This is a genomic window from Streptomyces sp. MA5143a (genome assembly GCF_900290235.1).
Classification (GTDB): Bacteria; Actinomycetota; Actinomycetes; order Streptomycetales; family Streptomycetaceae; genus Streptomyces.
On record NZ_OLMK01000029.1, the window covers coordinates 1 to 56,783 of the forward strand.

Consider the following 56,783-nt stretch of genomic DNA (forward strand, 5'->3'; position numbering starts at 1 on the left):
CGGGGGCGCGCCGGGGGGTGTCCGTCCTCGGAACGGCGCGGAATCGGTCGCCCGAGAAGCGGAACCAGTTGACGCGCCAACCGCTGCGGGCGGACACCCCCCGACACACCCCCTCACGTCCGTACGCGGCACACCCGCCGCGCGGGCTTCCGCCACATCAGCGATACGCGCCGACCCGTCCGCGTGCGGCGCCGTAGGGGCTTGCGCCACATCAGGGACGCGCCTCGGCTCGTCCGTACGCGGCACACCCGCCGTGGGGGCTTGCGCCGAGCCGTTCGTACGCGGCTGGCCCGCCGTGGGGGCTTGCGCCGCACCGTTTGTGCGCGGGTCATCCGCTGTGGGCGTTTGCGGCGTCTTGGTCGGGTGTCGCTGGACCTTCGTGGGGGTCATGGGGACTTCTCCAGCGCTGCGCCGGCCTCGCCGTTGACCGTCCAGCCCGTGTCGAAGCCGGGGAAGAAGAGGGGGACGGGGGCCTCGACCTCGGCCTTCATGACCGTGCCGTTGGAGGCGCAGTCGATGGACGTGTCGCTCCAGGCGGCGGGGAGGTGCTGGGTGCCTGCGGCCTGGCAGGCGCCCGGGACGTCGCCGTCGATGGCGTGGGCGGCCGTGGCGGCGCGGGCGGCCTCGTCGGCGGCGTTGCTCGCGAGGGAGTAGGTGTAGCCGTAGAGGGCCGCCTGCCAGAGGATCGTCATGACGATCAGGAGGAGGGGGAACATTCCGGCGAATTCCAGGGTGGCCGAACCCCGGTCGCCGCCCTTGCGGCGCAGGACCAGGGCGCCCCGGTCGGACGGCTTGCGGCGGCGGCCGCCGCCTCCGGCCTCCTGGGGTGTGACCAGTTCCAGTTCGCCGGCCAGGGACCACAGGGCCTGCTTGACCGAGGAGCGGGCGTCCAGGTCCTGGAGGCGGCCCGCGTCGACGACGGACTGGAGTTCCTTGAAGGCGGCGGGGACCGCGTTGCGGGCCACCTTCGTGCCGGTGACCTTCTCGACCAGGGACGGCTGGATCTCCGTGCCGCGCGAGTGGCGGTTGACCACGGTGAGGGTCTCCTCCGCCTTGCGGATCTGGAGGCGGTCCCAGAGGCGGACCATGCGTTTGGCGGCGCGGATGGCGACCACGTCCGGGGTGACGAGGAGGAGTGCCTGGTCGGCCATCTCGACGGCCGCGGCGGTCGCCGCGGTCATCTGCGAGCCGCAGTCGACGACCACCACGTCGTGGCGGGAGCGCAGGGTCGCGAGGACATGGCGGGCGACGCGGTCCGTCACCTCCTCGCCGCGTTCGCCCTCGGCGGGGGCGAGGAGGAGGGAGAGGCCGGTGTCGTGCGCGAACACCGCCTCCTGGAGGACGCGGGGGTTGATGTCCGTGATGCCGGCGAGGTCGGCGACGGAGCGGCGGAACTGCACGTCGAGGTACGAGGCCACGTCCCCGGACTGGAGGTCCAGGTCGAGGAGGGCGACCGTACGGCCCGAGGCCTGGGCTGCCAGGGCGAGTTGGACGGCGGTGACCGTGGCGCCCACGCCGCCCTTGGCTCCGCTGACCGTCACGACGGTGCCGCCGGGGCCCGCGTACAGCTCGGGGGTCGCGCTGCCGAGGTGGCGGCGCATGCCGGTCGACCAGGCCGCGGCGGCCTGGACGCGTTCGGCGAGGGCGTCGTAGGACAGGGGGAGGTTGACGATGCCGCGGGCGCCGGAGTCCATGGCCGCGGTGAGGACACCGGTGCTGGTGTCGGACGTGACGAGGACGACGCCGACCGCCGGGAAGCGCAGGACGAGGTCGCGGACCAGGTCCAGGGCGGGCACCGGGCCGATGCGTTCGTGGACCAGGACGACCTCGGGCAGTTCGTCGAGGGAGTCGGCCGCGAGGCGCGCCAGGGTGTCGAGGAGGGCGGTCGAGTCGGGCACGGGTGGTGCGGGTTCGGCGTCGGCGAGCTGGCCGAGCAGGGTGGTCAGGGCGCCGGCCGAGTCGATGTCCCCGACGGCGGGGAGGATACGGATGGTCATCGGCGGTTCCCCGTTCCCGTGCCGGCCCCGGTGGGCGCCCCCGGTGACGCCTGTCCCTGTTCACTCATCAGCATGCCCAGCCGCAGGGGCATTCGACGCACTCCCGTTCGGGGTGACCTCGTGCGGACGTTCCGGACCGACCTCATCGCGCGGTCTTCTCCTTGTCCTCGTCGAGGGTGTACGAGCGGTCGTCCGGTACGACGACCGTGGCGTCGCCGCCCCCGACGAGGGCGAGACGGACGTGCTCGGCGAAGGATTCGGCGAACGCGACGCGCTGGGCGTCGGCGGTGTCGAGCGCGAAGGTGATCGGGACGGCCTCGGTGACCGTGCGGCGGCGTTCGCTGCTGGACTGGCCCGGTTCGAGCGGGGTGAGTCTGCCGACGTCGATGACGCGGGCGTCGGAGACCATCAGCTTGGAGGTGTCCTTGCCGGAGTCGCTGTCCTTCTCCTCGAACGTGGCGTAGATGTTGACCAGTGAACCGGGGTTGATCTTTCCGGCCACACCGGTCGACGCGTCGATCATGATCGCGATCTCCTGCTGGCCCGGCTTCAGTTCGGGACGGTCGACGATCATGTCGGACTGGAGGAGGGAGCCCTTCTCCAGCTGGGTGACGGCGATCTTGCCGCGGATGTCGGCGAGGTCGGTTATCGCGGTGTCCGACAGCCATCGCTCCGGCATCGAGATCTTCTCGAACTGGCTCGCGGTCAGCTCCTTGTAGGGCGCGATGTCACCCTTCAGCCGGTACGCCGTCACCTCCGGCCCGACCTTGGAGTTCACGTCGCGGATCACCGAGAGCACCCCGGCGAAGGCGGCCAGGGCGCACAGGGCCGACAGGACCAGCAGGACGACGCCGCGGCGCTGGCGCGAGTTCACTGAATCTCACCTCGTGGGGACGTGCCGGGCAGTGGAGCGGACCTGCGCGCGGAGGGGGCGCACGTACGTCATGGGGCGCCCCGCGGAAGGGCGCGGGCCGGGGCGGTCTCGGGTTCGCGCAGCGGGGCGGCGCAGAATCCGCAGCGGTCACCGATGAGTTCCAGGCCGCACCAGTGGCAGGTCTCCCGGCGCACGGAGGACACGAGCTGGTAGAGCACGGAGACGTCGGAGAGCCCCGCGGCGAACTCGACGAGCTTCCCGGTCCCCCACCAGCGCACGGACCCCTCGGGCAGCGGCACGGTGGCGGCCCCCTGCACCTTCCAGGCGGGCGCGAGGGTCGCGGTCACCCAGTCGGACGGCGGCTGCGGCCCCTGCGCGACCAGCAGCCGGGTGCCGAACTCGGGTCCGGTCAGCGGTTCCTGGTCGGCCACGTTCAGCCGGACCAGCTGGGGGCGCGGTGTCGCCAGTACGGCGAACTGGGCGCCCGGCATCCAGGACTTGGCGTGCGCCTTGAGGGTGACCGGGATCCGGTCGAGTTTGGCGACGGTGCCGAGGACGGCGCCGGCGTAGATGTAGTGCGCGAGGAGGCGTACGGAGGAGGCGAGCACGCCCGGGCTGAAGTCGCACGCGGACAGCTGGCGCAACTGCTGGGCCAGCAGCGCGAGTCCGAGCGGTGGCAGGTCGACGCCGAGCAGGGCGATGCGGTCGCTCTCCAGGACGGAGCGGACGGTCTGGAGGCGCCGGGTGACGGCGAGTTCCTCCGGGGTCGCGCCGGACGCCTGGTGGAGGGCGATGACGTAGCCGTGCTGCTCGATGAGCGCGTGCATGCCGAGCAGGGAGCTCTCCAGGGTCTCCTGGGGCTGTACGGCCGCGGGCGGTGTCTGCCGGTCGTGCGGTGGGAGCACCAGATCGGAACTGGTGACGGCTATCGCGGTCGGCACGCTGCACACCACCCCGTTCACTGCGGCGGGGTGGTCGAACCACCGCCTCAGTCGGCCCCTGAGAGGGCGGCACACGGCTCGCCGTCCCTCCTGCATCGTCTTGCATCAGCACCATATCCACGGCATGGCCCGATCAACACTGAATCTCCTTGATCAACTCACCGAAGGTGCGGGCCGTATCCACACAGAGTGAGACGCATATGCCCCAACTCGACGGGTGTTCTGGGACGTTGGGGTGCCCTTACGGGTGAACGGGTCCCGGAGCGGAGTATTGACAACCCTATTGGTCTGGACCAACTTGTACGTCCAGCGGTGGCCACCGTCCTCATCCCCACTCCCCACCGGAGGCACCCCGTGGACCGCGTCCCAGGCATATCCCCACGCATACGCAGATGGGCGGCGGGAGCCGTCACCGCCGTACTGGCCGCCGCCGGCCTCACCCTCGCCGGGGCGGCCCCGGCGTCCGCCGCCGACATCAACAACGCCAGGAACGCCGGCTTCGAGTCGGGCCTCGCGAACTGGACCTGCTCGGCGGGCAGCGGCACGACCGTCTCCTTCCCCTTGCACGGCGGCGCCGCCGCACTGCGGGCCACCCCGGCCGGGCAGGACAACGCGCGCTGCGTCCAGACCGTGGCGGTGAGGCCCGACTCGACGTACACGCTGAGCGCCTGGGTGCGGGGTGGATACACGTATCTGGGCGCGAGCGGCACGGGCACGACCGACGTGTCGACGTGGACGCCGGATTCCGCCGACTGGAAGCAGTTGTCGACCACGTTCAGGACGGGTGCTTCGACGACCTCGGTGACGTTGTACACGCACGGCTGGTACGGGCAGGCGGCGTACTTCGCGGACGACGTGGCGGTGTTCGGGCCCGATGGCGGTGGTGGCGGTGACCAGCCGCCGACCGTCCCGTCCGCCCCGACGGGTCTCGCCGTCTCGGGCGTCACGTCCTCGTCCGTGTCGCTGGCGTGGAACGCGGTGTCGGGTGCGACGGGCTACACCGTCTACCGCGGCGGCACGAAGGTCCAGGCCGTCAGCGGCACCTCCGCGACGGTGACCGGGCTCGCCGCCTCCACCTCGTACACCTTCCAGGTCACGGCGGTGAACGCGGCTGGCGAGTCGCCGAGGTCGGCGACGGTGACGGGGACGACGACGGCTTCGCCCGGCGGTCCCGGCACGGGGCTGCCCCGGCACGCGGTGACCGGCTACTGGCAGAACTTCAACAACGGGGCGACGGTGCAGAGGCTGTCCGACGTCCCGTCGCAGTACGACATCATCGCCGTCGCCTTCGCCGACGCCACCTCCACCCCGGGCGCGGTGACGTTCAACCTCGACTCGGCGGGCCTCGGCGGGTACACCGTCGACCAGTTCAAGGCGGACCTCAGGGCCAAACAGGCCGCGGGCAAGAAGGTCATCGTCTCCGTCGGCGGCGAACGCGGCACGGTGGCCGTGAACAGCGCGGCCTCCGCGACGAACTTCGCGAACTCCGTGTACTCCCTGATGCAGACGTACGGCTTCGACGGCGTCGACATCGACCTGGAGAACGGTCTCGACGCGACGTACATGACGCAGGCGCTGCGGGCCCTGTCGGCGAAGGCGGGCCCCTCGATGGTCCTCACCATGGCCCCGCAGACCATCGACATGCAGTCGACGTCCAACGCGTACTTCCGCACGGCGCTGAACGTGAAGGACATCCTGACCGTCGTCAACATGCAGTACTACAACAGCGGTTCGATGCTGGGCTGCGACGGCAAGGTCTACAGCCAGGGCTCGGTGGACTTCCTGACCGCGCTCGCCTGCATCCAGCTGGAGGGCGGCCTCGCCCCGTCCCAGGTGGGCCTCGGCCTGCCCGCCTCGACGCGCGGCGCGGGCAGCGGGTACGTCGCCCCGAGCGTCGTCAACAACGCGCTCGACTGCCTCGCGCGGGGCACCGACTGCGGCTCCTTCAAGCCGCCGCGGACCTACCCCGACCTGCGCGGCGCGATGACCTGGTCGACGAACTGGGACGCGACGGCGGGCAACGCGTGGTCCAGCACGGTGGGACCGCACGTGCACGGGCTGCCGTAGGGCGTCGACGGGTGACCGTTTCGCCGGCGGTGCCTTCGGGTGCCGTCGGCGGACGTGTCACCGCCCCCCTCTCCTCTGTGGCGCACGTCACCGGAACCCGCCCCGCCCCGTGGAGAGGCAAGGGTGTGAGGTGGAAGAGGTGCATACGAGATGAGTGAGGCCGGCGACCCCGTGCGGGCGCGCATACGAGCCGGTGACCGGGCGGCGTTCTCCGAGGTCTACGACGCGTACGCGCGGGCCGTCTACAACCACGCGTACCGGCTCACCGGCGACTGGTCGACGGCCGAGGAGGTGATGGCGGACACCTTCCTCGACGCGTGGCGCACCCGGGAGCAGTTGGACCCCGACGGCGGTTCGCTCAAGCCGTGGCTGCTCGGCATGGCGACCAACAAGGCCCGCAACGCCAACCGGGGCCTCGGCCGCCGACTGGCCTTCCTGGCCCGTCGCCCCGCCCCCGGCCCGGTGGCCGACTTCGCCGACGAGACCGCCGGACGCGTCGACGACGCGCGCCGGCTCGCCGCCGTCCGCGAGGTGTACGGGCGGCTCAGGCGCGGCGAACGGGAGGTGCTGGCGCTGTGCGTGTGGTCGGGGCTCGGCTACGCGCAGGCGGCCGAGGCACTGGGGGTACCGGTCGGTACGGTCCGGTCACGGCTGTCACGGGCGAGGGAGCGGCTGCGGCGGCTGACGAACGAGCGGCTGGGCGAACAGCGTGGAACATCCACGGCAAAAGGTGAGGAACCGGGGCTCCGCCGCGGAGAGGTAGAGGGTGAGGCCGCGTTCGCGGCCCTTCGACCCAAGGAGATTCAGGAGGGATCCCGATGAACGAGGAGCTGGCCCGACTGCTGCCGCCCCCGCCCGAGCGGGACGTTCCCCCTGGTCGCCTCTCCCACCACAAGGAACGTTTGATGCGACTCATCGACGAGGACCGGCCCGACGCCACCTCCACCACGCCCGCCGACCCCGCCGCCGGCAGCGGCCGGGACGCCACCGTCCGCGGGCCCCGGCTGCAAAGGCCGCGCCCCGCGCTCTGGATGCCGGCCGCCGCGCTGGCGCTGGCCGGGGCGCTGACCGCCGGGCTGGTCACGACCATGGACTCCGGCCTCGGGGGGCGGACGTCCGACGGGGAGAGCGCGGTCGTCCTGCTCGACCGCATCGCCGAGGTGGCCGCGGACACGAAGGTCACGCCCGTACGCGACGACCAGTTCGTGTACGTCAAGAGCCTCTCGGCCGGGGCGGAGGCCAAGGACGAGAACAGTGTGTTCGTACCGGGGAAGCCGTACAAGCTGGAGGCGTGGCTGCCGCAGGAGCCCGGCCCCGTGAAGCAGGTGGCCCTGCACTACGAGAGCGGCGCCTGGGTCCCTGTTCGGGAGCTGCTGCCGCCGGGGTCTGCGGGGACCCCCGCGGGCATCGACCGCCCCACGTACGAGTGGCTGGCGTCGCTGCCGACCGACCCCGACCGCCTCCTCGACCGGCTCTCCCGCCTGACGAGGACCTTCGAGGGTCAGGAGAAGGACCAGGCCGTCTTCGACAAGATCGGTGAGCTGCTCGGCACGTCGGTCATGCCGTCGAGGACCGCCGCCGCGCTGTACGAGGCCGCCGCGAGGATCCCCGGGGTGACCCGGATCGAGAACGCGGTGGACCCGGCCGGACGGCACGGGGTGGGCATCCGGCGTGTCGACGGACACGCCGACTGGGCCACCGAGTGGATCTTCGACCGGCACAGCCTGGAGTACATCGGTCGGCGGAGCTATCTGACGGCCGACGGGCCGATGGGCAAGAAGGGGACGGTCATGGACGAGTCGGCGGTGCTGGAGCGGGCCGTCGTCGACAAGTGGCGGGAGCGTCCGGGCTCGTAGCCGGCGGGGTGGCCGGTGGGGGCCCCGGAGAGAGGGGCACCAACAAGACTCGTACAAGCGGCTCAAGGTCTGAGTGATCCACACTTGGTGGCGGCTCTCATACATCGCCGACGGCAAAGAAGTGTCCGAGGAATGACTGACGAATTCGACGTACGCGTCCTCACCGGCGGCGAAGAAGCCCGATGGCGGATGCTGGTCGAGGGAGATGGGCCATGGCATCTGCCTTTCAGATCCCCCGACGGCATCGAAGCGGCAGCGGTCGGGGACGATGCTTTTGAGGCATTGCGGTCGATCCGTAAGGGCGCCCCCCAGCAGAGTCGGCTCCGTGGAGGAGCAGGACGCCTACTGGGAGCGCCACCTCAAGAACAGGAAGAATCCTCTCAACCGCATCAACCCGGTCTGGTGGGTTTATTTCCTCACGGCACCTCGCGGGAAAGTGAAATGGTGAGACAGCGTCATCCCATCGGCCGGTAGTAGCCCAGTACGTGGGCCAGGTGGGGGAACCACTCGTGGAGGCGGGTGCGGGGTTTGGCCTCGACCGCGCACTCGAAGAAGCTGCCGTCCAGGTGGACCACCGCCACCATGAGGGCCTTGCCGTTGGGGCTCGCCTTGTAGTGGACGCTGCGGATCTCGGGCCAGGGGAAGTCGACGGAGACTCCGTGGTCCTCGAAGGCCACGCCTGACACGTCGATGACGATGGAGTTGTGGCGGTCGACCGCCAGGAACTCCGGGCCCGCGCCATCAGGTGCCGCCGCCGGTGCCGCCCCTGCGGCAGGGGGTGCGTAGGCGTGCGGCGGCTGGGGCTGCGGTGGTGGGGGGTAGGGGTGTGCCTGCGGCGCGTGAGGCTGGGGCGCGTACTGCTGGGGCTGGTGCGGCTGACCGTACGGCTGCGGTGGTGGGGCGTACGGCTGCGGCGGCTGGGCGTAGGCCTGCTGCGGGTACGCGTACCCCTGTTGCGGTTGCCCGTATGGCTGCGCGCCCGGCGCACCGTACGGCTGCGGCGCCGCTCCCGGCGGTGGCGGTGGCGGGCCGAAACCCGGGGACGGTGTCGGCGCCTGCGCCGGCGGGGTCTGGCCGGCCGGAGGCGCCGGAGGCGGCTGCTGCCCCGGCTGCCCTCCCGGCGGTGCCCACGGCTGTGCCTGCGGCTGTCCCTGCCGCTCCGGCTGCGGCTCCGGCGGCTGCTGCGGCTCCGGCGGCTGCTGCGCCGCCTCGTGGCCCTGTTCCGGCTGGTCCATGGGTGTTCGTCCTTCTGCCCCGTCGGTGTGACTTGTACCGCACCGTATCCCTCCGCCTTCGGTGAAACATTCTCCGGGGGTCACCGCATCAAAGGAGTGACAGGCCGACGAGCCCGGCAGGGGGAAGCCAGAGATGAGATCAGTCCGCGCGGACGAGTACCAGGAGTTCGCGGCGGCGCGCGCGGGGCATCTGTACCGGTCCGCGTGTCTGCTCACCGGCGGGGACACGCACCTCGCCGAGGACCTCGTGCAGGAGACCCTCGGGCGGTTGTACGTGAAGTGGGGGCGGGTACGGCGGGCCGACAACCCCGCCGGGTACGCGCAGACCGTGCTGACCAGGGTGTTCCTCGCCCATCAGCGGCGGCGCAGCAGCAGGGAGCGGGCCACCGATGTGATTCCGGACGTGCCCGCCTCGCCCGGGTCCGACTCCTCGCTGCGGCTCACGCTCGTGGAGGCGCTCGCCCAACTGCCCGCCAAGGACCGGGCCGTGGTGGTCCTGCGGTACTGGGAGGACCGGTCCATCGAGGAGACCGCCGCGGCGATGAACGCCAGCTCGGCGGCGGTACGGACGCGCTGCGTCCGCGCCCTCGCCCGGCTGCGCGTCCTCCTCGGGGACGGCATCGGTGAGTACGTCACCCCCTGAGGCCCCGAGCGCCAGCCCTCACCGCTCCCCGCCTCACCGCTCCCAGGTCCACCACACCCCACTCCAGCCCCAGAGACTGCCCCACTCCAGCCACAGAAACGGCGGTGCGCCATGCCCGTAGACCGGCACCAGCGTCAGCAGCAGGACGACCCCTTCGAGGGCCGGATCGGTGACGCCCTGCGCCGAGCCGGGGACTCCTTCGTCGCCGACGGGCAGGCCCTCGTCGGCGGTGGCGCCGCACACGGCCGCCGGCTGCTGTTCCGGCGGCGGGCGGCGGTGCTCGGCGGGGTGGCGGGGATCGCGCTCGTCGGGGTGGGCGGCGCGCTGCTGCTGCCGGGCGGCGGGGGCGGCCCCGACGGCACGTCGACCGTGGCCGCCTCGGACGCGCCGCGGGACGACGACGGGAAGGTGTCCGGCGCCGATCTCGTCCGCACGCTCAAGCGGCTGATGCCAAAGGGCGAGTTCAGCGACGCGCAGAGCCGCGGCACGGGCGCGAAGGAAGGGCCGTACGCGCGGGTCGTGTACGACGACGGCAAGGGCGCGGCGGCCGTACAGGTCGCGCTCTCGCGGCTCGATCCGCGCGGCGACGAGGCCCTGCACGCGACGCAGTGCCCGGACACCAACCAAGGCAACATCGGCGACTGCAGCTCGAACGAGCTGGCGGACGGCTCGACGCTCATGGTCCACCGGGGGTACACGTTCTCCGACCGCGGCGAGGACACGAAGCTCTGGCGCGCCAGCCTGGTCACCCCGCAGGGCTACTCCGTGACCGTCTCGGAGTGGAACGCGACCCTCGAGAAGGGCACTCCGGTCACCCGGAAGGCACCGCCCCTGCCCCGGTCCGAGCTGGCGGAGATCGCGACGAACCCGTACTGGATCAAGGCCATCGAGGCGATGCCGGACGACCGGGCCGAGCCGTCGCCGAGCACGGACCCCTCCCCCCGGTCCGTCGAACCGCCGCTCGTCGGCGGTGACGCGATCCGGGCGACGCTGGTAGGGCTCGTGCCGAAGGGCCTCGAGGTCGTCCTCGACGGCACCGCGCGCACCGACTTCGCGTACGTCGTCCTCGACGACGGCAAGGGGCGCAGCCTGGTGCAGGCCAACGTGCAGCTGGGCGGGCCGACCTCGCTGTTCGGGCCCGACGCCGAGACCCTGCCCGACGGGACGAAGGTCGTCACCCGGCAGGGGCCCGGCGAGAAGGGCGGCAAGGGCGTGGTGATGTGGACGGTGGACACGCTGCGGCCCGACGGCACCCGTGTGACGGTCAGCGCCTTCAACTCCGGTGCCCAGCACACCGCCGCGACCCGCGACAACCCCGCCCTCACCATGGCCCAGTTGAAGGCCGTCGCCACCAGCGACGAGTGGGCCGGGATCGGCTGAGCACCCGTCGGCCGTCCGGTCCGGTCAGAAGAAGTCCGCCCAGTTCTGGTCCCAGATCTGCTTCACGCACAGCACCAGGAACAGCAGGCCCGCGATCACCAGCATCGCGTTGCTGACCATCCCGTTGCGCCATTCGCGGGGTGTGCGGGAGGAGTTGAGGAGCCAGACGAGGGTGGCGGCGAGGAAGGGCAGGAAGGCCGCGCCGAGGACGCCGTAGAGGATGATCAGGCGGAACGGCTGGCCCTGGAAGAGCAGGACGATGGGCGGGAAGGTCAGCCAGAGCAGGTACGCGCGGAACGGCCACGACCGTTCGCGTGCGCCGGAGGCGACCTCCTCGCCCTTCACCGCGCCCTTCTTCTGGTAGCGGGCGACGAAGTCGGCGAACATCAGGCTCACACCGTGCCAGACGCCGATGAGGGAGGTGTACGAGGTGGCGAAGAAGCCGATCAGGAAGAACTTGGCGGTGGCGGGGCCGTACTCGTCCTCCAGGATGCCGCCGAGCTGGATGAGGCCCTTGTCGCCGCTGGCGATGGCGATGTTCGCGGAGTGCAGCAGTTCCGCGCCGACGAAGAGCATCGCGATGACGAAGATGCCGGTCGTGGCGTACGCGACGCGGTTGTCGAGCCGCATGATCCTCATCCAGCCGGCGTCGGTCCATCCCTTGGCGTTGACCCAGTAGCCGTACGCGGCCAGCGTGATGGTGCCGCCGACGCCGCCGATGAGGCCGAGGGTGTTGAGGATGGAGTCCTTCTCGTCGGGCAGGACGGGGAGGAGACCGGCGAACGCCTCGGGGAGGTTCGGGGTGACCCGGATCGCCAGATAGACCGTCACCACGAACATGACGCCCACGAGGACCGTCATGACCTTCTCGAAGACGGCGTACTTGTTGAACCAGACGAAGACCAGACCGGACAGGCCGCACAGGATGGCCCACCATTCGAGGTCCATGACGTCCGGGAACAGCGCCTGAAGGGGCAGGGCGCTGGACGACATGGCGGCCGCCCCGTACGCGAAGCCCCAGATCACCACGTAGACGACGAAGAACCAGGTCGTCCAGCGGCCGAGGCTCGCCCAGCCGTCGAAGAGGGTGCGGCCGGTGGCCAGGTGCCAGCGGCCGGCGGCCTCGGCCAGGGAGATCTTGACGAGGCAGCCGATGACGGCCGCCCACAGCAGGGTGTAGCCGAAGTTGCTGCCGGCGATCAGGGTCGCCACGAGGTCGCCGGCACCGACGCCGGTCGCGGCGACGACGATGCCGGGGCCGATGTACTTCCAACTGGACTTGCGCGGGGCCGAGGTCACTCCCCCGGTAGCTGTGTTGTCCGTGGTGTCAGCCATGCGGATCAAGAAAGCGTAAAGCCGGGGTGGGCACAAGAGGGCGTGCGGTGAAGGAAGACGGGGGTGTTGGCACGGTCGCGGAGGCGATGGAAGAGGCTCGTGACGTGGAACGGTCCCCGGCGGCTGGGCCAGCCGCCGGGGACCGGGCTGTGGTTCCGGGGCGGCTGACGAGGCCGCTGCCCGGAACTCCGCGGGCTACGCCGGCTGTCGCCGACCACAGCCGGCGGACCCGCACGTGCCGAGCTCGAACCACACGGTCTTGCCCGGCCCGTCCTGGTGGCAGCCCCAGCGCCCGGCGAGCGCCTCCACCAGGAACATCCCTCTGCCGCTCTCCGATATCTCCGTGACCCGTCGCACCCGGGGCGGGCGCCCGTCGGTGTCCGACACCTCGCAGCGCAGGACGCCGTGCGCCGCGGTCAGTGTCAGCTTCAGACGGCTCTCCGCGTGCACCAGGGCGTTGGTGACGAGTTCGCTCACCAGCAGCTCCGCGACATCGATCTGATCGAGCAGTCCCCATCCCTCCAACTGCCTGCGGACCTCGGCGCGGGCCTCGGCCGCGGCGGTCGGACGGGGGTCGTACTCGACACTCAGATGACCCGCGCTCATGGAGGGTTGGAAGTACGAGGCGAAGTGGGGGCCGGAATCCGGAAGGAGACCCCCGGAGAGTTGCAGCATGCTTCCAGGTTCGCCCGACCGGGGGTGCGGCACACGGGGAGGATTACCCGTTTCCCTGTGTGCATATACCTGTTTCACGCCCCAGTACGTCCGTAATTGCCGCCGTACAAGGCTGATGGGCATGTACGAACCCATACGTGGGTAACGTTCAGGACCGCTCCGCGGCGGAGCCCTGAGCGGTGGCCCAGGCGGCGATCTGGCTGCGGTTGTGGAAGCCGAGCTTGCCGAGGATCCGCTCGACATGGCCCTCGGCGGTACGGCGGGCGATGACCAGGCGGTCCGCGATCTGCTGGTTGGCGAGCCCCTCGGCGACGAGCAGGGCGACCTCGGTCTCCCGGGCGGTGAGCGGCACCGGCGTCTCGGGCACGGCTTGCTGGGGCTCCTGCTGGAGCGCGTACGACACCAACTCGTCGAGGCCCAGGGTGCCGCCGCGCCGGTACGCCCGCTCGAACGGGCCCCGGCCGAGGGACCGGCGCAGGTGGGCCTCGCGGTCCCGGCGGGCGGCACGCTCACCGTCCCGGCGGCCCGAACACGTTGTGCCCGGCCAGAGGTTGGCCGCCCGGAGGCGGTCCGTGCCGCCGAGGAGGACGGCGGCGCGTTCGCGGGCACCGAGGGCGGTGGTGATGTCGATCAGCAGGTCGAGGGAGTGGGCGACACCGACCACGTCATGGAGGGCGAGCCCGCGGCGCAGCGCCTCACGGGCGTGCGACTCGGCGCGGTGCCACTGCTTCCGCGCGGTGTACGCGTGCGCCAGGGCCCGTAGCGCGGACGACCGCACCCAGTCCTCACCCTGCCGTTCACAGCGCCGCAGGGTCTGCTCGCAGAGCACCACGGCACGGTCGGTCTGCCCCAAGGACACGAGGGCGTGGGCGAGTTGCACCTGGTCGAGCGCGGCGAGGGCCGGCAGGTGTCCGGGGGCGGGTACACCGGCGGGGACGGAGTCGTAGTGGGCGACGGCACCGGTGGGGTCGTCGCCGGACAGCAGGGTCAGACCGAGGACGTACTCGGCGTGGGCGGCTTCGGCGGGAGCGGACGGCGCGGCGGGGCGGCGGAGGTCGGGGGTGAGACCGAGGGCCAGTTCGCGTCCCTCCGCGGCCAGTTGGCGGGCCCGGGAGGTGTCCTCGTCGTCGGCGGCGGTCAGGAGGAGGGCCGCGACCCACAGCGCGCGGGCGCGTTCGGGGGTCGGCTCGGGGTTGGCGTCCAGGGCGCGCTCCAGCCAGTGCAGGCCCTCGCCCGGTGCCCCGCAGGCGTACCAGTGGAACCACAGGCTGCCCGCGAGCCGCAGTCCGGCCAGTGCCTCGCCGGGGGTGGTCAGGCTGAACTCGAGCGCCGTACGCAGGTTGTCCTGGTCCGCGCGGAGCCGCGCGGCGATCTCCCGCTGGCCCGGACCGAACCAGGCCCGCTCGTACGCCGCCACCCGGCGCTGTGTCCAGTCGCGATGGCGGCGCCGGGCGTCGGCCTCCGCGCCCGGGGTGCGGCGCAGCAGGTCGAGGCCGTAGTGGCGGAGGCCGTCGAGGAGGCGGTAGCGGACGGTGCCGCTCCAGTGCTCCTCACGGGTCAGCACGGACTTGTCGACGAGTCCGGCGACGGCTTCGAGGACGTCGTACGGGGTGCGCAGGGAGGGGGCGCCGTCGGAGCCGGTGCCGGTGCCGGTGCCGGTGCCGGTGTCCGTCTCGGCGTCCGCGCACACGCTTTCCGCGGTCTCCAGGTCGAAGCTGCCGGTCAGGACGGAGGCGCGGGCCCAGACGGAGCGTTCCCCGGGGGTGCAGAGGTCATGGCTCCAGTCCACGGCCGCGCGCAGCGTCCGGTGGCGGGACGGGGCTGCGGGGCCGGCGGCGGCGAGGAGGCGGTAGCGGTCGTCGAGGCGTTCCAGGAGTTGGTCGACGCCGAGGACGCGCAGGCGGACGGCGGCGAGTTCGATGGCGAGCGGGAGGCCGTCGAGGCGGTGGCAGAGGCGGGCGACGGAGGCGCGGTTCGCCGGGGAGAGCGTGAAGCCCGGGACCACGGCGGCGGCCCGGTCGGCGAACAGGGTGAGCGCCGGGTGCGCGGCGGGGTCGGTGAGGTCGCCGTCGGGGTCGGGCACCGGGAGGGGGCGTACCTCCAGGAGGTGTTCCTCGGTGAGCGCCAGGCGGTGACGGCTCGTGGCGAGGATCCGGACGCCGGTGGTGCGGCGCAGCAGGGCGGCGACGAGGTCGGCGCAGGCGGGCAGCAGGTGTTCGCAGTTGTCGAGGACCAGGAGGAGGCGGCGGTCGCGTACGTGCCGGACGATCGCGTCGAGCGGGGAGCGCGTGGGGAGCGGGGAGCGCGTGGGGAGCGGGGAGCGCGTGGGGAGCGGGGAGCGCGTGGGGAGCGGGGAGCGCGCGGGAAGCGGTTCGGGCAGACCGAGGGCCTCGGCGGCCGCCCTGAGCACCAGGGCGGGATCGTGCAGGTCGGAGAGGTGGACGAGGCGGACACCGTCCGGGAAGGCCCGCTCAGCCCGGGCGGCGAGCCGCCACGCCAGCCGCGTCTTCCCCACCCCGCCGGGTCCGGTGAGCGTGACCAGCCGACTGCGGGTCAGCAGGCGTCGGCCCTCGGCCAGTTCATGGTGCCGGTCGACGAAGGAGGTCGTCTCGACGGGGAGGAGAGCCGGGGTGGGGAGGGAGTCGGGGGCAGGAGCTGGGGCGAGGGCGGCGGCGAGGGCGGAGACGCGGTCCGGGGGCGCGGGGGGCGGCGTGCGCGGGGTGCTGGGCGCGCGGGTCTCGTCGGGCGCTGTGGACACCCTGGACGCGCTGGACGCGCTGGACGCGCTGGACGCGCTGGACGCGCTGGAGGCGCTCGGTGCTTTGCGGGCGAGGGGGGCGCCCGGGGGCACGGGGGCAAGCGGTGTGCGCGGTGCGGCCGGTGGCGCGGGGGCAAGCGGTGTGCGCGGTGCGTTCGGGGCGTTCGGTGGGGCCGACGCCGGTGAGGCGATCGGTGGACGGCGGGTGATCGGTGTGCTCGGGACTGCCGCCGTACGGGACGCACCCGGCGCACGCGGGGTGCTCGCCGTTCTCGACGCGCCCGGTCTGCGCGGCGCACCCGGGGGTGTCGACGTGGTGCGCGGTGCCGTCGGCACGCGTGCGGGTCCCGGCGCGCTCGGTGTGTCGAGCGCGCCAGGCGTATCCGGCGCGCTCGGCTTGTTCCGTTCCCGGCGTGGTGCTGATCCGCTCATGATCAGCCAGTCCTCTGGGGTGAGTTGAGGCAGTTGCCGGAGTGTGGGGCTCCTTTTGCGCGGCTTCCCACTGTCGCCGCGTTCGCACGGCATCGCACCCGTAGTTCACCCCTGCGGGTGCACTCTCGCGCGGTGGAGGCCGAGTAGCTCTTCCACACGCGTACACTGCGCGCCTTTCAGGGGCGCGAGGAGCGATGCCGCGACACCGGCGCGTGAGCTCGGCGCCTTCGACCTGGCCGTTCGCGCCCCAAGCCCGGCCCTTTCGCGGCCCCTTCCGGCCACGCCGACCCGGCACACCCACCGGCCACTCTTGACCTGGTCATGCCAGAGCCGCACCATGAGCGCCACACCCGCACCAGGTCGCACGTCGCACGGAACCACCCCCCGCTCCACTCCCCACTCCGGAGACCCCGGAATTCCTGGAGAAAGTAGGAGACTCATGCGACTCCGCATTCGCGGCAGATCAGCGGTGCCCGACGGCACGGGCAGGAGATCGGGCCGCCGTACCGCCGCCCTCGTCGGCCTGCTGGCGATGGCCCTCGCCGCGCCGGTCGCCGCGACCACCACGGACGCGACGGCGACCAGCGCCGAACGCCCGAAGGCCTCGGCGGACGACATCCGCCAGTACGAGGTCCACATGCACTCGGACATCGAGTCCCGCACGGCACTCCAGAAGGCCGGGGTCTCGGTGGACGACGCCGACGACCACTCGGTCTTCGTCTCCGGCCGCGCGGACCAGATCAAGAAGCTCAAGCAGCAGGGCTACGAGGTCACCCCGCTCGGCGCCGTGCCGGACCGGTCGAAGGGCGAGGACGACGTACGCCTCTTCGACTTCCCGTCCGCCGACTCCCGCTACCACAACTACGCGGAGATGACGAACGAGATCAACTCCGTGGTCGCGGCGAACAGTTCCATCGTCAGCCAGCGGGTCATCGGCACCTCGTACCAGGGCCGGAACATCGTCGCCATCAAGATCAGCGACAACGTCGGCACCGACGAGGCCGAGCCCGAGGTGCTGTTCACCCACCACCAGCACGCCCGCGAGCACCTCACCGTCGAGATGGCGCTCTACCTCCTGAACGAGCTGACCTCCGACTACGGCACCGACTCCCGCGTCACCAACATGGTGAACAACCGCGAGATCTGGATCATCCCGGACCTCAACCCGGACGGCGGCGAGTACGACGTGGCCACCGGCTCGTACCGCTCGTGGCGCAAGAACCGCCAGCCCAACAGCGGTTCGTCGGCCGTCGGCACCGACCTCAACCGCAACTGGAACTACCGCTGGGGCTGCTGCGGCGGCTCGTCCGGGTCGACGTCCTCGGAGACGTACCGGGGGCCGTCCGCCGAGTCCGCGCCAGAGGTGAAGGTCGTCGCGAACTTCGTCCGCAGCCGTGTCGTCGGCGGGGCGCAGCAGATCAAGTCCGCCATCGACTTCCACACGTACAGCGAGCTCGTGCTGTGGCCCTTCGGGTACACGACCGCGAACACGACGACCGGGATGACCGCCGACGACCGCAACGCCTTCGCGACGGTCGGCGGGAAGATGGCCGCGAGCAACGGGTACACGCCCGAGCAGTCCAGCGACCTGTACATCACCGACGGGTCGATCGACGACTGGCTGTGGGGCAACCAGAAGATCTTCAGCTACACCTTCGAGATGTACCCGTCGTCCGCCGGCGGGGGCGGCTTCTACCCGCCCGACGAGGTGATCGCCCGGGAGACGGCACGCAACCGGGACGCCGTGCTCCAGCTGTTGGAGAACTCGGACTGCATGTACCGGTCCATCGGCAAGGAGGCGCAGTACTGCTAGCGCCGGGTCGGTAGTGAGGGTGGGGAACTGCGGGCCCGCCGTGGCGGGTCGCGCAGTTCCCCGTGCCGCTGCTCGTCGTGTGTTCCCACGTGTCGGGCGCGCCTGTGTGTCGGGCTCGCCCACGTCCCGCGCGTGCCTACTTGGCGCTCTCTTCGGCGGCCGGCTTCGCGGTGTCCTCGGGCTCGGTCGGGTCGTCCGGCGTCGTGGGCTCGGCCGAGTCCTTCTTGTCGCTGTCGCCGTCCTCGAAGTACGCGTCCAGGACCTCGTCGATCCGGGTCTCCCACGCGGCGTGCTCGGACTTGGCCTTCGCCTCGATCTCGATGGGGTACCAGCGGCGGTCCGGGGTGTGGACGGTGATGGTGAACCGCTTCCCGAAGCGGGGGGACTCGGTCTCGATCGCGCCGATCTCGTCCCAGCGGAACTCGCACGCCTGGTCGTCCAGCCGGAGCCGTACGCCCCTGTGGTCGGCGACGATCTTCGCGCGGCGGTCGGCGGCCTCGAAGACGGGGCCCTCGACGGCCTCCTCTTCCTCGACGGTCTCGCCGTCGGCCTCGTCATCGGCCTTCGCGTCGGCCTTCGCGTCGGGCTCGTCGTCGGCCTCACTGTCGAGCTCGGCGTCCGGCTCTGCGGCGACAGCCTCGTCCGCGTCCACGGTCTCCGCCTGCTCGGCGGATTCCGTCGGCTTGACGTCCTCCGGCTCCTCCTGCTTCTCCTTCGTCACGGACACGGGTGCCGTGAGTCCGGGGATGTGCGACGGGTCGACCGCGGCGGCGGCCAGGGGCTGGCTGTTCGAACCAATGCGCTGCTCCACAGCGGGCAGTATGGTCGACGATCCTGTGCGGGGAACAGTCGGCCCGGCATATGTCCGCATCTGCGGCCCGACAAGGGGGCGCGCGGGGTGGTTCGTCAGGCGTCCAGGACCGCCAGCGCGTCGATCTCGACCAGGAGGCCCTGCGGGAGGCCCACGTAGACCGTGGTGCGGGCCGGGGGCGCCGCGGTGAGGTGCTCCTCGAAGTACGCGTTGTAGAGCGTGTTCATCTCGGCGAAGTGGTCCACGTCCGTGAGGTAGACGCGGATCATCATCACGTCGTCCCAGGTGGCGCCGCCCTCCTCCAGGATCGCCTTGACGTTGGCGAGGGTCTGGAGGGTCTGCTCACGCAGCGTGGGGCCCGCGGGGGTGGGGGGCTGCCCCTCCACCGCGGGGAGGAAGCCGACCTGGCCGGCGACCTGGAGGATGTTGCCCTTGCGGACGCCGTGGGAGAACTTCGCGGGTGGGGTGGTGTGGGTCTTCGGGGTCAGGGCGATCTTCTCGGTCGTGCTGGGGGTCCTTGTCGCTCGGATGGGGGCCGTCGAGGGGGGCGGAAGGAGTCCGTCCCAGGGCGGGCTCGGGGCGGGCGCGGGGCGGGCGGGGCGGGCTCGGGGTTCGGGGCTGGTGGGGCGGGCTCGGGGTTCGGGGCTGGTGGGGCGGGTTCGGGGCGGGTTCAGACGGGGTCTGTCGTCGGGGTTCTGCCGGAGTACTCGCCGCTGATCTCGTCCGCCGTGCGGCGTACCAGGGGGAGCAGGGTGAGGAGTTCGTCGGCGGTGACGACGACGTTGGGGGCGGAGACCGACATCGCGGCGACCACCCGGCCGTCGGCGCCCCGGACGGGGGCGGCCACGCAGTTGATGGACTCCTCGTGGCCGCCGAGATCGGTGGCCCAGCCCTGTTCGCGGACCTTCGCCAGCTCCTTCAGGAACGCCGCGGCGCTGGGGGTCGAACGGGACGTGTACATGGGGTAGTCGAGCTTCTCCACGCGGGCGCGGCGCTCGGCCTCGGGGAGGTCGGCGAGGCACAGCTTGGCGACGGCGGCGACCGTGATGGCGACCGGTTTGCCGATGCGGGAGTACATGCGGACCGGGTAGCGGCTCTCCACCTTGTCGATGTAGAGGACCTCGTTCTCCTCGTACACGGCCAGGTGGACGGTGTGGCCGCACTGTTCGTTGAGGCGTACGAGGTGGGGGTGGGCGATCTCGCGGATGTCGAGGTTCTCCACGGCCTCCTGGGCGAGGGCGAAGAGGCGGGCGCCGAGGCGGTAGCGCTGGTCGGACTGGCGGTAGACGAGGCCGTGCTCGTGGAGGGTGCGCAGGAGGCGCAGGGCCGTGGACTTGTGGACGCCGAGGCGGTCGGCGACCTGGCCGAGGTCGGCCGGGCCCTCGGCGAGCAGCGGCAGGATGCTGAGCGCGCGGTCGACGGTCTGGCTCATGCGGTGCGTACCTCCTCGTCGGGCCCGTCCGGTGTCTGTGTCCAGCCGGGGGCGAGTCGAAGTGTCCCCCACGTGTCGTCGTCCAGGGCGGCGAGGTGGTCGGCGTGGTGGCGGGTCGGTGGGGTGCCCAGGTCGCCGGGGGTGGTGAGGGTTGCGGCGGCCATGAGGTGGGCGTGGCGGAGACGGGCCTTGGGGGGTAGGCCGCGGAGGGTGGCGGAGAGGTAGCCGGCGGCGAAGGCGTCGCCTGCGCCTGTGGGGGAGACGACGGTTACGTGGGGGGACGGGGCGAAGGTGGTGGTGTCGGGGGGGTCGGTGGGGTCGGTGGGGTCGGTGGGGTCGGTGGGGTCGGTGGGGTCGGGGGCGGGGCGGGTTCGTTCGGGTGCGGGTGGGGTGCCCTGGGGTGTGGGTGGGGCGCCTTCGGGGGCGGGGTGGGCGCCTGCCGTGTGGGGGTGGGGCGGGGGCGCGCCGGGGGGTGTCCGTCCTCGGAACGGCGCGGAATCGGTCGCCCGAGAAGCGGAACCAGTTGACGCGCCAACCGCTGCGGGCGGACACCCCCCGACACACCCCCTCACGTCCGTACGCGACCGGGCCGCCGCGCGGGCTTCCGCCACATCAGCGATACGCGCCGACCCGTCCGCGTGCGGCACCGTAGGGGCTTGCGCTGAGCCGTTCGTACCCGGCTGGCCCGCCGCGGGGGCTTGCGCCGCACCGGCGACGTGCGCCGACTCGTCCGCGTGCGGCACACCCGCCGTAGGGGCTTGCGCCGCCCCGGTGACACGTCCCGGCTCGTCTGTACGCCACTGCACCGCCGCGGGGGTCGGGTGGGGTGTGGGGGTGGTGCGTTCGAAGAGGGTGGCTCCTTGGGCGCCCTGTTTCACCACCAGGGTGGTGGGTTCCGGGAGGGCTGCCCTGATTGCTTGGGGGCCGCCTGTGATGCCCCAGGTTTCCTGTGCCTCGTCCTCGCCCACGAAGACCAGGTCGGCTCGGCGGGCCAGGTCGAGGAGGACCTGGGCGGTCGGGGTGGGGGGCCGTCAGGTCCTGGAGGAGGGACAGGCAGGACGGGGAGAGCGCGGCCGTGATGCCGGAGAGATGGAGGACGCGGGCGGCGCGGGCGGCCGGCAGATCCGTGTTGGCGCCGGTCATCGCGGACGCCGCCGAGCCCGAGCGGTAGTACGCCACCTCGTGCGCGTCGGTCGCGCGGTCCGCGGCCGTGCGGAAGTAGACGCCGGTGGGGCGGGCCGGGTCACGGCGTACGGAGGTGACGTCGACGCCGTGCGCGGCGATCGTTTCGAGGAGGTGGTCGCCGAAGCCGTCCGCGCCCACGCGGCTCACCCAGCGGGTGGTGTGGCCGGTGGCGGCGAGGGCGCAGAGGACGTTGGACTCGGCTCCGCCGATGGCGCGCTCGAAGGAGGGGACGTCGGCGAGGCGGCCGGGGCGGGTGGGCAGGAAGGTGACCATGGACTCGCCGAGCGCGGCGACGTCGACGACGTCGGGTGCGGCCTGGGAGGAAACGTCGGCGGTCACGGTGGGCGGGGCTCCTCGACAGGGGCGGTGGCACCGTTGACCCGGTGCTCGCTGGGATGTTAGACAGCCGTCAGCGTTATGTGCAATGGACGTTGCAGTTACTGCAACAGGGCCTTTCAGGGAGGGTCTCATGGGTGTCGAAGCGCTCGCTCGTCTCGCCGCCGAACGCGTCGACCACCGTTTCAAGGGCCTCCCCCCGGACGCCGACGGACTGACGGTGCAGGAGCTGGCCGGACAGCGCCGGAACCTGTTCACCGGCGGGTTCACCACGCCCGTGCTCGCCCTGTCCGCCGAGCGGCTGGAGCACAACCTGGCCCTGATGGAGGCGTACTCCGAGCGGCACGGGCTGGCCTTCGCGCCGCACGGGAAGACGTCGATGGCGCCGCGACTGTTCTGGCGGCAGATCGAGCGGGGGGCGTGGGGCATCACCCTGGCCGTGCCGCATCAGGTGCGGGTCGCGCGGGAGTTCGGGATCGAGCGGGTGTTCCTCGCCAACGAGGTGGTGGACCCGGCGGCGTTGCGCTGGATCGCCGCCGAGCTGGCCGCCGATCCGTCGTTCCGGCTCGTCTGTTACGTGGACTCCGTGCGCGGCGTGGAGCTGATGGACGCGGCGCTGCGGGGTTCGGCGCGTCCGCTGGACGTGGTGGTGGAGCTCGCCGCGGGCGACGGCGCGCGGACCGGGGTCCGCACGGAGGCGGAGTGCGCGGCGGTCGCGGACGCCGTGGCCGGGGTGGAGACGCTGCGGCTGGTGGGCGTGGCCGGGTACGAGGGCGAGGTGCCCGACGCGACTCCGGAACGGGTGGGCGCCTGGCTGCGGCGGCTCGTCGCCCTGGCCGTCGGCTTCGACCGGGCCGGGCGGTTCGCGGGGCTGGAGGAGATCGTCGTCAGCGCCGGTGGCAGCGCGTGGTTCGACGCGGTGGCGGAGGTGTTCGACGAGATCCCCGAGCTGTCGGCGCCCGTGCTGAAGCTGCTGCGGTCCGGGGCGTACGTCTCGCACGACGCCGGGCACTACCGGCGTCTGACCCCGTTCAACCGGGTACCCGAGGAGGGTGCCCTGGAGCCCGCGTTCCGGCTCTGGGCCCAGGTCGTCTCCCGCCCCTCCCCCGAGCAGGCCTTCGCGAACGCCGGCAAGCGGGACGCGGCGTACGACCTCGGCCTGCCGACGGTGGAGGTGGTGCGGGACGCCGGGTCGGGCGAGGTGCGGGACGTGGGCGACGGCATCACGGTGACGGGCCTGTCCGACCAGCACGCCTGGCTGCGCACGCGGGCGGGGGCGGACGTGTCGGTCGGGGACTGGGTGGGGCTGGGGCTGTCCCATCCGTGCACGTCGTTCGACAAGTGGAAGCTGATCCCGGTGGTGGAGGCGGACGGGACGGTCGTGGAGTACGTCCGTACCTATTTCTGAGGGCCGGCCCGGATACTCCCGGTTCTCGAAAGGTGGCAGACATGGACGAGGTCGTCCTGCGTGACGCCGAGGTCGTCGACGGGGCCGGCGGCCCCTCCTACCGCGCCGACGTGGTCGTGTCGGGCGGCAGGATCACCTCGATCGTCCAGGAGGCCGCGGCGGCCGGGTGCCAGCGGCCGTCCGCCCGGCGGGAGCTGGACGTCGAAGGGCTGGTCCTCGCACCCGGCTTCGTCGACATGCACGCCCACAGCGACCTCGCCCTGCTGCGCGACCCCGAGCACACCGCGAAGCTGGCGCAGGGCGTGACGCTGGAGGTCATCGGGCAGGACGGGCTGTCGTACGCGCCCGTCGACGACCGGACCCTCGAAGAGGTGCGGCGGGCGATCACCGGCTGGAACGGGTACGGCGAGGACATCGACTTCACCTGGCGTTCGGTCGGCGGGTACCTGGACCGCCTCGACCACGGCTTCGACGGCGAGGGCATCGCCGTGAACGCCGCGTACCTCGTCCCGCAGGGCACCGTGCGGATGCTCGCCCTGGGGTGGGAGGACCGCAGGCCGACTCCTCAAGAGCTGGACCACATGCGGCGGTTGGTCGCGGACGGGCTCCGCGAGGGCGCCGTCGGCATGTCGTCGGGGCTGACGTACACGCCGGGCATGTACGCCGAGGACGCCGAACTCACCGCACTGTGCCGGGTGGTCGCCGAGCACGGCGGCTACTACTGCCCGCACCACCGCTCGTACGGGGCGGGCGCGCTCCAGGCGTACGAGGAGATGATCGCCCTCACCCGCGAGGCCGGCTGCGCCCTCCATCTCGCCCACGCCACCATGAACTTCGGTGTGAACGAGGGGCGCGCCCCCGACCTGCTCGCGCTCCTCGACGACGCGCTCGCCGCCGGCGCCGACATCACCCTCGACACCTACCCCTACACCCCCGGCTGCACGACCCTCGTGGCGCTGCTGCCCGGTTGGGCGGGCGAGGGCGGCCCGGAGGCGATCCTGGCGAGGCTGGAGGACGACGACACCGCCGCACGCGTCCGGCACGAACTGGAGGTCGTCGGCGCCGACGGCTGCCACGGGGTGCCCGTCGCGTGGGACACCGTCGAGATCTCGGGGGTCGCCGACCCGGCACTGGCGTCGTACGTCGGCCGGACGGTCCAGGAATCCGCCGACGCGCGCGGCGAGGACCCGTGGGTCACCGCGCGGCGGCTGCTCGTCGAGGACCGGCTGGGGTCGACGATCCTCCAGCACGTCGGCCACGAGGAGAACGTACGGGCGATCATGCGACACCGGGTGCACACGGGCGGCTCGGACGGCATCCTGCGCGGCGCCAAGCCGCACCCGCGCGCATACGGCACGTTCCCGCACTATCTGGGCCGGTACGTAAGGGAGTTGGGGGTGCTGTCACTGGAGGAGTGCGTCGCCCACCTCACCTCGCGCCCCGCCGCCCGGCTGCGGCTGCCCGACCGGGGGCTGGTCCGCGAGGGGTACCGCGCCGACCTCGTCCTCTTCGACCCGGCGACGGTCGCCGCCGGATCGACGTACGAGGCGCCGCGCACCCCGCCCGCCGGCATCCCGTACGTCCTCGTCGACGGCCGTTTCGCGGTCGAGGACGGCCGGCGGACGGACGTCCTGGCGGGGCGGGCGGTCCGCCGCGCCCCCTGAGGGGGCGCGGCTTCACGGTGACTGCCCGGGGGCGTTACGGCCTGGGGAGGATGCAGCCGCCGCGGGTCAGGTCGAGCTTGCTGTCGGCGGCGAAGCAGGCCGGGACGTGCCAGGTCTGCTGCCCGTAGTTGATGCCCTCGCGGACGGTGACGGTCCCGTTCGCGTCGACCTCGCACGGGTTGTTGTCGGTGCAGCGCCCGCCGTCCTCGTTGCCCGTGTTGTTGACGGCCACGACCTTGCCGGTGGCGTTGTCGAGCACCGGCGAGCCGGAGGTGCCGCCGATCGTCTTGCAGGCGGAGGTGTAGCGGACCGAGTCCTTCCAGGTCCACGCGCCTTCCTTGAGGCGGTACGCGTAGCCGTCGACGTCGCAGGCGTACGTCCGCTTCCAGTAGCCGGAGACGACCGTGATGTCGGTGCCCACGGCCGGGCGGGCCGTGTCGAAGGTCAGCGCGTTGATCCCGTACGAGGACTTGATCTGCCCGTACGTGGTGGTCAGCCGGTACAGCGCCATGTCCGTGTCGGTCATGGTGCCGTACACGATCCGGTTGGCGCGCAGCGTGGCGACGCGGGTGCCCGCCGCGTTGAGGAGGCCGAAGGAGCGGGTCGAGGCCCGGTCGACGAGGACCTCACCGGGGCCCGGGAAGCCGGTCTCCAGGCAGTGGCCGTTGGTCATCACCAGGGCCGGGTCGTCGTCCTCGGCGTTCGGCATCCGCACGACCGAGCCGGAGCAGTTGCTGAGCGAGACGGTGCCCGCGAAGTTCACGGCCCGGACCGCGGAGTCCGCCGGAGCCACCCGGGACGCGGCCTCGGCCACGGCCTTGTTCGCCGCGTCCACGACACTGCCGACCGCCGTCTTCACGGTCCCCGTCGCGAGCTCCGGCGCGGCCTGGGGTGCCGCGACCGCCGGTGCCGCGCCCGCCCCGGTGATCACCAGGGCGAACAGCGCGGCAACGAGAGGCTTTCTCATGTGGGGGTCCCTCTCTTGCTACGTGAGTGACAGGAGATCTTCCGGCCACCGCAGTTTGTCATGCGCATTGTGAGGGCGGTGTGATGGCCGAGCAAGGACTTGGTTCCGGCCGGACGAGGTTCGGCCAGCGGGGCGGCGGGTGGGTGGCGGGGGTTCGGGCGGGGATGCGGTGATGTGGGGGCAGGGCGGCGGTGGTGCGGGGCGCGGGTGCGGCGATGTGGGGTCGGGGCGCGTCTCAGTCGTCGGTGAGACGGTCGCCGGGCAGGCAGTTGCCGAGCCAGTCCGCCCGCTCGGCGCGAGAGGCTCCGCCGTCGCCCTCCACGACGTAGGTCAGCGCCTCGGCGAAGGTCGCACCAAGGTGCCACAGGACGTTCGGCCCCACGGCCACGACGCGCCCGCCGGTCGCGACGTACGTCCTGAACTGGACCGACCACATGCCCAACGGGCTGAAGTTCTCGGCGAATCGACGCCGCAGCGAGACCGCCTCCTCGACAGTGTCGACACAGGCGTCCACCGGGTCGACGCACAGGGAGGAAGCGGGGTCGCGGGCCGGGCAGCTCCTGACGGTCAGCCCGCCGAACTCCGCCCAGACACCGACCGCCGGGTCGTCGAGTACGAACCCCGCCGCGGTCAACTGCCGCACCCAGTCCCCCGTGTCGACGTCACGCCCCGGCACCCACCCCGCCCCCCGCAGCGCGTCCAGCACCGCCGGACCGCACCCGCTCAACAGCCCACCACCGCGTTCCATCCGCGGCCCCCTTCCCTCGACCGGGCCCGCCGCCCAGTCCGCCGCGCGTCCACCCCGCTTTCCGGACCACACCCCCGGCCGGACCCCTGAGCCGCCGCCCGACCACCAGGTTTCACCTCGGCCCCTTCGTCGCGCCCTGCCCCCGGCCCTGGTTGCCGCCGGAGTTGCCCCGGCCCGGGTCGGTCGTCGGGGACGGCCGGGTGGGGGCGGTGGTGGAGGGCGTGGGCGTCGGAGTGGGGACCGTGGGCGCGGAGTCGGTGCCGGACGGGGACGGTTCCGCCGAGGTCTCGCCCGGGGAGGCGGAGGGCGATGACGGCTCCGTCGTGGCGGAGGACGCGTCGGCCGACGGCGTGGCCGCTCCCCCACCGCCGGACCGGCCGCCCACCGGGGAGGACTCCTTGGTGGCCGGACCGCTCGGCCCCTCCTCGCCCGAGGAGCCGACACCCGCGAGGCCCGCCGCCACGGCACCCACGACCACGGCCGCGGCGACACCGCCCGCGATCAGGGCCCCGCGCCGCCGGGCGCGGCGGCGGCCGAGTGTGGCCCGCCGACCGCCGGCCGGCCGGGCGCGACGTCCGCCGGGGTCCGCGCCGGCGAGGGGGTACGGCCCGTCCGGTGCGTGCGGGTCGGCGTGCGGGGCGCCTGCCGCGTACGACCCGTCGGCCGCACCCGCGGCCTGCGCGGCGGGCGATGTGCCCGTTCCGCCGACGGCCCCCCGGAGGTCGTCGAGCACGACCTCGTCCAGCTGCACGGTGTCGTCATAGGCGTTCTGCCAGCCGTGGGCGGCGGCGGGGTCGGGGAAGGCCTCGTAGGCGGGCGCCGCGGAGGGGTCGCCGAGCGGGTGGTAGACGTTCGGCGGCTCCTGGGAGGCCTCACCGTCCCGATCCACACCGTTCACCCCGTTCACCCGATTCGCCCCATTCATCGCTTTTTCTTCTCTTCATCTCATGTGCCCTGGAACCGTGTGGGGGGCGGCCGGACCTGGGGGCGGATTCTAGGGAGGAGTGGCGCCCAGGGACAGCGGAGGAACATTTCGCCGCATAGCGGCGGTCTCACGTGGTGGAAAACACGACCCACGAGCCGTTACCGGGTCGTAAGCTCACGGACATGCAGGTGATCCAGTCGACCAAGCTCGCCAACGTCTGTTACGAGATCCGGGGCCCGGTGCTCGAGGAGGCGATGCGGCTGGAGGCTGCCGGTCACCGCATCCTCAAGCTGAACACGGGCAATCCGGCCGCCTTCGGCTTCGAATGCCCGCCGGAGATCCTGGAGGACATCCTCCGCAATGTGTCGTCCGCCCACGGCTACGGCGACGCGAAGGGCCTCCTTGCGGCCCGCCGGGCGGTCGTCATGCACAACCAGACCCTCGGTATCGAGACGGACGTCGAGCACGTCTTCATCGGCAACGGCGTCTCCGAGCTGATCGTCATGGCGATGCAGGGCCTGCTGGACGACGGTGACGAGGTGCTCGTACCGGCCCCGGACTACCCGCTGTGGACGGCGGCGGTCTCGCTGTCCGGCGGCACGGCGGTGCACTACCGCTGCGACGAGCAGTCCGACTGGATGCCGGACCTCGCGGACATCGAGCGCAAGGTCACCGACCGCACCAAGGCGATCGTCATCATCAACCCCAACAACCCGACGGGCGCGGTGTACGACGAGGCGATGATCCGGGGGCTGACGGACATCGCGCGCCGCCACAACCTCCTCGTCTGCTCCGACGAGATCTACGACAAGATCCTCTACGACGGCGCCACGCACACCCCGACCGCCTCGGTGGCGCCGGACCTGCTGACGCTGACCTTCAACGGCATGTCGAAGGCGTACCGGGTCGCGGGCTACCGCGTCGGATGGATGTCGATCTCCGGCCCGCGCGCCCACGCCGACTCCTACATCGAGGGCCTGACGATCCTGGCGAACATGCGACTGTGCGCCAACATGCCGGGACAGCACGGCGTGGTCGCCGCGCTCAGCGGACGCCAGACGATCAACGATCTGGTGCTGCCGGGCGGGCGCCTGAAGGAGCAGCGGGACGTGGCGTACGACCTGCTGACCCAGATCCCCGGGGTCTCGTGCGTGAAGCCGAAGGGTGCGCTGTATCTGTTCCCCCGGCTCGACCCCGACGTCTTCAAGATCAAGGACGACCGGCGGATGGTCCTCGACCTGCTCCGCCAGGAGAAGATCATGGTCGTCCAGGGCACCGGATTCAACTGGCCGGAGCCGGATCACTTCCGTGTGGTGACCCTGCCGACCGTGGCCGACCTGAGGTCGGCGATCACCCGGATCGGGAACTTCCTGGACGGCTACGGCCAGCCGTAGGCACTCCCGCGGAAGACTTCCGGACCTCGCTCAACTTTAGACGGAATCTAATGTAGGCTGGTTCTCCGAGAGCGAGCTTGGAGGCCATCCCATGTACGAGCCGATCCGCACCAAGTCGGTCCACACGGTGGCCGCGACGACCTCGCCCGACTTCCCGCACCGTTCGCGTGAGGAGGAGCTGGACATCCAGCTCGCCGGCCATCTGGCCGCCCTGCTCGCGACGACCGACGAGCTCCGCGCTCTGGCCCCCACCGCCGACCTCGACACGGCCGCCGAGCGGCTGTCCGAGCAGGTGGCCCGGCTGCGCGGCGGGCTTCCGCCCGTCCGCTGCTCCGCGTCGGCCGGCGGACGCGACCGGGATGCCGCCGGGCTCCACCGGCGCGCCCACGCCCTCGCCGGGCGCGCCCTCGTGGTCGCCGCCTCCCGCGCCGACACCGCCGCCGCGATCCTGGCCGCCGAGCGCATGGACGCCCACGCCGCCGCCGAGCCCCTCGCCGACCGCGAGCTCGCCTCCCACTGACGCAGGGCCCGGCACACCCCGGGCCGACGGCTCACCCCGAGCCCCGGCCCCCCGGACGGCCCCGGTCCGCGCGCACCCGCAGCGACGCGCGGACCGGGCGCCACAAGCCTCCGGCCCCAACCCCGTGACCGCCCCGCCACGCAGCCCCAGCCCCAGCCCCCGCATCACGACCGCCCCGCCACGCGCCCCCAGGCCGCACACCGCGCGGCAGCCTCGCCCCTGCGGACCTCCCCGACCCCCAAGGGCGACCCCCGGGACGGGCCCGTGAGACGCGGGCGCCCCGGCCTCGCGGCCCCCGGCCCGACGCCGAACACCGTGGCGGCCTCGCCCGCGGACCTCCCCGCTCCCCGCCCCCCGAGGGTGACCACCGGGACAGGCCGGTGAGGCGCGGGCGCCCCACCACGCCCCCACCCCTCCCCCTCGTAGCCACCCTCCCCCTCCCCCGGAGCGGCGGTGCCCGTTCCGGTTGCGTTCCGGGACGGCGGCTTCACCTCGTGTTCACCCGTCCCGCCCGGGAACGTTGGGTTCCGGGAGCACGCTCCCCGGTGTGAGACGCATCGCAGGGATCGTCCTCGCGGTCCTGCTGATCGGCGGCGTGGTGGCAGCCGTCGTGGCGGGCCGGGACACCGGGGACACGAGCACGGCAACGAAGACCGTGCGAGGAGTGATCGGGTCGGAGAAGGCGGAGTTCTTCGCCGACCCGGAGGTGGTGAAGGCCCTGGCCGCCGAGGGCTACACCGTGAAGACGGAGACATCGGGCTCCTGGGCCATGGACGGGCTGGACCTGAAGGGGTACGACTTCGCCTTCCCCTCCAGCAAGGCCCCCGCCGACGAACTGGCCGAGAAGTACCGGGTACGCGAACCGCTGCCCCGCCCCTTCTACTCGCCCCTCGTCGTGGTCGCCCACCGGGGCGCCGCCGAGGTGCTGAGCCGCAACGGGCTGGCCACGCTGGACAAGGACCGCGGCGTCCTCGACATGGACGCCTACCTGAAGGCGGCCGAGGCCGACCGCACCTGGCAGCAGCTCAAGGGGGCGGACACGTACGGGGAGTTGTCGGGGCTGCTCTACATCGCCACGACCGACCCGACCAGCTCCAGCTCCGGGGCCCTCTATCTCGCCGCGGCCTCCAACGTCGCCAACGACGGACGGGTCGTCGCGAGCGAGGCGGACATCAAGAGGACCGCGCCCCTCCTGCACGAGCTGATCAGCGTCCAGGGCGCCCAGCAGCCGAGCAGCGACGCGGCGTTCCGCGACTTCGTCAGCGGGGTGGGCAACCCGCTCGTCCTCGTCTACGAGTCGCAGGTCGCCGCCCTGCTCGCCGACGGCCAGAAGGTCGACGACCTGGTCGTCCTCTACCCGGACACCACCGTCAACAGCGACCACACCGTCGTGCCCGTCACCGACGAGGGCCGCGCCCTCGGAGAACTGCTCGGCACGGACCCGGAGTTGCGCCGTCTGGCGGCCCGGCACGGGTTCCGGCCGCAGGGCTCGGCGAAGGAGTTCACGGCGGCCACGGCCGGACTCACCACCTATCTGACGCCTCGGCTCACCGTCCGGCAGGCGCCCGTGCCCACCTCCGAGGTGCTGCACGAGATGGCGCGCCGGGCGCGGGGCCGCTGAACCACGGGGGAACACCACTCATGACAACGGAAGACAGCTTCACCCTCACCCCGCCCGAGCCGGTCGCCGCCGTGCCCCGGGAGAAGGCCGGCGGCCTGGTGCCGGTCGAGGAGTCCGTACGGTCGGACATGGCCAGGAAGGCGGAGGACTACGTCCGCTCGCTGGCCGCGCTCGACGCCCGGTCGCCGGAGTTCGCGGGGAAGGTCGGGGAGATCGCGGGGCTCGGCGCGGGCGAGATGCGCACCGCCGCCGCACAGTCCAACCGCATGCTGGAACGGACCGTCCGCAGCCTGCCCGACAAGGGCGGGGACGCCCAGTCGCAGGTCGCCGGCTCGCTCGTCGAGCTGCGGCGCGTGGTCGAGGACCTGGACCCGCGCGACCTGCCCGCCGGCAAGGGCCGCAAGTTCCTGTCCCGGCTGCCGGGCGGCAACCGGCTGCGGGACCACGTCGCCAAGTACGCCACCGCGCAGGGCACCCTGAACCGCATCGTGGGGTCGCTGCGCGGCGGACAGGACGAACTGCGCCGGGACAGCGCCGCGTTGCAGACGGAGCGGGTCCGCCTGTGGGAGACCATGGGCAAGCTCCAGGAGTACGTGGTCCTGACCGAGGCCCTGGACACGGCCGTCGAGGCACACATCGCCGCCGCCGACCCGCAGCAGGCCGACACCCTGCGCGCCGACGTCCTCTTCCCGGTCCGGCAGAAGCACCAGGACCTGCTCACCCAGCTGGCCGTCTGCGCCCAGGGCTATCTGGCCATGGACGTCGTCCGCCGCAACAACGAGGAACTGATCAAGGGCGTCGACCGGGCCGCCACGACCACGGTCTCGGCGCTGCGCATCTCCGTGATGCTGGCCTCCGCCCTCGACACGCAGCGCAAGGTCGTCGACCAGGTCAACGCGTTGCGCGGCACCACCGAGGACCTCATCCGCGGCAACGCCGAGATGCTCGCCACCCAGAGCGACGAGATCCAGCGCATCGCCGCCGACCCGGCCGTCGGCGCGGAGACACTCCGCTCGGCCTTCCAGCAGATCTACCGCACCCTCGACACCATCGACACGTACAAGGCGCAGGCCACGGAGACGATGGCGGCGACGGTGGAGTCCCTGACGGCCGAACTCCAGTACGCCGGGAGCTACTTGGAGCGCAGCCGCGCGCAGGGCGCCCTCGAGGGGGGTGGTCTCGTATGAGACGGACCCTCTCGGCCTCCCGGGGGACCGCCGCGGCCCTCGCGCTGGCCCTGGCGGCGGCCGGATGCAGCACCGCCACCGACACCCCCTCCGACCCGGACACCTACGTCCCCGGCACCCTGCGCGTCCTCGCCTCCAGCGAACTCGCCGACATGAAGCCCGTGCTGGAGCGGGTCGAGAAGGACACAGGCATCAGGGTGCGCCCCACCTACATGGGCACCCTGGACGCCGTGGAACTGCTCGCCGAGGGCCGGGCGAAGGACGTGTACGACGCCGTCTGGCTGTCGTCCAACGACTATCTGCGGCTGCGGCCGGACGCGGCGAAGCAGGTCGTGTCCGAGACGCCGGTGATGTCCAGCCCGGTGGCGATCGGTGTGAAGGACGCGACCGCGCGGAGGCTGGGCTGGAAGCCGGACGGCGTCTCCTGGTCGGACATCGAGAAGGCCGTCGCGGACGGCGACCTCACCTACGGCATGACGGACCCGGCCCGCTCCAACTCCGGGTTCTCCACGCTCGTCTCGGTGGCCTCCGGGCTGTCCGACGCGCAGTCCGCGCTCACCGACGCGGACGTGGCGCGGGCGACGCCCCGGCTGAAGGAGTTCTTCCAGGGGCAGAAGCTGACGTCGGGCTCGTCGGGCTGGCTCGCGGCCGCCTACGACCGGCGCGGTGACGTCGACGCGCTGCTCAACTACGAGTCGGTGCTGAAGTCGCGGAAGGACCTGACGGTGATCCGCCCGCGCGACGGGGTCGTCACCGCCGACTACCCGCTCTCCTCCCTCGCGTCGACCGGCAAGGACGTCCGCGACGACGTACGCCGCCTCACCGACGCCCTGCGCGCCCCGGACACCCAGCGGCTGATCAGCGAGAAGACCCTGCGCCGCCCGGTCGTCCCCTCGGTCCGCCCGGCCGCCGGCCTCGACACCACCCGGCGCCGTGAACTCCCCTTCCCCGGCAGCCGTTCCGTCGCCGACGGACTGCTCGACGCTTACGAGAACGAGCTGCGCCGCCCGTCGAGGACCGTGTACGTCCTCGACACCTCCGGCTCCATGGAGGGCGACCGCCTGGACCGGCTGAAGGAGGCCCTCACCGAGCTGACCGGGGACTTCCGGGACCGGGAGGAGGTCACGCTGATGCCGTTCGGGTCGGGGGTCAAGAGTGTGCGGACCCATGTGGTCCGGCCGTCGGACCCGAAGGCGGGCCTCGACGGCATCCGCGCCGACACCCGCGGGCTCTCCGCCTCCGGTGACACCGCCATCTACACCTCGCTGCGCAAGGCGTACGAGCACCTCGGCGCCGCCGACCGGGACACGTTCACCTCGATCGTGCTGATGACGGACGGCGAGAACACCGAGGGCGCGAGCCCGGCGGACTTCGACGCCTTCTACCAGGGGCTGCCCGCCGCCGAGCGGCGCGTCCCCGTCTTCCCGATCCTCTTCGGCGACTCCGACAAGGACGAACTGGAGCACATCGCCGACCTGACCGGCGGCCGCCTGTTCGACGCCCAGCAGGGCTCGCTGGACGGCGCCTTCGAGGAGATCCGTGGCTACCAGTAGGTTCATGGCGTATGTCGAGTCCCGCAAGAACCTCACCGGCGGCGCCCTCGGGGTGGCGGGCCTCGGACTGACCTTCGCGGGGCTGGCGGGCCCGTACTGGCCGGTCGTGGTCGCCGGTCTGTACGGCGCGGGCGCGCTGCTCGCCCCGCCGGAGCGCCCGCCGGTGCCGGACTTCCCGGACCCGTCCGCCCAGCTCGACGAGGTCCGCGCCGACTTCGACCGGCTCGGCGAGTACCTCGCCGACATCGAGCTGCCGCCCGCGGCCGCCGGACGCCTCACCGAGCTGACGGAGCTGCTGACGGCGCTCCTCGACCCCGGCTGGGTCGCCGAGATCCTCGGCCAGGACCCGGAGGGCGTCCACACGCTGTCCCGGGCGGTGCGGCAGGACGTGCCCGAGGCCGTCGACACCTACGTCCGCACCCGCTGGTGGACCCGTCTGACGCCGGGCACGGAGCCCCCCGAGCGCCATCTGGAACGCCAGCTGGCCCTGCTGCACGACGAGTTGGAACGGCTGGCGGCGGCGCTGCGCGACACGGAGGCCCGGCGGCAGGAGTCGCACACCCGGTACCTGGAGGACCGCTCGGGTTGAGCCCCGGGCCCGGGCGTCCCCGCTCAGCCGATGTTGGTCAGGATCACGATCAGCAGCACCACCGCGATCACCACGCCCAGCACCTTCAGGCCGGCGTACGGGGACGGGGTCTGGTCCGGCGTGGGCGGCGTTCCCGGGACCGGGGCCGGCCGGGGCCCGTTGAACACGTCGTGCCCGGTCACGGAGACCCGGGTGCACCAGGGGCACGTCGGCAGATGGGAGCCGTAGGTGTGCAGGGGCCGTACCGTGCACGACCGCACCTGCCCGCGTTCCTTGTCGAGGGCGCGCAGCCACGCCTCGGCCGGGGGCCGGGCGGTGGGGGTCTGGACGCCGGGGCCGAAGGCGGTCCTGGCGAGGGTGAGGAGTTCGGGCGGCAGGACGGAGGGGTCGACGGTGCCGCGCGGGGTGATGACCATCTCGGGGCGGACGACGTACGAGATGCTCGCGGCGATGTTGTCCTTGACGGTCGACTCGGAGGTGCTCTCGTGGGGGACGCCGCCGAAGGGGTGGTTGCCCGCGGTGAGCAGCTGGTAGACGAGGACGGCGAGGGCGAAGTCGTCGCTCTGCCGGGTGGCGGGGCCGCCTGCCTGCCGTTCGGGGGCCGAGTAGTCGGTGGTGTGCATCAGGCAGGGGAACAGCTCGCCGGTGGCCGGGTCGGTGAAGGCGATGGAGTCGCAGTCGAGGAAGGTGACGAAGCCGTTGCCGTCGACGACGACGTTGCTGCTGGAGAAGTCGCCGATGACGAGGTTGTCGTGGTGCATGCGGGCCGTCATGAACGCGAGGTTCCAGGCGACGCCGAGCAGGAACCGCCAGTCGGCCCGGTCCGGGAACAGCTTCAGCCGCTGGACGCGGGTGAACAGGCCGACGAGCTGCACGTGCTGGGGTTCGCCGAAGCGGCGCATCGCGTACCCGAGGAACTCGCCGTTCGTGCCGCGTGCCATGGCCGTCGGCCAGGCCAGTTCGGGCGGCTGGTTGGCGTCGGTGGGGCGGGCGGCCAGCGGGGACATGGTGAGCATGCGGGCCAGCCGCCGCTCCTGGTCGGGGCCCGGCGGATCCCGGTAGATCTTGACGACGATCCCCGCGTCGCCCTCCACGGGGAACACGGCCGCCTGTCCGCCCCCTTTGAGGGGCTGCTCGGCGAGCGTGACCGCCTTGCCGTCGAGGAAGACCCTGCGGCCGCTCATGGCCGTACCTCCGAGTGCTCTCTGGGGCGGACCGGCGTCGGCTGCGGCCCCGGCGCCGCCCGTCCCGCGCGCCGCGCCGACGCCGACCGGCCGGACCGCCGTGGGTGGTTGTCCGGGTCGCCGGCCCGTCGGGGCCGGCCGGTTGCCGCTGTCATCCGCGGCTCGTGCGGACGGCTCGCAGCAGGGTTTTGTCGTCGGCGTTCAGGGCGGTGAGGCGGTCGGAGCGCAGGAGGGCGGCGAGCTTGCCGTCGGCGTCGTCCGGCGCGGTGTCGAGGGAGCGGAAGACGGCGTCGGCGAAGGACGCGTTCGGGGACTGGGCGCCGCTCGCCGACCGGTTGAGCATGGCCTGCGCGAGGCCGTCCGTGGAGAGCAGCACCCCGTCGATCCCGTCGTCGGAGAGGCACTCGGTGTGCGTCCAGCGCGCCGCGTCCGGCGAGGTCAGGAACACCGTCTCGTTGCTGTACTCGCTGACCGCCGCCGCCTGCGGCAGCAGATGGAACTGCCGCTCCCCGTCCTCGGTCCCGGCCCGCAGGACGACGAACCCGTCCCCGACGGTCAGGTGCCCCAGCCAGCCGGGCGCCAACACGACCACGGTGAGGGTGGTGGCGAAGTCGGGCGCGTCACTGCCCGTACGGTCCAGGAAGTCGTCGCTGACGTCCTGCAACGCGTCCCGCAGCAGCTCGTGCACGGCCTCGCCGGGCTGCACCTCCACGGCCGCGCCGGCCCGCCGCGCGAAGTGCTCGGCGGCCAGTTTCACCGCCAGCCGGGAGCCCTCCTCCGAGCGTGGCCGGCTCCCGGCGCCGTCGGCGACGGCGAGGACCGAGACGGCGGAGGTGACGATCCAGCCGCAGGCGTCCTGGCAGGGCAGGCCCTGCCGCCGGTGCCGGTAGCCCTCGACGCTGAGCCCGTGGATGCGCCACGACGGGACGGTCACGTCACGCCTCCCAGGCCGGGCGCTGCGTCTTGAACTGGCTGAAGATCTTCTCGAACACCTCGTCCCCCGCCCCCTTCTGCTCGGCGTTGGCGCTGGCGGACATCATCTGGAGCAGCTCCCGGAACGGGAACCCCTGCAACCGGGCGTTGAACTTGGGTGCGAACGCCTGGAGCACCTGCTCCCCGCGGTCCGTGATGCCGCCCACCCCGATGGCGTACAGCCGGAACCGGCGGGACCGCTGCTCCTCGGCGAGGACGGGTATGAGCCGTTGCCAGGAGTCGGTGAGATGACCGGTCGGGTCGGTGGGCAGCCCGTCCGTGACGAGGCAGATCTGCGGCCGGTAGTACTGGAGTCCGGAGGCCCGCAGTTCCGCCTTGCGGGCCGCGACGATGTGCATGGACAGCTCCAGCGCCTCGGTCATCAGGGTGACGCCGGCGGCCGTCAGCTGCGGTGCCTGGAAGGCGTGCGCGGGGATGAAGGGGCTCATGCGGGTGCGTGGGTCGAGCAGTTGGGGTCCGCGCCAGGCGCCGACGCCCTGGCCGCCGAAGGTGACGACGGCGACCTCCACGCTGTAGCTGAGGCTGACGTCGTCGTGGAGTTCGCGGGTCCACTCGGCGAGCGCGTTGTTCAGCGCCTGGATCGGCGCGCCCGCCATGGAACTGGATGTGTCGAGGCACAGCACGAGCGGCATGCGCTGGGCGTTGTTCTCGAACTCGATGTCGGCGTACTCCGCCGGCAGGGTGGGCGGGTATTCGCTGTGCATCGCTGGTCCCCCTGGTGTTTCCGTTTCGTGCGCGGTACGTGTGCGGGTGAGGCGTGGGTGTGAGGCGTGGGTGTGGGGCTCGGATGTCGGGCCTCAGCGGGGGGTGCCCTTGGCGTGGCGGGCGGCGGTCGGCGGGAAGGCGTACAGGACGTCGGAGTCGCGTTCGGGTGCCTCGGCGACGTCGACGGGCCCGCCGGGCGCGGGCGGCGGCCGCCCCGCCTCGGCCCACACCGCCCGGTAGAGCACCCGGTCGAGTTCGACGTAGCCCTGCGGGTGCAGTTCGGTGCGGACGACGGCGGTACGGGTGTGGGCGGGGCGGGCGCTCACCTGGCGTCCGTGGCGCGCGGTGGGTGCGACGCGCAGCCGGGTGGTGCTCTCGTCGCCGTCGTGTGCGGCCTGGACGGGGGCGCGTCCGTCGCCGCCGCGTCCGTCGCCGCCGCGTGCGGCGCCGTGGGTGGGCGAGCGCCCGTCGGCGGGCCGCGGCTCACCGCGCTCACGGCGACGCGCGCCGCCTCCCGGTGGCATGGCGGCGAGCCGTCCGGAGCCCGTGCGATGCCCCACGGCGACGGGGCCGCGCGAGCGGCGGATCACGACGGCGAAGGCGAGAAGCAGCAGCACGAGCAGCAGTCCCATCCAGAGAGCGGCCCAGGAGGTGCTGTCCCCGGCGGGCTCGGTGCCCCCACCGCCGGCCTGCGCGGTGTCGCCCTTGCCGCCCTTGCCGTCGTCGCCCCGGCCGTTCTTGTTGTCCTTGTCGTGGGGGTTGCCGGAGGTGGTGGCCGGGTCGGTGGTCACGCCCTCGACGGTGAAGACATGGGTCGCGGGGTCGGCGGCGAGCCCCTTGTCGATGAACTGCTTGCCGGTGAGCTTGTTCTTGACGGTTTCGCACAGGTCGTTGTCGTCGCGACAGACCCCGGCGTTCCGCAGCTCGTCCCGCGCTTCCGGCCGCAGCGGGTCGATAGTGGTATCGGGGTGGACGAGACGGCCTTCGGCCATGAGGAGCAGGGCGGTGCCGCCCTCGCCGGTCGATATGCCCTCGGGTACCTGTACGACCAGCGGGTTGGTGTCCTCGTACAGCTTCTTGAGGCTCTCATGCTCCTGTTGGCTGAGCTTTTCGAACTTCAGCGGGGCTTCGAGCGTGATGACGACGGCGCCCCGGGGGATCACCGCGCCTCCGCACGTCACCTTGTCGGCGAAGCTGTCGCCGCAGGGATCGGCCGCGGCGACCGGTGACATCACCGGCACCAGAGCGACCGACAACCCCATGAGGACGCCCAGAGAGAAAAAACGCCTGACGGCACCCATCGCACCAACCCCCCGTGGCCTGAAAGGCACGCCCCCGCGGCCCTGAAAGACCCGTCCCATACTGGAGCAGGCACCAGGGTGGCCGGAAGGGTTTGATGAATTCCACCGGGCGACTTCCGGCAATTGTCGATCGCCTTGCGTTTCGCTTCTACAACTTGAACACCTGGTGACAACGACTGAACATCTGCCGCGCGCGTTCCACCCAATCATTGGCCAAGGCATCGAAGTCGGCCTGGGTGATACGACACGTCAGCGGAAGATCACAGACCCCGGCGAGACACGGACGCGGTCCCCGTACGTCCCACACGGACAGCATGGGGTTCAATTGCTCGGTATTCCACGCGTTCGAAGCGGCGGCGGCGATGGCGAGTTGGTCCTGCCGCAGGAAATGCCCGTCCGTGGCGAACGCGACGAGGAGTTTCTTGGTCGTCATGAATCTGACGGTGACCGTCCGCCCCGCCTCGCGGAGATCGAATTGCAGGGAGACGGACACGGTGTCGTGGACCGTGTGGTAATTCCGCCGCGCCACCCAGTTCTGCACGAGGTGCCGCCAGTGCGTCCCGAGGTCGTAGATCTCGGGAGGCCCCGCATACGACTCGCGACCGGAGTAGGAGTCCCGGCCGGGGTACGAATCCCGGCCGGGGCCGGGGTAGGAGTCGCGGTTCGGGTAGGAGTCAGGCACCGTCACGGACCACCGCCTCGGCGACCATGGCATCGGTCAACCCGGCGTCGAGCAGTGCCTGGGCGTGCAGCAGCAGACAGGAGGGCACGGACTCGCTGGTGGTGCGCCGCAGGTGACGTTCCTTCAGCTCCTCGTACCGCACCTCGATGGTCCGGGCGACCTGGGGCGGCGGCCAGGCGGCCACCGTGGGCTGCTCCATGACCAACTCCGCCAGGATCTCCGCGAGTTGTGGGCGCTGCTCGGGCCGCTTGGCCAGGCAGCGCGCGATGAGGGGCCGCAGCCCTTCCGGTACACCGTCGAGCCGCGGCTTCCCGCGTACGACCTCGACCCGCACCCCTTCCCCGCCGCCGTGCGGGGGACGCCCGGTGAGCGCGTACACGAGCACGCCACCCAGGGAGAAGACGTCACTCGGCGGCCCGACCGCGGCGCCGCGTATCTGCTCCGGCGACATGAACGGCGGTGTGCCGACGACGACACCGACGCGGGTCAGCGCGGGGGCACCGTCCACACGGGAGATGCCGAAGTCGATGACGCGGGGGCCGTCGCTCGCCAGCAGGACGTTCGCGGGCTTGAGGTCGCGGTGGACGACCTTGGCGGCGTGGATGGCCTGGAGTGCCTCGACGAGCCCGGCGCCGAGGGGGCGCACCTGGGCCTCGGGGAGGGGCCCGTCCGCGCGGACCGCCTCGGCGAGGGAGGGGCCGGGGACGTACAGGGTGGCCAGCCAGGGCAGTTCGGCGTCGGGGTCCGCGTCGACGACGGCGGCGGTGTACGCGCCGCTGACCACGCGGGCGGCGGCGACCTCCCGCGCGAAACGTTCACGGAACTCGGGTTCCGCGGCGAGTTCCGGTCGGGCGACCTTGACCGCGACCTCGCGGCCGGCGGGCGACCGACCGAGATAGACCCAGCCCATCCCTCCGGAGCCGAGCCGGCCCACGATCTTGTACGGGCCGATCTTCATGGGGTCACTTACGGGTGTACGCACCCCCGGCTCACCTCATTTCGGGGTTCGGTGCGGATGTCCCGTAGTGTCCCGCGATTTCCCTCACGGGGCAGCCGTTTTGCCCCGCACCGCCCGTACCTGTTCGGCCGCGGGCTGCCATCCTGGCCGCGCTCATGGATGGTCGGGCCGGCCTGGTGGCCGCCGGCCGGGCGCCTGCCCACTGGAGGTCGGTGGAGGGGGTCCGGATCAACGACGGGACGCACTCCTACCGAAACCCCGAAAACACTCCACGGCCGCGTCCCAGTCGGCCCCGAACGCGGCACGCCGAGCATCGTCACCACGCAATCCGGCGCCCAGGTGGACGCCACGAGGGGGGAGGTCCACAGCAGCCGCCCGAACGGGTCCGCCATGACCAGAAGTCAGTCCGACATTCCGGATCGCGAATTTTGCGCGAGGTATTGACGCGGTTCACCGGAACCATAAGATCCAGTTCGATCGACACCCCGACCTTTGTTCGATATCACGAACATGCCAGTGCCGCACCCCTTCGGTTCCGGAGCCCGCCGAGGACCGACCGGAACCGCTAGCGCAGAGGATGACGAGGCCGCATGCACAGACGTAGTTTCAGCCCCAGACGCCCGTCTGCGGTGCTCGCCGCCACGGTCGCGGCCCTGGCCGCCTTGGCGGCGGTTCTCGTCGCCAGCCCCGCTCAGGCAGCCACCACCAGCGCCGTGCGCGGCGTTGCTTCCGGCCGGTGTCTCGATGTGTCGGGCGCCAGCCAGACCGAGGGCACGAACGTGCAGATCTGGGACTGCCACGGCGGGACCAACCAGCAGTGGACGCTGACGGACAACAACCAGCTGACCGTCTACGGCAACAAGTGCCTGGACGTCCCGGGCCACGCCACCACGGCCGGGACGCGACCGGTGATCTGGTCCTGCAACGGCGGTACGAACCAGCAGTGGCGGGTGAACGCCGACGGCACGGTCGTCGCCGTGGAGTCCGGGCTGTGCCTGGACGTGTCGGGCTTCGGTACGGCCAACGGCACGGCGGTGCAGCTGTGGAACTGCACCGGCGCCGACAACCAGAAGTGGACCGGCCTGTCCGGCGCGACCAACTCGTGTCCTCTTCCGTCGACGTACCGGTGGGCCTCGACAGGTCCGCTGGCGCAGCCGGCGAACGGGTGGTACTCGCTGAAGGACTTCACCACCGTGACGTACCAGGGCAAGCACCTGGTCTACGCGACGAACGCCACGTCAGCGGGATGGCGCTCGATGATGGTCAGTCCCTTCACGAACTGGTCCGACATGGCCTCGGCCGGCCAGACCCAGATGAACCAGCTCGCGGTGGCGCCCAGGCTGTTCTACTTCGCGCCCAAGAACATCTGGGTGCTGATATCCAACGGGTGGGGCACCAACTGGAAATTCACCTACCGCACGTCCAGCGACCCCACCAACCCCAACGGCTGGTCCGCGCCGCAGGAGCTGTTCAACGGCGACCTCCCCGTCGGCGGCCCGATCGACCCGACCATCATCGGCGACGGCCAGAACATGTACCTGTTCTTCGCCAATGACGCGGGCAGCATCTTCAAGTCGACCATGCCGATCGGCAACTTCCCGAGCAGCTTCGGCACGTCGTACACGACGGTCATGAGCGACACGGAGGACAAGCTGTTCGAGGCGGTGGAGGTCTACAAGGTCCAGGGCCAGAACCAGTACCTCATGATCGTCGAGGCGAAGGGTGCGAACGGGCGCTACTTCCGCTCGTTCACCGCCTCCAGCCTGGACGGTCCGTGGACCGTTCAGGCCGGCAGCGAGAGCAGCCCCTTCGCGGGCAAGGCCAACAGCGGCGCCACCTGGACCAACGACATCAGCCACGGTGACCTGGTCCGCAACAACCCGGACCAGACCATGACCATCGACCCCTGCAACCTGCAGTTCCTCTACCAGGGCAGGGACCCCAACGCGAATGACCCCGACTACCTGAAACTGCCGTACCGGCCGGGCCTGCTCACCCTGCAGCGCTGACCCGCCCGATCCACGGTGATCACGGTGTGAACCCCAGCCGCGCGTCGGCTGGGGTTCCTCCCTTTGCGCGAACTCGCCGAAGAAGCGGGCGGACCGGCGTCGGAAGAAGTGAGCACCCGGACGCCCCGGCCCCTCACCGTCCCCGCGGCTGCACCGTGCACAGGGCCCAGATGATGAAGCCGTAGACCGCGATCAGGACGAGCGACCAGACCGGGTAGTACGGGAGGGTCAGGAAGCTGGTGATCAGGAGCAGGCCCGCGAGCAGGACCCCGACCGCGCGGGCCCAGGTCCGGCCGTTGAAGAGGCTGGCGCCGACCACCACGGCCAGGGCGCCGAGCAGCAGATGGATCCAGCCCCATCCGGTCGTGTCGAACTTGAACACGTAGTTCGGGGTGTTGACGATGATGTCGTCGTCGGCGATGGCCACGATGCCGCGCAGCACGTCGAGCGTGCCCCCGATCATCAGCATGACCGCGCCGAACGCCACCAGCCCGCCGGCCCATGACGCGGAGCGCTGGTGGGACCGGGACGGGGACCGGCGTGGATGTGTCGTCTGAGCCATGGTGTGTCTCCCTGTCACTCTGTCACTTGAGCGTGGTCCACCGGTGTCAAGCGAGGATCAGGATGATGAAGACCACGCACACGATGATGTTCACGAGCCAGCTGTGCGTGTTCGTCCAGTCGCGGATCTTGGGCATGGCCCCTTCCGCGTGATGGCCGAACAGCATCCTGATCAGCAGCGGTAGCGCCGCGACGAGAATGGTCAGGCCGATGAACGGCAACGCCGCGACGAACGACGCGTGGGAGTGGATCAGGTTGACGCCCACGGTCATCATGATCACGAGGTCGGACGGCATCACCAGGATGACCATCAGCCCGACCTTGAACCCCTTGCGCGGGTCCGCGTTCATCAACGTGCCGAGCCACTTCGGCGGTTCGACGCTCTCCCGTTTGATCCAGTTCTTCAGCGCGGCCGCGGCCAGGAGCGCCACCAGCACGTACTGGATGATGTGGCCGACGGAACCGTTGTCGGAGGGGTCACCGAAGTCGACGACGTTGTCGAGGGCGGCCGCGAGGCCCATCATGACGGCCACGCCCGCCGTCGTCGCGAGGGTGATGCCGGCCAGGAACCCCAGGGACACCTGTACCGCTCTCGGCGTGGTCACGAAGATGATGGCCGAGATGATCTGCGGCCCGACCATCATGGTGATGGCGAGCGGAAGAATCTGAAGTCCGTCCATGACCGGTCGTCACCCGCTGAGAACGGCGCGCTTCTGGTCCTCGAACTCCTCCTCGGTCAGCACCCCTTGCGCTTTGAGGTCACCCAACTCCTTCAACTGGTCGATCTTGTCCGCCGAGGACAGCGTCGAGGACCGGGTCGCGGGTTGGGGAGCGGGTTGGGGAGCCTCCTGCGTCGCGTACGGAGCGGGGGCTGGCCGAGGTGCGTATTCCTGGGCGTCCTGCTGGGCCCACCGGCCCGCCTGACGCCGGGACACACGGTTCGACACCGCCGTCGCGGTGCCCGCGACGACGGCGGTGCGGGCTACGCCGCGAATGAGACCTGGCATGATCGGCACCTCCTGCTGTGCTCTGCGTACGGTCACGAACCGGTGCCGGCCCCGGTCTCGGCCCTGCCCTCGGCCTCGGCCTCTGCGTCGGCTTCCACCGAGTCCAGCGCCGCGACGAGGTCCTGGACGGGAATCCTTCCGACGGCCACCAAACGGGCGCCGTTGTGCCGCAGCGCTCGGGCGAAGGGCGCGGCCCAGCGGTTCTCGTACATCAGGATCGCGGCCGTGCTGCCGGCCCCGATCGCCTGCCCGGCCTCTTCGATGTCGTCCTGACCAAGGAGTCCCGAGGTCGCGCCCTCGAACGCCGTGAGGCCCGTGTCCGTGTCCCGGCTCAGATCGACGATGTCGACCGCCGCCACGGAACCGTCCTCGCCCTTGCGGACGAAGACGAGGTCGAGGATGCGGATCAGCCCACGGTCGACCAGGTCGACGAGGTACGGCAGGGCCTCGCCCGTGGGGCGACCGCCCGGGTACTCGACCACCAGGTAGTCGACGGGGCCGATGTCGTCGAATGCGTCGCTTTCGCTGCTCACGGCAACTCCTGGGGAAGGGTCGAGGCCGAGAGCGCCGGTTGGCGCTGGGGCTCGGGAGGGTGGGCCGGGCGTACCCGGGGGTGCGATGACGTCCCCGTCATGCCGCTTCCGGGTGCCCCCGCGTACCCCCCGGGCACCCGCCTCGCCGTATCCGGCGTTTCCGCCCCGGCACACCCACCGCGTCCGGCGTTCCCGGCGTGTCCCTGTCGCTCTTCTCCGACGCGGCGGCGCCCTCATCCAGTGCACCACCCGCCGCCAGGATCCGCATATCGGTCCCCATCGGCGGCGTGACCTGCGGCGGAGCAGGCCCGGCATGGGGCCACGGCACTCGCCATGCGTCACCCGACCAGCCTGGCTAAAGTGGTCAAGTCCGGAAACACCTGCCGAAAAACATCGCCGATGGGTCGTGATCGACGATGGATCGGATGGCAACCATGACCGCGTCAACCGTCACCCCACAGGAGGCCCGCCCCCTCCCCCGCAGCGCCCCGGACACGGATGCGGCGACACCGAGCGGTGCGGCGGAACGCGCTGTCACCCACCACGCCGTGACACTCGATGTGTTCGGTGCCCGCATCGAACTGCTCCCACCCGACCAACTCGCCTTCCTGGCCGGCGTCGGCGTCCTGGCGGCCTGCGAGATCATCGAGTGGCCGGTGGCGCTGGTCCTGGCCGTAGGACACCAACTCGCCCACAGTCATCACGGCCGGATGCTGCGCGAGTTCGGCGAGGCCCTGGAAGAGGCCTGAGACAGCACCCCCGACCGGCCTGGGACACCGCCCCGCGACCGGCTCGCCCGGCACGGCCCCGACCGGTTAGCCCGGCCGACGCGCCCGGCCCGCCCGCCACCGCCGGGCCGGCCGACTCAGCCCGCCGCAGCGACCGCCGCCGACGACGAAGCCGCCGACAGTCGAGAGCACAGCCCCCTCACCTGCACGCACCTGCCGTCCTCCTCCTGCCTCCTGCCTCCTGCCTCCTGCCCCTCCTCCCCCGTCTCCGCGACCCACCGTCCTCCTCACCGTCACCCCCACCCCCACCCACCCCTGCCCTGCACTCAGCCGAGTGCCCGTCCGCCAAGGGGAGTTCCATGGCTGCTTCCGGTGGCTCTTCATCGGCTTCCGAAGGTGCCGGCCGTCCGACCGGCGAACCTTCGTTGAGTACTGCGGAACGTGACGAGTACGAACGCCTGCGCAAGGCCGCCCACGGGCGCCACCGGCGTCTGCGGTACGCGGCCACCTCCGTACTGCTGCTCGTGGCCTTCCTGTTGGCGCCGCTCGCCGTGGTCGCCGCCTGGGTGGACTCGGAGGTGTCGGACACCGACCGGTACGTCCAGACCGTCGCCCCGATCGCGACGAAACCCTCCGTCCAGAACACCGTGACCGACCGGCTCACCAAGCGTGTGGTCGACAGCGTCGACGTCGCCGCCTTCACCGACGCCATCGGACGGACCCTGCAGAAGGAAGGGGCGCCGCCCCAGGTGGTCCAGGGCGCCGACGCGCTGACCGGACCGCTGAAGAGCGCGCTCAGCTCGGCCGTGCACTCCGTCGTGAACAGGGTGGTGACCAGCGACCGGTTCGCCGAGGTGTGGGACAACGCCAACCGGCGGGCCCACGCCGCCGTGGTCAAGGTCCTCACCGGCGAGGGCGACAGCGCGATCCAGGCCGGCAACGACAGCATCGACCTGAATATCGGCACCCTCATCGACGAGGTCAAGCAAGAGCTGGTGAACGCGGGATTCGATCAGGCGTCGAAGATCCCCGACGTCGACAAGAAGGTCACCCTGCTGAAGACCGACAAACTGAACGAGGCCCAGGACGCCATGCGCCTGCTGGACGTGGTCGGCACCTGGCTCCCCGTCCTGGTGCTCGTCCTGTCGGCGCTCGCCATCTGGAGCGCGCCCAGGCACCGCGTGGCCCTGATGGCGACGGCGATCGGCATCGGGATCATGATGATCCTGCTGCTCGTCGGCCTCGCCGTGATGCGGTCGGTCTATCTGGACTCCGTCCCGTCGAACGTCCTGCCGAGGAACGCCGCGGCCGACATCTACGACACCTTCGTCCGCTTCCTCAAGAACAGCACCGTCACGGTCCTGGTCATCGCGGTGATCACGGCGTTGGCCGCGTACCTCTACGGCCCCTCGCGCCCTGCCCGGTGGGTCAGAGGGACGGCGGCGAAGGGGACCGGTGCCACCGGGCGGGCCATGGCGCGCCGCGGTCTGCGCACCGGCGAGGCCGGCCGCTGGCTGGCCACCCATGTCAAGTGGACCACCGGTATCGCCATCGGCGGCGGCGCGCTCGCCCTGGTGCTGTGGAACTACCCCACCCCCGGCGCGGTGGCACTCATCCTCGGCATCGTCGTCCTCGTACTGATCATCCTCGGCATGCTCGCGGCGGCCTCCGGCCCGGAGCGGCACCCGCCCGCCCACAGCCGATCGGCACCGACCCCAAGCTGACGCCGGGCCCGGCCCCAAGCTGACGCCGGCGCTCCCGAAGGCGTACGCACACGACAGGAGAACCCATGGAAAGCACCGTGAACCTGGCCTACGACTTCCCCCTCCTGGGGGCCTTCTGGACGATCATGTGGATCTTCCTGTGGGTCATGTGGATCTTCCTGCTGTTCCGCGTGGTCGTCGACATCTTCCGGGACGACGGACTGAGCGGCTGGGCCAAGACGGGCTGGCTGGTCTTCGCGCTCGTCCTGCCGTTCCTCGGCGTCTTCGTCTACGTCGTCGCCCGGGGCAAGGACATGGGCCGGCGTGAACAGGACCACGTCCGGGCCAAACTGCGGGAGACGGACCAGTACGTCCGCGACACCGTCGGCACCGCCGGCCCCGCCGACGAGGCGGAGCAACTCGCCAAGCTCTCCGAGATCCGGGCCAAGGGCGACATCACCGACGAGGAGTACCGCCGAGCCAAGGAAATGGTCCTCACACCCCGCTGACGAAGAGGGCTGGAGCACACCGTCGGGGACGGTCGAGCAGCCCTCCCCAAGGACGAGGCCCAGGCCCGCCCACAGGCTGATGGTCGGTGGGGGTCCTGGGCGGCGGGGTGCGGCGCGCTGCCGGGGGCGGGCTCGTCCGTGGTCGGGGATCCGGTGTTCATGCCCCGATTCAACGGGCCCTGCGAGCCCCTGTGATCGGCTTCCGTACTCAACCCGCCTGGGTACGCGTCCTCAACGCCTCCCGCACGATCGCCTCCAACTGCTCGTGGTGCGCGCCCTTCCAGTACGCGCGCCCGCAGTCGCCGCACTGCGCGAACACGTCGTACGACCGCTGCGTGCCGTGCTCCAGGCGGTCGGCGACCTCTTCCTTCGTGGCCGGCCTCAGCAGTCCGTTGCAGGCGGTGCAGCGGGTCCACGGCCGCAGCTCAGGCGCGAAACGGTCCAGTACGTCGCTCAGTTGCTCGTCCGGCTGTGTGCTGTAGACGTACGCCCCCGCCCACAGCTCCCGCCGCCGCAGCAGCCCCCGGTCGCGGCTGAGCATCACACGCCGCTCGGCGGCGGACCGCGTGGCGAGCGCCGGGTCGCCGATGTCGGTCGACTCGTACGCCGTGTCGACGCCCAGCAGCCGGAGCCGCCGCGCGAGCGTGCCGAGGTGGACGTCCAGGAGGAAGCGGAGCGGGGCGCCCGGCACCCGCTGGGGGCGCTCGACCGGGCGTACGGTGACGGACTCGCCGGCCGCCGGCACATGCGACACCGGCACCTCACGGCCGTCCACGACCAGCGCCCCGACCTCCGTCAGCGGGACGCCCAGCGACTCGACGACATGGCCGAGCGTGGAGACTCCGTCCGTGGCGAGGGCGGTCGCGCCCCCGCGGCGGTGGTGCGGCACGAACAGGGCCAGCTCGGGAGCGACTTCGACGTGGATCTCGGGACCGTTCACCTGGTCAGGATGGCATGGCGGAGGGCGGGTGACCTCAGGGTTTTTGGGGAGCGAGGCCGTGTTCCAGGACGGCGAGGGCACGGTCGACGAGGTCGGCGGGGTCGTCGCGGAAGTCGTTCTCGGCCCAGTAGAGGGTGATCTCCGCGAGTCCGCCGACGAGGGACATCGTGAAGACCCGCACCTCCAGGCTGTCCCGGTGGAGGCCGGTGCGGGTGGAGACGGCCTCGGCGATCTGCCGGCCGGTGACGGCCATGCTCTCCACCATGCGGCCCCGTACCGCGGGGACGGTGACCATCAGACGGGCCCGCAGCCGGGTGATCTCCGGCTCCCGCTCCAGCCCGAAGCGGAGGGCCTTCCTCGTGACGTGCCGCAGTGAGTCGACCCATGGCTCGTCCACCGGCCGCCCGGCGAGTTCCGCCAGGAGGACCGGGTCGTACTCGTCGGTGACGACGATGTCCTCCTTGGTGGGGAAGTAGCGGAAGACCGTGGACGGCGAGACCTCGGCGCGGTCCGCGATCTGCTCGATCGTGGTGGCGTCGTAGCCCTGTTCCTTGATCAAGGCGTAGGTCGCGTCGCGGATCGCCGTCCGGGTCTTGATCTTCTTCCGTTCACGGAGTCCCAGCTGGGGGCCCTCGGTGGGGGGAGTCGTGCGCGCGGGGCTCATACGGCTCATTCTCGGGCACCGGCCTCCGGCGAAACGGCCACGGCGGGAAGCCGTGGCCGTCGAGGAGGGAGCGCGGAGCAGGAGCGGGCGTGGCCCGATCCGCCACGCGCACCTGTTCGTCCGATCCGCTACGCGTGCTGGTACGCCACCAGTGAGATGCCGACGTAGTGCACCACGAACGCGGCGAGCGTCAGCGAGTGGAAGACCTCGTGGAAGCCGAACCACCTCGGGGAGGGGTTCGGCTTCTTGATGCCGTAGATCACACCGCCGGCGCTGTAGAGGAGGCCGCCGACCACCACGAGGACCAGGACGGCGATGCCGCCGGTACGCATGAAGTCGGGCAGGAAGAAGACCGCGGCCCAGCCCATCGCGATGTAGCAGGGCGTGTAGAGCCACCGCGGGGCGCCGACCCAGAAGACCCGGAAGGCGATCCCCGCGAGCGCCGCGCCCCAGATGCCCCACAGCAGCCACTGTCCCTTGGCCCCGGGCAGGAGCAGCATGGTCAGGGGCGTGTAGGTACCCGCGATGATCAGGAAGATGTTCGCGTGGTCGAGCCGGCGCAGGATGCCGTCCATGCGGGGACTCCAGTTGCCCCGGTGGTACAGCGCGCTCACTCCGAACAGCAGGCAGGCCGTGAGGGCGTAGATGCCGCAGGCGATGCGCCCCCGGGTCGAGTCCGCGAGCGCGGTGAGCACCAGGCCGGCGACGAGCGCGGCCGGGAACATGCCGAGGTGCAGCCAGCCGCGCAGCTTGGGCTTTATCTCATGGAGTTCGTCCGAGATCTGGTGACTGATCTGGTGGGCGATCTGGTGCGGCAAGGAACGCGCGTCCGGACGGCGGCGGTCGGCCGGCGTCTCCGTGGGCGCGTCGGGGACGGGCGCAGTCATGTCCGGCATCGTACCTACGGAGCCGTAACTTGCGGGGCGGTGCGGGCCGTTCGAGCGCCCGGAAGTGGCCATCCTCTCACGCGAACGCCGGATCGGGGATACCCGGGCGAATCCCCGGACACCCACGGTGAAGGAGTGGTGACCCACGGAAACCTCGCGAGCGGAACGTATGAGTGGCGATGCTCACTGTGCTCACGCGTGAGGCCCTCTGGACATATGGGCACTCTCGTCGGATGATCAAATGAGTGCGGTCGGCACCGGATGAGCGCCCAAAGATCCAACCCGTGAAGCATCCGGGCCGCAGCCCCCACGGGGCCTCCAACAAAAAATCCCTCATTTAGGAGCAATCGTGGCGCGCGACATCGCGGCTCCCCCGTCAACCGTCCCCACCACCCACCGAGAACTGATCTCCTGGGTGAACGAGATCGCCGAACTGACCCAGCCGGACAACGTGGTCTGGTGTGACGGATCCGAGGCCGAGTACGAGCGCCTGTGCGAGGAGCTCGTCGAGAAGGGCACCTTCCGGAAACTCGACGCCATCAAACGCCCGAACTCCTACTACGCGGCCTCCGACCCGACCGATGTCGCCCGGGTCGAGGACCGTACGTTCATCTGCTCGGAGAAGGAGGAGGACGCGGGTCCGACCAACCACTGGAAGGCCCCCGCCGAGATGCGGGACGTCTTCCAGGGTGAGAAGGGCCTGTTCCGCGGCTCGATGCGCGGCCGGACGATGTACGTCGTCCCGTTCTGCATGGGCCCCCTCGGCTCGCCGCTCTCCGCGATCGGCGTCGAGATCACGGACTCCGCGTACGTCGCCGTCTCGATGCGCACGATGACGCGCATGGGGCAGCCGGTGCTGGACGAGCTGGGCTCCGAGGGCTTCTTCGTGAAGGCCGTGCACACCCTCGGCGCCCCGCTGGAGCCCGGCCAGGCGGACGTCCCCTGGCCCTGCAACAGCACCAAGTACATCTCCCACTTCCCGGAGAGCCGCGAGATCTGGTCGTACGGCTCCGGCTACGGCGGCAACGCGCTGCTGGGCAAGAAGTGCTACGCCCTGCGCATCGCCTCCGTCATGGCCCGCGACGAGGGCTGGCTCGCGGAGCACATGCTGATCCTCAAGCTCACGCCCCCGCAGGGTGAGTCGAAGTACGTGGCGGCGGCGTTCCCGTCGGCGTGCGGCAAGACGAACCTCGCGATGCTGGAGCCGACGATCTCCGGCTGGACGGTCGAGACGATCGGCGACGACATCGCGTGGATGCGGTTCGGCGAGGACGGCCGGCTCTACGCGATCAACCCCGAGGCCGGGTTCTTCGGCGTCGCCCCCGGCACCGGCGAGCACACCAACGCCAACGCGATGAAGACGCTCTGGGGCAACTCGGTCTTCACCAACGTCGCGCTGACGGACGACGGCGACATCTGGTGGGAGGGGATGACGCAGGAGACCCCGGAGCACCTCACGGACTGGAAGGGCAACGAGTGGACGCCGGCGTCCGAGACCCCGGCCGCCCACCCCAACGCCCGCTTCACGGTGCCCGCGGCGCAGTGCCCGATCATCGCGCCCGAGTGGGAGGACCCCAAGGGGGTGCCGATCTCGGCGATCCTCTTCGGTGGGCGCCGCGCCACGGCGGTACCGCTGGTGACGGAGTCCTTCGACTGGAACCACGGTGTCTTCCTCGGCGCGAACGTGGCGTCCGAGAAGACGGCGGCGGCCGAGGGCAAGGTCGGCGAACTGCGTCGCGACCCGTTCGCGATGCTGCCGTTCTGCGGCTACAACATGGGCGACTACATGGCCCACTGGATCGACGTGGCCAAGGACAAGGACCAGTCGAAGCTGCCGAAGATCTACTACGTCAACTGGTTCCGCAAGGACGACCAGGGCAAGTTCGTCTGGCCGGGCTTCGGTGAGAACAGCCGCGTCCTGAAGTGGATCGTGGAGCGGCTGGACGGCAAGGCGGAGGGTGTGGAGACCCCGATCGGCATCCTGCCGACGGCGTCCGCGCTGGACACGGCCGGACTGGACCTGTCCTCCTCCGACCTGGACTTCCTGCTGACCGTCGACAAGGAGGTGTGGCGGGAGGAGGCGGCGCTCGTCCCCGACCACCTCAACACCTTCGGTGACCACACGCCGAAGGAACTGTGGGACGAGTACCAGGCCCTGGTCGAGCGCCTGGGCTGATCCCCGCAAGACCCCGCGGCCGGCCGTCTATGGGTTGCCCTGACCAGCGACGTCTCCTCGGCCGGCCGCGGTTTCCTCCGCTGTCCGCAGCCACCTCGCCGACGTCATCGATCGCGTCGAGCCTACGATCTGGCTATCTCTTGCCTGAGCTGCTGGGTGAAGCGATGCAGGAGGTCCAACGTCTCTCGGAACTCGGCCTTGCGATCGTCCCTGCCGTCGGTGGGCCGGGTGCTCCAGACCCGACGCGCGAGAGCGTCGGCGAGGTCGACGGTGTCACTGGCGCAGAGCAGGTAGAGGGCTGACCGCGCTTCCTGCATCCGGTTCGCCAACTCGTTGGCTCCGGGACCGTCTTCAGCCAGCTGGGTTTCCTTCAGGAAGTCGAGTAGCTGAACTACAGCCGTGTTGAAGCCGATCCCGGCTTTGAGCTTCTGTTCGCGCAGCCACATCCGGTCCTGACGGCGCGCAGTGAACCAAGAACCGAACACGACCCCTATGAGCCCGAAACCGGCCCCAACGGCCACGGACAGCATGTTTCCCACAGCCAACTCCCCCCGATGTACAACCGAGGCCAGGCTACAGAGGCCATCGGCGGCGCCTCGCAGAGCGCACCGGCGGCCCCGCATCCGACGAAGTACCGTCGGATACAGGGCCGTCGACCAGCAGTCGCGTGGCGTCCTCAGCCCCGCCTCGCATCCCCCTTCCCGCACGCCAGCCCGTCACCGTTGCGGTCCAGGCGCAGTGGGTCGTCCTTGCCGTTCAGCTTCAGGCGGCCGTAGTCGTTGTCCTTCAGCCAGGCGCAGCGGGACGCCGTCGTCGGCTTCACCTCGGCCGGGAAGGCCGTCGGGACGCACACGTTCGCGGAGCCGTAGTGGCGGTCGCAGCCGGCGAGTGTGGGGCTCACCTGCTTCGACTTCGTCTTCTTCCCCGGGCCCGTGGTCTTGCCCTTCAGGCCGTCCGCGAAGTCGTGGACGTGCGCGGAGGGGGCATCGTCCGAGGCCTTCGCGAGGGCCGACGGGCCTTGCAGATGGACCCATTCCGCCACCGACGGGACGCCGTTCGCGTCGACCGCGAAGAGCATGTACCAGCCCGGCGGGGCCAGGTTCGGGTTGCTCGTCACGTTCAGGTCGACGTTGTTGCCGTCGACCGACAGCGGCAGGTCCACATAGCGCTGGTTCGGGTCGGAGGAGTGCGTCACCGCGGCGGGGCGGATCAGTTCCGCCTTCGCGATCGGGCGGTCCACCGTGATGCGCTGCGTGTCCCCGTACACCCACTCCTTGTCGATCACCGACGTGATCTTCGGGCGGGCGCCCTTCAGGAGGTACGGCGGCGTGTAGATCGACACGTTGTGGTTCCAGGAGCCGTTGCCGGGGTTGTCGCCCGTGGCCATGACGCGGCCGTCGGGGAGCAGGAACGCCGAGGAGTGGTAGCCGCGGGCCTCGGGGTCCGCCGCGACCGGGTCGAACGTGTTGGTCGCCGGGTCGTAGAGCGACGCCTCGAAGACCGGGTTGGCGCGGTTGTGGAGGCCGCCGCCCGTCTCCAGGACCTTGCCGTCGGGCAGCAGGACAGCGGAGACGTACATCTTGCCCTGGTCGCCCGTCTGGGCGACCTTGCCGGCGCCGAGGTCCACCGTGCCCTGCGGGATCGGCGGTCCGGCGACGTACGCCGGGTTCGGGGACTTGAGGTCGATGATGTCCGTCAGACGGTTCGCCACCGGGTTCGACTCGATGTTGCCGCCGCCGAGCGTGAGGACCCTCTGGTCCTGGGCGGGAGGCAGGAGCACGCTCGCGGACTGGTCGCGTTCGTCCTTCCTCTGGAGCCCGGACACGGACGTGACCGTGTTCGCGCCGTAGTCGTAGATCGCCGAACCCGTACCGGGGATGTTGTTGCCGAAGACATGGCTGCCCGAGTAGAAGAGGCGGCCGTCCTGCATGAGGATCATCGACGGGTACAGGCCCCAGTACGACCAGGTCTGGTTGACCTTCCAGAGTTCGAGCCACTTCTGCTCGGCGTCCGACCACAGTTCGGCCGTCACCGAACCCGTGGAGTCCTCACGCAGACCGCCGAACGAGATGACGTCACCGTTGCCGAGGATCGTCGCCGACGGGTACCAGTGGCCGTCGTTCATGTCGTTGGTCTTGCTGTACGTCTCGGTGACCGGGTCGAAGACGTACGAGTCCTTGTAGCCCTCGTAGCCGTGCCCGCCCGCCACCGGGTACGCCTTGTTGCCGCTCATGACGAGCACACGGCCGTCGTCGAGCTGGACGTGGCCCGCGCAGAACATGTCGTCGGGCGTCGGGATCTGCTTGTACGTGCCCTTCTTCGGGTCGTAGACCGCCGAGGTGAACGTGCCCGCCTCGAACATCTCCTCGCTGTTGCCGGAGCCGGCGATCAGCAGCACCTTGCCGTTGTTGAGGACGACGGAGTGCATGGAGCGCACGGGGTTCTGGGTGGGCAGGACGTCCCAGCGGCCGTTCGCGCACTCCGCCGGTGTGCCGGTGCACTCGGGTTCCGGGACGGGGTCGGCGACCTGGTCCATCGTGTAGTCGTCGGTGGTGACCGAGCCGGTGCCGTAGACGGAGACACCCCAGGTGATGCGGTCGGTGCCCGCGGGCACCTCGGGTGTGCGGACCGACGCCCGCGTCCAGGTGCCCGCCATGTCCAGGGTCTTCAGGTCGGTCCAGTACTGCCAGCCGGCGGTGGTGTCGTGCCGGAAGAGGGTGAGGGACGTGTCCGGCGTCGTCGACTTGTACCAGAGGCCCAGGTCGTACTGCTTGCCCACCGAGACCGACGGGGCGCAGGCCGCCGACTCGGTGATCAGCGCCTTGCGGTCGCCCGAGACCCGGCGGGTCAGTTCGACCTTCATGGCCTTGGTGCCGGAGTGGGCGTCCGCGACCGTGGTGAAGCTGAAGTCGTTGTCGCCCCAGCCGGACTTCTCCCAGCAGTACGGCATGTCGGCCGCGCCCGGTGGGCCCGCCGTCTCGAAGCCGGGGTTCTGGACGAGGTTCGCGGCGGACGCCGACTGGGGTGAGACGAGGAGGAGGCCCGAGGCGAGGGCGCCCACGGCCAGCAGGGCCGTCCTGCGTCTGGGTCTGTGCCCTGTTCGGGTTCTCGTACGGCTCTTGAGAGGGCTCGTCATCGTGTTCTCCTTGCGGACTCGGCCGACCCCGACCGCCGCTCGGCCTCCGTGCTCACGGCCGAACCGGGCCCCCCGTTGGCCTTCTGCTCCCCGCCGCGCTCCCCACGGCGGGGCTTCCTGCGGGGCAGGTAGATGAGCGCTTCCGTGCCCGCGAAGCGCAGGACGAACGTCGTCACCAGGGCGAGCGCGGTGGCGGGCAGCGCCCCCATGCCGAACTGGCCGACGAACAGGGCGATCAGCGGGATCCGCAGCACCAGGTCGGCGTTGGCGAGGACCGCGAACCGGCCGAGGCGGTCCCAGCCCCTGCGGTGCGCCCGTCGCTCGCGGAAGCACAGGTGCTCGATGAGGAAGAAGTTCCAGAGCACCCCGAGCTGGTTGGCGAGGATCTCGGCGGGCACGTAGTGCATGCCGGCCGAGGTCAGCGCGTACAGGCCGGCCAAATTCGGCAGGAAGCCGGTGACACCGATCAGACCGAAGACGATCATGCGGGCCAGCGGGGACGCGGTGCGCAGGCCCGCCAGGTGGCGCAGGAACCGGAAGCCCTCCTTGGCGGTCGACTTGGACTCGCCGGCGAAGCGGTCCTGGAAGACGAAGGGCACCTCGGTGACCCGGCGGGGGCGGCTGCGCACGGCCAGTTCGAGGAGGATCTTGTAGCCGAGGGGCTGGAGGGTCTCCGCGGTGACGACGCTGCGGCGGATCGCGAAGAAACCGCTCATCGGGTCGCTGATGCCGTGCAGCCGGCGCGGGAACAGCGACTTGGTGAGCCAGGTCGCGCCCCGGGAGACGGCGACGCGGTAGCTTCCGGCGAGCCCGGCGCGGCTGCCGCCCTTGATGTAGCGGGAGGCGACGACGAGGCCCGCCGACGACCGCTCCCCCGTCGCGACCAGCTCGGGCACGAGGGAGGGCGGGTGCTGGAGGTCGCCGTCCATGACGACGATCCAGTCGGAGGTCGCGGCCTTCATGCCCTCGACGACGGCGCCACCGAGCCCTCCCGTCGGGCGGTCGCGGTGCAGGACGGTCACCGGGAACGGGCAGTCCTGCGCGGCCTCGTTGATGACGTCGGGGGTGTCGTCGGTCGAGTCGTCCACGAAGACGACCTCGCACGGCAGCCGGGAGGGCACCGTCTCGGTGATCTGGTGGAGCAGCTCCCGGACGTTGGCGGACTCGTTGAACGTGGGGACGACGATGGTGACGGCCCCGGGCTCGGGCACCTCGGCGCCGCGCACCGCCGGATCGCCCAGCTCCTCGGGGACGATGGACTCGTAACCGCTGCTCATCGGTCGCCTCCCGCGGCCTGGATCCTGCGGATCTCGATGCGGTCCTCGCCGGTGCCGAAGGTGGCGACCGGTGTCGAGTTCTCCATGGCGGCCCTCACGTTGGGCAGGTCGACCGCGTCGCGCCGTACCGTCGGGGAGGCGACCACGTAGTCGAGGTCGCGCCAGCCGCGCGGCATCGTCTTCGTGACCGCCGGGTCGAGGTCGGCCTTGTAGAACCAGATGACGCCGAGGCCCGGTTGGTAGCCCTCGTGGACGAGGTCGAGCCAGAGCGCGTCGTCGACGAGGACCCGGGTGCGGCCGGGGTCCTCGACCTCGCTGCCGAGCCACTTCGCGGCCTGCTGGTAGGGGGCGTTGGCGTCGAACGTCATGGCGGTGCGGTTGCCGTCGTACCAGCGGGGGACGACGTACAGGGCGGCCGCGGCGGCGAGGGCGACGGCGACCGCGTACCGCGTCCAGGTCAGCGGGCGCCTCTCGGTGGCGCTCC

51 protein-coding genes and 2 pseudogenes (1 of these 53 running past the window's edge) are annotated in these 56,783 nt (G+C 71.4%); 21 read left to right on the forward strand and 32 right to left on the reverse strand.

The features are described from left to right. Positions 1-386 precede the first annotated feature (386 nt). The 3 genes from SMA5143A_RS14765 to SMA5143A_RS14775 form a co-directional block, all read right to left on the reverse strand. Positions 387-1,997, reverse strand: coding sequence for an AAA family ATPase (locus SMA5143A_RS14765; RefSeq protein WP_107463378.1), 1,611 nt, complete (start codon positions 1,995-1,997; stop codon positions 387-389). 142 nt (positions 1,998-2,139) lie between these two features. Continuing rightward, positions 2,140-2,871, reverse strand: a complete 732-nt coding sequence (gene cpaB / locus SMA5143A_RS14770) for a Flp pilus assembly protein CpaB (protein WP_107463379.1) — start codon at positions 2,869-2,871, stop codon at positions 2,140-2,142. A gap of 68 nt (positions 2,872-2,939) precedes the next feature. Continuing rightward, positions 2,940-3,812: a hypothetical protein gene (locus SMA5143A_RS14775; protein WP_258193529.1), complete on the reverse strand. Its 873-nt coding sequence runs from the start codon at positions 3,810-3,812 to the stop codon at positions 2,940-2,942. Positions 3,813-4,166: 354 nt separating this feature from the next. Here SMA5143A_RS14775 and SMA5143A_RS14780 point away from each other — a divergent pair, with 354 nt between their 5' ends. The 4 genes from SMA5143A_RS14780 to SMA5143A_RS43845 all read left to right on the forward strand — a co-directional run bounded on the left by SMA5143A_RS14780 (position 4,167) and on the right by SMA5143A_RS43845 (position 8,183). Further along, positions 4,167-5,879, forward strand: a complete 1,713-nt coding sequence (locus SMA5143A_RS14780; RefSeq protein WP_107463381.1) for a chitinase — start codon at positions 4,167-4,169, stop codon at positions 5,877-5,879. Positions 5,880-6,029: 150 nt separating this feature from the next. Next, positions 6,030-6,701 carry an RNA polymerase sigma factor gene (locus tag SMA5143A_RS14785; RefSeq protein ID WP_107463382.1) on the forward strand — a complete coding sequence of 224 codons (672 nt, stop codon included), beginning with the start codon at positions 6,030-6,032 and terminating at the stop codon, positions 6,699-6,701. Beyond that, complete coding sequence (locus SMA5143A_RS14790; protein ID WP_107463383.1) at positions 6,698-7,735, forward strand: CU044_5270 family protein; 1,038 nt, start codon at positions 6,698-6,700, stop codon at positions 7,733-7,735. Before SMA5143A_RS14785 ends, SMA5143A_RS14790 begins: the two co-directional genes overlap by 4 nt. 325 nt (positions 7,736-8,060) lie before the next feature. Continuing rightward, positions 8,061-8,183, forward strand: a complete 123-nt coding sequence (locus tag SMA5143A_RS43845) for a hypothetical protein (protein ID WP_258193530.1) — start codon at positions 8,061-8,063, stop codon at positions 8,181-8,183. 7 nt (positions 8,184-8,190) lie between these two features. Here the strand turns inward: SMA5143A_RS43845 and SMA5143A_RS43850 are convergent, their stop codons facing one another. Next, the gene (locus tag SMA5143A_RS43850; RefSeq protein WP_258193531.1) at positions 8,191-8,970 is read right to left on the reverse strand and encodes a hypothetical protein; all 780 of its coding nucleotides are present in this window, start codon (positions 8,968-8,970) and stop codon (positions 8,191-8,193) included. A 133-nt stretch (positions 8,971-9,103) separates the two neighbouring features. On the opposite strand from SMA5143A_RS43850, the gene SMA5143A_RS14800 reads away from it, so the two are divergent. Together SMA5143A_RS14800 and SMA5143A_RS14805 are read left to right on the forward strand one after the other, a co-directional pair. Beyond that, a complete protein-coding gene (locus SMA5143A_RS14800) occupies positions 9,104-9,613 on the forward strand; it encodes a SigE family RNA polymerase sigma factor (protein ID WP_107463384.1) in 510 nt (169 codons plus the stop codon). A gap of 111 nt (positions 9,614-9,724) precedes the next feature. Further along, the gene (locus SMA5143A_RS14805) at positions 9,725-10,993 is read left to right on the forward strand and encodes a hypothetical protein (RefSeq protein WP_107463385.1); all 1,269 of its coding nucleotides are present in this window, start codon (positions 9,725-9,727) and stop codon (positions 10,991-10,993) included. A 24-nt stretch (positions 10,994-11,017) separates the two neighbouring features. On the opposite strand, the gene SMA5143A_RS14810 is transcribed toward SMA5143A_RS14805, so the two are convergent. The 3 genes from SMA5143A_RS14810 to SMA5143A_RS14820 form a co-directional block, all read right to left on the reverse strand. Further along, positions 11,018-12,328, reverse strand: coding sequence for an Nramp family divalent metal transporter (locus SMA5143A_RS14810; RefSeq protein ID WP_107463386.1), 1,311 nt, complete (start codon positions 12,326-12,328; stop codon positions 11,018-11,020). Positions 12,329-12,523: 195 nt separating this feature from the next. Further along, entirely contained in the window at positions 12,524-12,934 is a 411-nt protein-coding gene (locus SMA5143A_RS14815; RefSeq protein ID WP_107463465.1) for an ATP-binding protein, read from the reverse strand. Between the two features lie 217 nt (positions 12,935-13,151). Beyond that, positions 13,152-15,761 (reverse strand): ATP-binding protein, encoded by a 2,610-nt coding sequence (locus SMA5143A_RS14820; protein WP_107463387.1) that lies wholly within the window; start codon positions 15,759-15,761, stop codon positions 13,152-13,154. Here SMA5143A_RS14820 and SMA5143A_RS42575 point away from each other — a divergent pair. Continuing rightward, positions 15,754-16,221, forward strand: a complete 468-nt coding sequence (locus tag SMA5143A_RS42575; protein ID WP_146193904.1) for a hypothetical protein — start codon at positions 15,754-15,756, stop codon at positions 16,219-16,221. The two genes, SMA5143A_RS14820 and SMA5143A_RS42575, sit on opposite strands and share 8 nt — an antisense overlap. Positions 16,222-16,632: 411 nt before the next feature. Beyond that, a complete protein-coding gene (locus SMA5143A_RS14825) occupies positions 16,633-18,006 on the forward strand; it encodes a M14 family metallopeptidase (RefSeq protein WP_107463388.1) in 1,374 nt (457 codons plus the stop codon). A gap of 136 nt (positions 18,007-18,142) precedes the next feature. Here the strand turns inward: SMA5143A_RS14825 and SMA5143A_RS14830 are convergent, their stop codons facing one another. The 5 genes and pseudogenes from SMA5143A_RS14830 to SMA5143A_RS14845 form a co-directional block, all read right to left on the reverse strand. Next, positions 18,143-18,817, reverse strand: coding sequence for a hypothetical protein (locus tag SMA5143A_RS14830; protein ID WP_107463389.1), 675 nt, complete (start codon positions 18,815-18,817; stop codon positions 18,143-18,145). Positions 18,818-18,912: 95 nt separating this feature from the next. Then, positions 18,913-19,347, reverse strand: a complete 435-nt coding sequence (locus SMA5143A_RS14835) for a RidA family protein (RefSeq protein ID WP_107463466.1) — start codon at positions 19,345-19,347, stop codon at positions 18,913-18,915. 140 nt (positions 19,348-19,487) lie between these two features. Then, positions 19,488-20,249, reverse strand: coding sequence for an IclR family transcriptional regulator (locus SMA5143A_RS14840; RefSeq protein ID WP_107463390.1), 762 nt, complete (start codon positions 20,247-20,249; stop codon positions 19,488-19,490). Beyond that, positions 20,246-20,557, reverse strand: a pseudogene (locus SMA5143A_RS44990) (PfkB family carbohydrate kinase); the annotation flags it as partial. The gene SMA5143A_RS14840 and the pseudogene SMA5143A_RS44990, both read right to left, overlap by 4 nt. A 375-nt stretch (positions 20,558-20,932) precedes the next feature. Continuing rightward, positions 20,933-21,707, reverse strand: a pseudogene (locus SMA5143A_RS14845) (sugar kinase); the annotation flags it as partial. A 196-nt stretch (positions 21,708-21,903) separates the two neighbouring features. Between SMA5143A_RS14845 and SMA5143A_RS14850 the strand changes: the two are divergent. Then, positions 21,904-23,178: an amino acid deaminase gene (locus SMA5143A_RS14850; protein WP_107463391.1), complete on the forward strand. Its 1,275-nt coding sequence runs from the start codon at positions 21,904-21,906 to the stop codon at positions 23,176-23,178. Between the two features lie 41 nt (positions 23,179-23,219). Then, positions 23,220-24,842, forward strand: coding sequence for an N-acyl-D-amino-acid deacylase family protein (locus SMA5143A_RS14855; protein ID WP_107463392.1), 1,623 nt, complete (start codon positions 23,220-23,222; stop codon positions 24,840-24,842). Between the two features lie 34 nt (positions 24,843-24,876). On the opposite strand, the gene SMA5143A_RS14860 is transcribed toward SMA5143A_RS14855, so the two are convergent. From SMA5143A_RS14860 to SMA5143A_RS14870, 3 genes are all read right to left on the reverse strand, one after another. Further along, entirely contained in the window at positions 24,877-25,809 is a 933-nt protein-coding gene (locus tag SMA5143A_RS14860) for a trypsin-like serine peptidase (protein ID WP_107463393.1), read from the reverse strand. 235 nt (positions 25,810-26,044) lie between these two features. Further along, a complete protein-coding gene (locus tag SMA5143A_RS14865; protein WP_107463394.1) occupies positions 26,045-26,557 on the reverse strand; it encodes an SUKH-3 domain-containing protein in 513 nt (170 codons plus the stop codon). Positions 26,558-26,669: 112 nt separating this feature from the next. Continuing rightward, positions 26,670-27,455 carry a hypothetical protein gene (locus tag SMA5143A_RS14870; protein WP_146193905.1) on the reverse strand — a complete coding sequence of 262 codons (786 nt, stop codon included), beginning with the start codon at positions 27,453-27,455 and terminating at the stop codon, positions 26,670-26,672. A 209-nt stretch (positions 27,456-27,664) separates the two neighbouring features. On the opposite strand from SMA5143A_RS14870, the gene SMA5143A_RS14875 reads away from it, so the two are divergent. From SMA5143A_RS14875 to SMA5143A_RS14900, 6 genes are all read left to right on the forward strand, one after another. Next, a complete protein-coding gene (locus tag SMA5143A_RS14875) occupies positions 27,665-28,876 on the forward strand; it encodes a pyridoxal phosphate-dependent aminotransferase (protein ID WP_107463396.1) in 1,212 nt (403 codons plus the stop codon). 91 nt (positions 28,877-28,967) lie between these two features. Beyond that, positions 28,968-29,396, forward strand: a complete 429-nt coding sequence (locus SMA5143A_RS14880; protein ID WP_107463397.1) for an SCO4983 family protein — start codon at positions 28,968-28,970, stop codon at positions 29,394-29,396. 547 nt (positions 29,397-29,943) lie between these two features. Next, a complete protein-coding gene (locus tag SMA5143A_RS14885; protein WP_107463398.1) occupies positions 29,944-31,017 on the forward strand; it encodes a substrate-binding domain-containing protein in 1,074 nt (357 codons plus the stop codon). A gap of 20 nt (positions 31,018-31,037) precedes the next feature. Next, positions 31,038-32,204: a toxic anion resistance protein gene (locus tag SMA5143A_RS14890; RefSeq protein WP_107463399.1), complete on the forward strand. Its 1,167-nt coding sequence runs from the start codon at positions 31,038-31,040 to the stop codon at positions 32,202-32,204. After that, positions 32,201-33,757, forward strand: coding sequence for a substrate-binding and vWA domain-containing protein (locus SMA5143A_RS14895; RefSeq protein WP_107463400.1), 1,557 nt, complete (start codon positions 32,201-32,203; stop codon positions 33,755-33,757). The genes SMA5143A_RS14890 and SMA5143A_RS14895 overlap by 4 nt, the downstream gene beginning before the upstream one ends. A gap of 4 nt (positions 33,758-33,761) precedes the next feature. Further along, positions 33,762-34,346, forward strand: coding sequence for a hypothetical protein (locus SMA5143A_RS14900; protein ID WP_107463401.1), 585 nt, complete (start codon positions 33,762-33,764; stop codon positions 34,344-34,346). Between the two features lie 23 nt (positions 34,347-34,369). On the opposite strand, the gene SMA5143A_RS14905 is transcribed toward SMA5143A_RS14900, so the two are convergent. The 6 genes from SMA5143A_RS14905 to SMA5143A_RS14930 all read right to left on the reverse strand — a co-directional run bounded on the left by SMA5143A_RS14905 (position 34,370) and on the right by SMA5143A_RS14930 (position 40,193). After that, positions 34,370-35,530, reverse strand: coding sequence for a hypothetical protein (locus SMA5143A_RS14905; RefSeq protein WP_107463402.1), 1,161 nt, complete (start codon positions 35,528-35,530; stop codon positions 34,370-34,372). Between the two features lie 151 nt (positions 35,531-35,681). Beyond that, positions 35,682-36,464 carry a PP2C family serine/threonine-protein phosphatase gene (locus tag SMA5143A_RS14910; protein WP_107463403.1) on the reverse strand — a complete coding sequence of 261 codons (783 nt, stop codon included), beginning with the start codon at positions 36,462-36,464 and terminating at the stop codon, positions 35,682-35,684. Between the two features lies 1 nt (position 36,465). Beyond that, positions 36,466-37,227: a vWA domain-containing protein gene (locus tag SMA5143A_RS14915; RefSeq protein ID WP_099967231.1), complete on the reverse strand. Its 762-nt coding sequence runs from the start codon at positions 37,225-37,227 to the stop codon at positions 36,466-36,468. Positions 37,228-37,320: 93 nt separating this feature from the next. Next, positions 37,321-38,490 carry a hypothetical protein gene (locus SMA5143A_RS14920; protein ID WP_258193533.1) on the reverse strand — a complete coding sequence of 390 codons (1,170 nt, stop codon included), beginning with the start codon at positions 38,488-38,490 and terminating at the stop codon, positions 37,321-37,323. A gap of 187 nt (positions 38,491-38,677) precedes the next feature. Continuing rightward, positions 38,678-39,217, reverse strand: coding sequence for a hypothetical protein (locus SMA5143A_RS14925; protein WP_181361859.1), 540 nt, complete (start codon positions 39,215-39,217; stop codon positions 38,678-38,680). Then, entirely contained in the window at positions 39,204-40,193 is a 990-nt protein-coding gene (locus SMA5143A_RS14930) for a serine/threonine-protein kinase (RefSeq protein ID WP_107463405.1), read from the reverse strand. Before SMA5143A_RS14930 ends, SMA5143A_RS14925 begins: the two co-directional genes overlap by 14 nt. A gap of 566 nt (positions 40,194-40,759) precedes the next feature. On the opposite strand from SMA5143A_RS14930, the gene SMA5143A_RS14935 reads away from it, so the two are divergent. Continuing rightward, positions 40,760-42,178: a non-reducing end alpha-L-arabinofuranosidase family hydrolase gene (locus tag SMA5143A_RS14935; RefSeq protein ID WP_107463406.1), complete on the forward strand. Its 1,419-nt coding sequence runs from the start codon at positions 40,760-40,762 to the stop codon at positions 42,176-42,178. Positions 42,179-42,311: 133 nt separating this feature from the next. Here the strand turns inward: SMA5143A_RS14935 and SMA5143A_RS14940 are convergent, their stop codons facing one another. Genes SMA5143A_RS14940 through SMA5143A_RS43465 form a run of 4 tightly spaced genes read right to left on the reverse strand, consistent with a single transcriptional unit; the run spans position 42,312 to position 44,279 of the window. Continuing rightward, positions 42,312-42,740 (reverse strand): DUF7144 family membrane protein, encoded by a 429-nt coding sequence (locus tag SMA5143A_RS14940; protein WP_107463407.1) that lies wholly within the window; start codon positions 42,738-42,740, stop codon positions 42,312-42,314. Between the two features lie 46 nt (positions 42,741-42,786). After that, on the reverse strand, positions 42,787-43,419 hold the full coding sequence (locus tag SMA5143A_RS14945) for a GAP family protein (RefSeq protein WP_107463408.1): 633 nt from the start codon (positions 43,417-43,419) through the stop codon (positions 42,787-42,789). Between the two features lie 9 nt (positions 43,420-43,428). After that, positions 43,429-43,746, reverse strand: coding sequence for an SHOCT domain-containing protein (locus tag SMA5143A_RS14950; protein ID WP_107463409.1), 318 nt, complete (start codon positions 43,744-43,746; stop codon positions 43,429-43,431). A 32-nt stretch (positions 43,747-43,778) separates the two neighbouring features. Beyond that, the gene (locus tag SMA5143A_RS43465) at positions 43,779-44,279 is read right to left on the reverse strand and encodes a DUF6325 family protein (protein WP_258193534.1); all 501 of its coding nucleotides are present in this window, start codon (positions 44,277-44,279) and stop codon (positions 43,779-43,781) included. 425 nt (positions 44,280-44,704) lie between these two features. On the opposite strand from SMA5143A_RS43465, the gene SMA5143A_RS14960 reads away from it, so the two are divergent. The 3 genes from SMA5143A_RS14960 (at position 44,705) to SMA5143A_RS14970 (ending at position 47,219) form a co-directional block, all read left to right on the forward strand. Further along, complete coding sequence (locus SMA5143A_RS14960; RefSeq protein WP_146193906.1) at positions 44,705-45,028, forward strand: hypothetical protein; 324 nt, start codon at positions 44,705-44,707, stop codon at positions 45,026-45,028. Between the two features lie 404 nt (positions 45,029-45,432). Continuing rightward, positions 45,433-46,731, forward strand: coding sequence for a hypothetical protein (locus tag SMA5143A_RS14965; RefSeq protein ID WP_107463411.1), 1,299 nt, complete (start codon positions 45,433-45,435; stop codon positions 46,729-46,731). Between the two features lie 65 nt (positions 46,732-46,796). Next, on the forward strand, positions 46,797-47,219 hold the full coding sequence (locus SMA5143A_RS14970) for an SHOCT domain-containing protein (protein ID WP_107463412.1): 423 nt from the start codon (positions 46,797-46,799) through the stop codon (positions 47,217-47,219). Positions 47,220-47,427: 208 nt separating this feature from the next. Here the strand turns inward: SMA5143A_RS14970 and SMA5143A_RS14975 are convergent, their stop codons facing one another. The 3 genes from SMA5143A_RS14975 to trhA all read right to left on the reverse strand — a co-directional run bounded on the left by SMA5143A_RS14975 (position 47,428) and on the right by trhA (position 49,710). After that, on the reverse strand, positions 47,428-48,159 hold the full coding sequence (locus SMA5143A_RS14975) for a Mut7-C RNAse domain-containing protein (protein WP_107463413.1): 732 nt from the start codon (positions 48,157-48,159) through the stop codon (positions 47,428-47,430). A gap of 34 nt (positions 48,160-48,193) precedes the next feature. Further along, positions 48,194-48,823 carry a TetR/AcrR family transcriptional regulator gene (locus SMA5143A_RS14980; protein WP_107463414.1) on the reverse strand — a complete coding sequence of 210 codons (630 nt, stop codon included), beginning with the start codon at positions 48,821-48,823 and terminating at the stop codon, positions 48,194-48,196. Between the two features lie 128 nt (positions 48,824-48,951). Continuing rightward, on the reverse strand, positions 48,952-49,710 hold the full coding sequence (gene trhA / locus SMA5143A_RS14985; RefSeq protein WP_375136488.1) for a PAQR family membrane homeostasis protein TrhA: 759 nt from the start codon (positions 49,708-49,710) through the stop codon (positions 48,952-48,954). 349 nt (positions 49,711-50,059) lie between these two features. Between trhA and SMA5143A_RS14990 the strand changes: the two genes are divergently transcribed. Further along, positions 50,060-51,886: a phosphoenolpyruvate carboxykinase (GTP) gene (locus tag SMA5143A_RS14990; RefSeq protein WP_107463416.1), complete on the forward strand. Its 1,827-nt coding sequence runs from the start codon at positions 50,060-50,062 to the stop codon at positions 51,884-51,886. 122 nt (positions 51,887-52,008) lie between these two features. Here SMA5143A_RS14990 and SMA5143A_RS14995 read toward each other — a convergent pair whose 3' ends face one another. The 4 genes from SMA5143A_RS14995 to SMA5143A_RS15010 all read right to left on the reverse strand — a co-directional run. Continuing rightward, a complete protein-coding gene (locus tag SMA5143A_RS14995; protein ID WP_107463417.1) occupies positions 52,009-52,425 on the reverse strand; it encodes a hypothetical protein in 417 nt (138 codons plus the stop codon). 137 nt (positions 52,426-52,562) lie between these two features. Next, positions 52,563-55,022: a galactose oxidase-like domain-containing protein gene (locus SMA5143A_RS15000; protein WP_107463418.1), complete on the reverse strand. Its 2,460-nt coding sequence runs from the start codon at positions 55,020-55,022 to the stop codon at positions 52,563-52,565. After that, on the reverse strand, positions 55,019-56,299 hold the full coding sequence (locus SMA5143A_RS15005; protein WP_258193535.1) for a glycosyltransferase: 1,281 nt from the start codon (positions 56,297-56,299) through the stop codon (positions 55,019-55,021). The genes SMA5143A_RS15000 and SMA5143A_RS15005 overlap by 4 nt, the downstream gene beginning before the upstream one ends. Further along, on the reverse strand, positions 56,296-56,783 hold the end of the coding sequence (locus SMA5143A_RS15010) for an ArnT family glycosyltransferase (protein WP_107463419.1). Its footprint extends 1,171 nt past the window's final position; the window shows 488 of its 1,659 coding nt (coding positions 1,172-1,659); the start codon falls outside the window, past its right edge; the stop codon is at positions 56,296-56,298. The genes SMA5143A_RS15005 and SMA5143A_RS15010 overlap by 4 nt, the downstream gene beginning before the upstream one ends.

What these genes read in the sequence shown, in the direction of transcription:
- SMA5143A_RS14765 (WP_107463378.1), bottom strand. Translation starts at nt 1,997, where the DNA reads ATGACCATCCGTATCCTCCCCGCCGTCGGGGACATCGACTCGGCCGGC.
- SMA5143A_RS14785 (WP_107463382.1), top strand. Translation starts at nt 6,030, where the DNA reads ATGAGTGAGGCCGGCGACCCCGTGCGGGCGCGCATACGAGCCGGTGAC.
- SMA5143A_RS14790 (WP_107463383.1), top strand. Translation starts at nt 6,698, where the DNA reads ATGAACGAGGAGCTGGCCCGACTGCTGCCGCCCCCGCCCGAGCGGGAC.
- SMA5143A_RS43850 (WP_258193531.1), bottom strand. Translation starts at nt 8,970, where the DNA reads ATGGACCAGCCGGAACAGGGCCACGAGGCGGCGCAGCAGCCGCCGGAG.
- SMA5143A_RS14800 (WP_107463384.1), top strand. Translation starts at nt 9,104, where the DNA reads ATGAGATCAGTCCGCGCGGACGAGTACCAGGAGTTCGCGGCGGCGCGC.
- SMA5143A_RS14805 (WP_107463385.1), top strand. Translation starts at nt 9,725, where the DNA reads ATGCCCGTAGACCGGCACCAGCGTCAGCAGCAGGACGACCCCTTCGAG.
- SMA5143A_RS14810 (WP_107463386.1), bottom strand. Translation starts at nt 12,328, where the DNA reads ATGGCTGACACCACGGACAACACAGCTACCGGGGGAGTGACCTCGGCC.
- SMA5143A_RS14815 (WP_107463465.1), bottom strand. Translation starts at nt 12,934, where the DNA reads ATGAGCGCGGGTCATCTGAGTGTCGAGTACGACCCCCGTCCGACCGCC.
- SMA5143A_RS14825 (WP_107463388.1), top strand. Translation starts at nt 16,633, where the DNA reads ATGCGACTCCGCATTCGCGGCAGATCAGCGGTGCCCGACGGCACGGGC.
- SMA5143A_RS14840 (WP_107463390.1), bottom strand. Translation starts at nt 20,249, where the DNA reads ATGAGCCAGACCGTCGACCGCGCGCTCAGCATCCTGCCGCTGCTCGCC.
- SMA5143A_RS14850 (WP_107463391.1), top strand. Translation starts at nt 21,904, where the DNA reads ATGGGTGTCGAAGCGCTCGCTCGTCTCGCCGCCGAACGCGTCGACCAC.
- SMA5143A_RS14855 (WP_107463392.1), top strand. Translation starts at nt 23,220, where the DNA reads ATGGACGAGGTCGTCCTGCGTGACGCCGAGGTCGTCGACGGGGCCGGC.
- SMA5143A_RS14860 (WP_107463393.1), bottom strand. Translation starts at nt 25,809, where the DNA reads ATGAGAAAGCCTCTCGTTGCCGCGCTGTTCGCCCTGGTGATCACCGGG.
- SMA5143A_RS14865 (WP_107463394.1), bottom strand. Translation starts at nt 26,557, where the DNA reads ATGGAACGCGGTGGTGGGCTGTTGAGCGGGTGCGGTCCGGCGGTGCTG.
- SMA5143A_RS14875 (WP_107463396.1), top strand. Translation starts at nt 27,665, where the DNA reads ATGCAGGTGATCCAGTCGACCAAGCTCGCCAACGTCTGTTACGAGATC.
- SMA5143A_RS14880 (WP_107463397.1), top strand. Translation starts at nt 28,968, where the DNA reads ATGTACGAGCCGATCCGCACCAAGTCGGTCCACACGGTGGCCGCGACG.
- SMA5143A_RS14890 (WP_107463399.1), top strand. Translation starts at nt 31,038, where the DNA reads ATGACAACGGAAGACAGCTTCACCCTCACCCCGCCCGAGCCGGTCGCC.
- SMA5143A_RS14895 (WP_107463400.1), top strand. Translation starts at nt 32,201, where the DNA reads ATGAGACGGACCCTCTCGGCCTCCCGGGGGACCGCCGCGGCCCTCGCG.
- SMA5143A_RS14900 (WP_107463401.1), top strand. Translation starts at nt 33,762, where the DNA reads ATGGCGTATGTCGAGTCCCGCAAGAACCTCACCGGCGGCGCCCTCGGG.
- SMA5143A_RS14905 (WP_107463402.1), bottom strand. Translation starts at nt 35,530, where the DNA reads ATGAGCGGCCGCAGGGTCTTCCTCGACGGCAAGGCGGTCACGCTCGCC.
- SMA5143A_RS14915 (WP_099967231.1), bottom strand. Translation starts at nt 37,227, where the DNA reads ATGCACAGCGAATACCCGCCCACCCTGCCGGCGGAGTACGCCGACATC.
- SMA5143A_RS14920 (WP_258193533.1), bottom strand. Translation starts at nt 38,490, where the DNA reads ATGGGGTTGTCGGTCGCTCTGGTGCCGGTGATGTCACCGGTCGCCGCG.
- SMA5143A_RS14935 (WP_107463406.1), top strand. Translation starts at nt 40,760, where the DNA reads ATGCACAGACGTAGTTTCAGCCCCAGACGCCCGTCTGCGGTGCTCGCC.
- SMA5143A_RS14940 (WP_107463407.1), bottom strand. Translation starts at nt 42,740, where the DNA reads ATGGCTCAGACGACACATCCACGCCGGTCCCCGTCCCGGTCCCACCAG.
- SMA5143A_RS14945 (WP_107463408.1), bottom strand. Translation starts at nt 43,419, where the DNA reads ATGGACGGACTTCAGATTCTTCCGCTCGCCATCACCATGATGGTCGGG.
- SMA5143A_RS14950 (WP_107463409.1), bottom strand. Translation starts at nt 43,746, where the DNA reads ATGCCAGGTCTCATTCGCGGCGTAGCCCGCACCGCCGTCGTCGCGGGC.
- SMA5143A_RS14960 (WP_146193906.1), top strand. Translation starts at nt 44,705, where the DNA reads ATGGCAACCATGACCGCGTCAACCGTCACCCCACAGGAGGCCCGCCCC.
- SMA5143A_RS14970 (WP_107463412.1), top strand. Translation starts at nt 46,797, where the DNA reads ATGGAAAGCACCGTGAACCTGGCCTACGACTTCCCCCTCCTGGGGGCC.
- SMA5143A_RS14980 (WP_107463414.1), bottom strand. Translation starts at nt 48,823, where the DNA reads ATGAGCCCCGCGCGCACGACTCCCCCCACCGAGGGCCCCCAGCTGGGA.
- trhA (WP_375136488.1), bottom strand. Translation starts at nt 49,710, where the DNA reads ATGACTGCGCCCGTCCCCGACGCGCCCACGGAGACGCCGGCCGACCGC.
- SMA5143A_RS15000 (WP_107463418.1), bottom strand. Translation starts at nt 55,022, where the DNA reads ATGACGAGCCCTCTCAAGAGCCGTACGAGAACCCGAACAGGGCACAGA.
- SMA5143A_RS15005 (WP_258193535.1), bottom strand. Translation starts at nt 56,299, where the DNA reads ATGAGCAGCGGTTACGAGTCCATCGTCCCCGAGGAGCTGGGCGATCCG.